This window comes from Actinomadura sp. NPDC049753 (genome assembly GCF_040674655.1).
GTDB lineage: Bacteria > Actinomycetota > Actinomycetes > Streptosporangiales > Streptosporangiaceae > Spirillospora > Spirillospora verrucosospora.
Genome location: NZ_JBFARL010000017.1, coordinates 1 through 56190, shown reverse-complemented (window position 1 = coordinate 56190; position 56190 = coordinate 1). Strand labels below are relative to the sequence as shown.

Below are 56190 nucleotides of genomic sequence, written 5' to 3'. Positions count from 1 at the left end.
CGGCCGCCGCGCGGTCGGCGGCCACCGAGGAGATCTCGGTCGGCAAGCCCGGCGCCGGGGCGGCCCACAAGCCCAAGCACGCCCGTCCGGGACCGCCGCCGAAGCCCGCCAAGCCGGGCGCCCTGGGCAGGCACCACGCCAAGGCCGAGGGCGGGGCCGCTCCGGTCGCCGAGCCCGCGCCGAAGCCGGTGCCGTCCGAGCCGAAGCCGGAACCCGCGCCGCAGGCCGAGCCCGCGCCGAGCCCGAAGGCCGCCGAGCCCGCGCCCGCCAAGCCCAAGCCCAAGGCGGCCGAGCCCAAGCCGGCCCAGGCTCCGGAGAGCAAGGCCCCGGAGAAGAAGGCTCCGGAGGCGAAGGCCGGGAAGAAGGCCGACGAGGCCGCCTTCGAGCCGAAGCCGGAGGCCAAGCCCGCCGCGCAGGCGGAGGCCGCGCACATCGCCGAGGATCTGCCGGTGCCCGACTACGACAGCGCCACGCTGCCGCAGTTGCGGGCGCGCCTCCGCGGCCTGTCCGCCGACCAGGTGAAGCTCCTGCGCGAGTACGAGCGCAAGCACGCCGGCCGCGAGGACGTCATCCGCATGTACGAGCGCCGCATCGCCAAGCTCAACGGCCTCACCTGAGCCGCCGCAGGCTGAGCGGCACGACAGGACGGAAGCCCCCGGGAGCGCCCGGGGGCTTCCGTCGTCGCGGGGTCAGGCCGCCGCGGGGGCATCCTGGAACGCGTGGTCGACGTCGACGCGCTCCAGCGGCTCCAGGTGGCGGCGGCGCACCGCGAGGATGCCGATCGCGACGGCGCAGCAGGCCGCGCCGACCAGGTACGGCAGGCTCGCGTCGACCTCCTCCGCGAGCTTCGTCGCGATGTACGGGGCGAGCGCGCCGCCCATCCACCGGACGAAGTTGTACCCGGCGGACGCGACGGGCCGCGGGCTGTCGGAGACCTCCATGGCGGCCTCGGTGAACGCGGTGTTGTTCAGCCCGATCGGGATGCCGGACAGGACGGTGCAGACAATGATCCCGCCGTGCCCGAGGAACGCGAGCCCGAGCTGGAACACGATCAGCAGCGCCAGCGCCAGGTGCATGACCCGGACGGTTCCGATGCGCCGCTGCAGCATGGGGGCGCCGAACACCGACGCCAGCGCGACCATCACGCCCCAGCCGAAGAACACCAGGCCGATGCCGTGCGCGCTCATCCCGAGGACGAACGGGGTGAAGGCCAGGACGGTGAAGAACGCGTAGTTGTAGAACAGCGCGGTGAACGCGGTGGTGGACAGGCCGCCGTGCGCCAGGGCCCGGATCGGCGCGCTCAGGCGGGTCTTCTCGGCGGGCTTCGGCGTGGGCCTGAGCAGCGTGGCGATCAGGAGGAAGCCGACCGCCATGAGCGCGGCGGTGCCGAAGAAGGGGAACCGCCAGTTCATGTCGCCGAGCAGGGCGCCGGCGAGCGGGCCGAGCGAGATGCCGATGCCGAGCGCCGCCTCGTACAGGATGATCGCCGACTCGGCTCCGCGCTTTCCCTTCGAGGGGGGACGACCCCCCGCACCCCCCGGATCGCCTCCGGCTCCGCCGGAGGCCGCGCCGACGATGACGGCCAGAGCGGTGGCGACGAACAGGGCGTTGCCGAGCCCCCAGCCGGCGCGGAAGCCGACGAGCTGCCCGACGGTCCCGGACGTCCCGGCGAGGGCGGCGAACGCCACGACGAGCGCGAGGCCGATCAGCAGGGTCCTCTTCCCGCCGATCCTGCTGGACACCCAGCCGGTGACCAGCATCGCCACCGCGGTGATCAGGAAGTAGCTGGTGAACAGCAGGGACACCTGGCTCGGCGAGGCGTCCAGGTTCTTCGCGATCGCGGGCAGGATCGGGTCGACGAGGCCGATGCCCATGAAGGCGACGACCGCGGCGAAGGCGGTCGCCCACACCGACGTCGGCTGCCTGAGGATGCCGCCGCCCTTCGGGGTCGCCGAGGGCTTCGCGTGCATGGGTACCTCCGTGTGCTGGTTCAGGGTGCGCCGAAGAGCTTGTCGAGGGCGGGCAGCGCCGCGGCGACCGCCGCGCGCTCCTCGTCCGTCAGCTCCGCGAACCGCTCGGCGAGGAAGCCGATCCGGCGCTCTCGCCCGGCGGCCAGCCGATCGCGGCCCGGCCCGGTGAGCCGGGCGGTGACGACGCGGGCGTCGGCGCCGCTCCGGCCGCGCGCGACGAGCCCGTCGCGTTCGAGCCGGTTGATCTGCGCCGTCATGGTCGGCAGCCGGACGCCGTGCTCGGCGGCCAGCTCGGTCATCCGCCGCGGCCCGTGCTCCAGGGAGCCGAGCACGGACAGCTGCTGGCTGGTGATCGGCTGGTCGGCGCTGACCTGCCGGAGCATCAGCACCACGTGGCGCAGGCGCCGGTTGAGCTGCTCGGCGAGCTCGCGTTCGGATGCGGTCACGGTGTCTCCTCGGAATTACTTAGCCAGTCTAAGTTAGCTTGGCTAAGATCGGTGGCCCGGCGGCATGTCTCTTCGGTCACACGGATTCTGCCGGGACCGGCGGCGCGCGGCCCGGCGGCCACGCACCGCGCCGTAGGCTGCCTGCATGGCGATGGAGACCACGGCCGAATCCCCGGTTCCGGTTCGCACCGTCCTTCAGGCGGTGAGCGGGTGGATCGGCAGGCTCGGCCGCATCTGGGTGGAGGGTCAGATCACCGACCTCAACGCCCGCGGCGGCACGGTCTACATGACGCTCCGCGACCCGGTGGCGAACATGTCGGTGCGGGTCGTCGGCCCGCGCGCGGTGTTCGAGGCCGCCGGGCCGGCGGTCACCGACGGGGCCCGCGTCGTCGTGCACGCCAAGCCCGACTTCTGGATCAACCGCGGGACGTTCTCGCTCAGCGTGCTGGAGATCAGGCCGGTCGGCGTCGGCGAGCTGCTGGCCCGGCTGGAGCGGCTCAAGCGGGTGCTGGCCTCCGAGGGGCTGTTCCGGCCCGAGCGCAAGCGCCCGCTGCCCTTCCTGCCCGGCCGGATCGGGCTGATCTGCGGGCGCGACTCCGACGCCGAGCACGACGTCCTGGAGAACGCGCGGCGGCGGTGGCCGGCGGTGGCGTTCCGGGTGGAGAACACGGCGGTGCAGGGCTCGTACGCGGTCGGCGAGGTGATGGAGGCGCTGCGCGCGCTGGACGCCGATCCCGAGATCGACGTGATCATCATCGCGCGCGGCGGCGGCGCGATGGAGGACCTGCTGCCGTTCTCCGACGAGGCCCTCGTCCGCGCGGTCCACGCCGCCCGCACGCCGGTCGTCAGCGCGATCGGGCACGAGCAGGACAGCCCGCTCCTGGACCTCGTCGCCGACGTCCGGGCCTCCACCCCGACCGACGCCGCGAAGAAGGCCGTGCCGGACGTGCGCGAGCAGCTCCAGCTCGTCCGGCAGCTGCGCGACCGCGGGCGGCGGTGCCTGTCCGGCGCGGTGGAGCGGGAGCTGGCGTGGCTGCGCTCGGTGCGCTCGCGGCCCGCGCTGGCCGACCCGGTGCGGGAGATCGAGCGGCAGTCCGAGCAGGTCGCGGCGCTGCGCGACCGGGCGCGCCGGTGCCTGTCGGCGGCGCTGGACCGGGCCGGGGACGAGCTCGGCCACACCCGCGCCCGGCTGCTCGCCCTCTCCCCCGCCGCGACGCTGGAGCGCGGCTACGCGATCGTCCAGCGGGAGGACGCGTCGGTGGTGCGGGAGTCGGCGTCGGTCAAGGACGGCGAGCGCCTGCACGTGCGGCTCGCCGACGGGCGCCTCGGTGTGAGCGTGACCGGCCGGGAATGAACCGCGAGTCGCCGCCCGGGGAACGGGAAGTCACCCGGGGGATGAGAGGGTGGGCCGGTGGCTGACGAGAACGGGACGGCCGAGAAGCCGTCGTACGAGCAGGCGCGGGACGAGCTGGCCGACGTCGTCAAGCGGCTGGAGGCGGGCGGCCTGACGCTGGAGGAGTCGCTCGGCCTGTGGGAGCGCGGCGAGAGGCTCGCCGCCGTCTGCGAGGAGTGGCTGGAGGGCGCCCGCGCCCGGCTGGCCGCGGCGCTCGAACGGCCGGACGGCGGCGACGCGGCCGCCCCGTTCTGAGGGGACGCGAGGCCCGCGCGAGGCTCAGGAGGCCGGCGTGGCCGTCGCCGAAGGGGCCGGGCCCCCGTTCTTCGCCTGCTCCTTGAGCGACCCGGCCAGGACGGCCAGCTCCGCGTAGGACGCGGTGCCGGTGACCACGATGCTGACCCCGTCCGGAAGCGTCCGGGCGAGGGAGTTGGCCTTCTTGTCCTTGCGGTAGTACTTGGTCCAGGTGACGCCGTTCACCTGCTGCGTCCCTACCGGCCGGCTGCTGTTGGCCATGCGCGGGATGTACTGCGAGGCCTTCTCGTTGCTCTGCTCCAGCGCCGCGTACTCGTCGCTGGGCGTCACGAACCCCAGGTGCCAGGCGACGGGGCCCTTGCCGTCGGCGTCCAGGCCGTTCACCCGCGAGCTGTTGGGACGCCAGGTGGCGGGCAGCCCCTCGGGCGCGTGGACGGTGTAGGGCGCGTCATTGCGCATCGCCCACAGCTGCGAGCTGTAGTCGATCGTCGGCAGGACCTCCTCGTCGCTGCGCGGCGTGACGACGTAGATCGCCAGCACGAGCAGCAGGCAGGCGCCCATCGCCATGGTGAAGCCGCCGAGCCCCGTGGTCAGCCGCTTGTACACGCCGGGGCTCACCTCGACGACGGGCCGTCCCGCGGGCGCCGCCGTCTCGGGCCGTTCCCGCGCGGCGTCCGTCTCGGGCCCGCCGGCGGGCGCGTCCTGGGCGGGCCCCGCCTGCTGGGTTTCCGGGGCGGAGGATGGGGTCTTGTCGGTCACCCCTCCAGGATCCCCCACCCTCAGCGCTGCTCCGTACCGGGGTTGCGGATCGTGCCGACGATGGCCATGATCTTGTCGGCCAGCCTGCGGGCGGCGTCCTCGTCGTCCAGCAGCGAGATCTCCGAGACCGCGCCCGCCATCGCGCCCGTCAGCACCGTGACCAGGGCCTCGTCGACGCCGCCGTCGGCGGTGTGGAACAGGGCGGCGTTGCGGCGGGCCCACTTGTTCAGGCGCTGGCGCATGACCCGGTCGAACCCGGGGGGCCCGTCGCCGGAGATGAACAGCCGGGCGACGTCCCGCTCGTCGAGGCAGCCGTTGAGGTAGGCGCCCGCGCCGGCGATGAACTGCCGCATGGGGTCCTTCTCGCCGGCCTCCCGGACCGCGCTGATCGCCTCGCGGGTGCGCTCCTGCTGGCGCCCCTGGAAGTCCTCGAACAGCGTCAGGTACAGGTCCGCCTTGCCGTTGAAGTGGTGGTAGAGGCTGCCCACGCTGGCGCCGGCCTTGGCGACGATGTCGGTCACCGCGGCCTGGGCGAAGCCGGACTGGCAGAAGACGTCCCTGGCCGCGGCCAGCAGGGCGCCGCGGGTGGCGGCCCCGCGGTCGGAGGTCCGCGCGGGGCCGTCCGCGGGCCGCGCGCCCCCGTTCTGAGTCACCCCGCCGGACGGGACGTCGATGTCGCTGCTCATGACGCCTGAGATTACGCCCTCTCCCAGGGGGAAACGATCCCTTGTCCGTGCCGCGGTGGTTTCCGGTGCTCGTTCCGCCCGCGCCAGGACACCTGTTCGACCCCGTGCCCGGAAGGCTCGCGGCCCGGCTGGTCTGGTCCAATTTGTGGCCTGCCATCCGGTCCACGGAGAATCCGAGGCACCACCGACCGAAGGGGCTGCCCCGCCATGTCCGAAGAGACCACCGTTTCCTCCCCCCTCACCACCGAGCCGTCGGCTCCGGACCGCAACCTCGCGATGGAGCTGGTCCGGGTGACCGAGGCCGCCGCCATGGCCGCCGCGCGCTGGGTCGGCCGGGGGGACAAGAACGGCGCCGACGGGGCCGCCGTGAACGCGATGCGCCAGCTGATCAACACGGTGTCCATGCGGGGCGTCGTCGTGATCGGCGAGGGCGAGAAGGACAACGCGCCGATGCTGTACAACGGCGAGGAGGTCGGGGACGGCTCCGGCGCCGAGTGCGACGTCGCCGTCGACCCGGTGGACGGCACCCGGCTGACCGCGCTCGGCATGAACAACGCGATCGCGGTGCTGTCGGTGGCGCCGCGCGGGTCGATGTTCGACCCGTCGGCGGTGTTCTACATGGAGAAGCTGGTGACCGGCCCGGAGGCGGCCGACGTCGTCGACATCGAGCGCCCGATCGCCGACAACATCCGCGCGATCGCCCGCGCCAAGGGCTCCTCGCCGCACGACGTGACGGTGTGCATCCTGGACCGGCCGCGGCACGAGGGCATCGTCAAGGAGGTCCGGGAGGCCGGGGCGCGGATCAAGTTCATCCTGGACGGCGACGTGGCCGGCGCGATCATGGCGTCCCGGCCGGGCACCGGCGTGGACCTGCTGCTCGGCATCGGCGGCACCCCGGAGGGCATCATCGCCGCGTGCGCGATCAAGGCGCTCGGCGGGGTGATCCAGGGCCGGCTGTGGCCGCAGGACGACGAGGAGCGGCAGAAGGCCGCCGACGCGGGCCACGAGCCGGGCCGGGTGCTCACCACCGACGACCTGGTGACCTCCGACGACGTGTTCTTCGCCGCGACCGGCATCACCGACGGCGAGCTGGTCGACGGCGTCCGCTACAGCAAGGGCACCGCGGTCACGCACTCGCTGGTCATGCGGTCGCGCAGCGGCACCATCCGGACGATCTCCAGCGAGCACCAGCTGAGCAAGCTGCGCGCCTACAGCGCGATCAACTTCGACACGGCGGTGTAGGGCGGCGGGCCCTCCGGCCGGGCCTACCGGCCGCGGGTGAGGCGGTTGCGGACGCGGCTGCGCAGCGAGAGCTTCGGGGCCCGCGCCCGCACCGAACCGAAGATCAGCGTGCCGCCCACCTCGATGGTCGGGCCCTCGGCCGCGGGACGGGCCCGCAGGTCGCGGGTGCTGAGGATGGTGCGGCCCGTGACGTCCACGCGGACGCCCTCGGGGACCAGGAGCCGGATGCGGCCGCCGAGCACCAGCGAGTCGACGACGATGTGGCGGCGCTGCAGGACGGCCTCGCGCAGGTCGAGCTCCACCGTCCCGAACAGGGCCAGGAGCGGGAGCTTCACCGGGACGACCCAGCGCCCGTCCCGCCGGGTGCGGCCGAAGAAGACCGAGACCGGGCGGTCGTCCACGAGGATGGGCTGCGCCTCCTCGGGGCTGAGGTCGCCGGTGAGCCCCGTCAGCTCGCCCAGGGTGCGGGCGGCGTAGGCGCGGGAGGTGCGCTCGGAGTGCTCCTCGATGGTGAGCCGCCCGTCCGCGAGGGCCTCGCCCAGGACGGCGGCGACGCGTTCCCGGTCGGCGTCGGACGCGCGCAGGTCGCGCACGTTGGTGACCTTCTCGGCCGCCGGGCGATGGGGGACGTCCACAGGGAAGAGGGTATCCCCCGGCGGGGACGGCCCCGTGGAAAACGGGTGGGGATTCATCCCTCCCTTACCTACTGTGAGAGGTATGACCTTGCATCGTGCCGAGATCGCGCCTGCCCGCGAGGGCACCGGCACGGCGGCGATCAGCCTCCGCGGCGTCGTGAAGCGGTTCGGCGGCTTCACCGCCGTGGACGGGCTCGACCTGGACGTCCCCTCCGGCGTCTGCCTGGGGCTGCTGGGCCCGAACGGCGCCGGCAAGTCGACCACGATGAAGATGCTGACCGCGCAGGCGGTCGCCGACGAGGGCACGATCCGCGTGCTCGGCTTCGACGTGCCCCGGGAGTCCAAGCGGGCGCGGGCGGCGATGGGCGTCGTCCCCCAGCAGGACAACCTCGACGAGGAGCTGACCGCGCGCGAGAACCTGGAGGTGTTCGCGCACCTGTACCGGGTGCCGCGCAGGGCGCGGCGCGAGGCGGTGGACGACGCGCTGGCGATCGCGCACCTCACCGAGCGGCAGCTGACCAGGGTGGACGACCTGTCCGGGGGCATGCGGCGGCGGCTGCTGATCGCCCGCGGGCTCGTGCACCGGCCCGCGCTCGTCCTGCTGGACGAGCCGACCGTGGGCCTCGACCCGCAGGTGCGGGCCGAGCTGTGGGGTCTGATCGACGGGCTGCGCGCCGGCGGCACGACCGTGCTGATGTCGACGCACTACATCGAGGAGGCCGAGCGCCTCGCCGACGAGTGCGCGCTGATGTCGCACGGCAGGGTCATCGCGCGGGGCACGCCGTCGGCGCTGGTCGCCGAGTACGCGGGCGAGCGGGTCGTCGAGCACTACGGGCCGCCGGACCGGCTGACGGAGGTGGAGCGGGTCGCGCGGGCGGCCGGACTGCCGACGCGCCGCACCGGGCCCTCGGTGTCGGTGCTGAAGGCCGAGACCATCGCGCCCTCCGTGGAGGACGAACTCGGCCCGGACGGCGTCCGCCGGGCCTCCAACCTCGAGGACGTGTTCGTGGTGCTGACCGGGGAGCGTGTGGAGTGACCGTCCAGGCGGAAGCGGTGACGGCGGAGCGGGCGCCGCGTCTGCGGCGGTTCGAGGCGGCCCCGGTCCGCGGGATCTGGCGCCACGAGCTGGCCCTCTACAAGCGGTACTGGAAGTCGCAGTCGTTCGCCTCGATGGTGGAGCCGACGTTCTTCCTGCTGGCCTTCGGCTACGGGTTCGGCTCGATGGTCGCGGTGATCGGCGACTACCGGTACCTGGACTTCGTCGCGACCGGCGTCGTCGGGACCGCGGCGCTGTTCACCTCGGTGTTCCCGGGGATGTTCAACGGCTACATCAGGCGCGTGTTCCAGCACACCTACGACGCGATGCTCGCCGCGCCCGTGGACGTGCACGAGCTGGTGACGGGCGAGGCGCTGTGGATCGCGGCCAAGTCGGCGGTGTACTCGTGCACCCCGATCATCGTGGCGCTGTTCTTCGGCCTCGACCCGTCCCCCGGGATGCTGCTGGTGCCGTTCGTGACGTTCTTCACCGCGCTCGGCTTCGGCCTGTTCGGCATGTGGACGTCGTCGGTGGTGCCGTCGATCAACTCGTTCGACTACGTGATCACCGGCGTGGTGACGCCGCTGTTCCTGATCGCCGGAACGTTCTTCCCCGTCGACGCGCTGCCCGGCTGGGCGCAGAAGGTGTCCCACCTCAACCCGCTGTACCACTGCGTGCAGCTGGTCAGGGACGCGGTGTTCGGCCTGCACCCGCTCGCCGACCTCGGCCACCTCGGCGCGCTGGTGCTGTTCGCCGCGCTGATGTGGATCATCGCCGTCCGGGGGATGCGCAAGCGCCTCATCGGCTGACGGTCCCCGCCCATTGACCTGGGGCGTACCCTGTCCCTACGCTGACGCGAATCTTCTTCACATTGCGTCCGCTTACGGTGCGCAGCCAGAGAGGTCGGGGCGCATGAGCGAGGGCACCACCGCCCGGGACCGCCGGGCCCGGTTCGCCGCGTACACGGCGTTCGCCGTCCAGGGGCTCTGCTTCGCCTCGCTGGTGACGCAGGTACCGAAGATGCAGGAGTCGCACCACCTCAGCGATGCCACGCTGTCGCTGGTGCTGCTCATGGTGCCGCTGGTCGCGGGCGTGGGGAGCGTCGCGTCCGGCGCGCTGTTCCAGCGGCTCGGCAGCGCCCCGGTGCTGCGCGTCTCCCAGCCCGCCGTGGCCGTCACGATCGCCCTGATCGGCCTCACCGGCGACAACGACCTGGCCCTCTACGTGACCGTCGCCGCCTTCGGCCTGTTCGTCGGCGCGGTGGACGCCTCGATGAACGCCCAGGCGATCGCCGTCGAGCGCCGGTACGGGATCAGCCTGATCACCGGGTTCTACGCGGTGTGGAGCGTCGCGGGGATCCTCGGCGGCCTGTGGGCGTCCCTCGCCAACAAGGTGGACCTGTCGCTGTTCGCCGGCTTCGCGATCGCCGCCGCCGTCGGCGTCGCCGCCTCGCTCGCCACCGCCGGCCGCCTCTACCGCCGCGCGGAGGAGGGGGACGGCCCCACCGCCGAGGAGCTGAAGGCGGCCGGGCGCAGCGTCCCGTGGCGCCCGATCCTGGTCGTGGGCGCCGCGATGGCCGTCGCCTACCTGGCCGACTCGGCGATCTCCAGCTACGGCGCCAAGTACCTGGACGACGAGCTGTCCGCGAGCGACTGGGTCGCCCCCCTCGGCTACGTCGCCTACCAGGTCACCATGGTCGTCAGCCGCGCCGTCGCCGACCTCGCCGTCCGCCGCTCGGGCGCCGTCAGGGTGGTGCGGATCGGCGGACTGGTCGGCATCCTCGGCATGGCCGGGGTGGTCGCCGCGCCCAACGCGGCCGTCGCCATCGCCGCGTTCGCGCTCGCCGGGCTCGGCCTGAGCGTGATCGCCCCGGTGTCCTTCTCCGCCGCCGGACGCGTCGACCCGACCGGCCTCGGCGTCGCCGTCGCCCGGGTCAACATCTTCAACTACGTCGGCTTCGTCCTCGGCGCCGCCGTGGTCGGGGCCATCGCGCCGCTCAGCACCGACCACGGCCTGCGCATCGCCTTCATCGTCCCGACGGCCCTGATCCTGGTCGTCTTCGCCACCGCGAAGGGCTTCGCCCCGGACCCGGTCGAGGGCGCCCGCCCCGACGCCCCCGCCATGGAACGCCCCATGGCCTAGTCACACCGCGTCAGCCCAGGGGGGCGGCCCCTGGGCTGACACTGGTCACGCGTCTTCGGCCAAGGCCGTGACGGCGCGCTCGCCTTCCGTCTGAGCCTCCTCGGGAGACATGTCCTTCAGGGCTTGGCTGAGCGCCACTTCGGCGGCGTCGGCCGCGGCCCGGAGCGTCACGGCGTGCTCCTGCGCCCGTTCGAGGTCGCCCAGACCGACACAGTCGAAGGCCACCTGCGCGTCGTGGCCGGCCATCTTCAACTGCCGCGCGGCCTCTTCCAGACTCATGCATACCTCCTACACCGGGGATGCTGTTCCTACCCTCCATCACCGTGAGCAACCGCTTGACCCAGCAGTTGCGCGGCTTTGACCAGGCGCGGCTCCGGGAGACCCGCGTAGCCCAGGACGAGCGCGGGGGGCGCCTCCTCGGCGCGGCGCGGCGACCACATGGCGCGGGCGCCCGCGACCGACACCCCGGCCCGCGCGGCGCGCTCCACGACCCCGTCCTCGTCGCACCCGCCCGGCAGTTCCACATAGAGGTGGATGCCCGCTGAGACGCCGTGAACCCTGGCGCCGGGCAGGTTCTCGGCGAGCGCGCCGGCGAGGGCGTCCCGCCGGGCCCGGTACCGCCTCCGCATGGTGCGCAGATGCCGGTCGTAGCCCCCGCCGCGCAGGAACTCGGTCAGCGCGTACTGCTCCAGGACGGGCGCGCCGAGGTCGGTGTTGGTGCGGTGCTCCCGCAGGCCCTCGGCGAGGAACGGCGGCGCGAGGGCCCAGCCCAGGCGCAGGGCGGGGGCGAGCGACTTGCTGACCGAGCCGAGGAGGACGACCCGGTCGGGGTCGACGCCCTGGAGGCAGCCGACGGGGTCGCGGTCGTAGCGGAACTCGGCGTCGTAGTCGTCCTCCAGGATCACGCCGTCCACGTCGCGCGCCCAGGCGATCAGCGCGGCGCGGCGCGCCGGGGACAGCACGACGCCGGTCGGGTACTGGTGCGCGGGCGTCACGAGCACGGCGCGGGCCTGGGTGCGGGCGAGCGCCGCGACGTCCAGGCCCTCCTCGTCCACCGGGACGCGGACGAGGCGGACCCCGGCGGCGGCCAGCATCGGCAGCTGCCGGACGCTGGTGGGGTCCTCGACGGCGAGCGCGGTGTGGCCGTCGGCGAGCAGCTGGCCGAGCAGGCCCGACAGGCCCTGCGCCACCCCGTTCATGATCACGATCCGACCGGGGTCGGCGTGCGCGGCGCGCACCCGGCCGAGGTAGGACGCGAGCTCGGCCCGCAGGTCCGGGACGCCGGCCGGGTCGGGGTAGGCGAGCGCGTCGTGCGGCAGCGTGCGCAGCGCGGTGCGGGCGGCGGCGATCCAGCGCTCGCGGGGGAACGCCGCGAGGTCGGGCTGTCCCGGCGTCAGGTCGTACAGGACGGCCGGTTCCGTCCGGGGCTCGGCCGGCCGGGCCGGCGGCCGGGCCGGCGGTCCGATCTCCTCGTCGGGGCGGGCCAGCGGCGCGATGCGGGTGCCGTCGCCGCGCCGGGCGATCAGGAAGCCCTCGGCGGTGAGCTGCTCGTAGGCGGTGACGACGACACCGCGGGAGACGTCCAGGTCACGGGCCAGATCACGGCTCGACGGCAGCCGGGTCCCGGCGGTCAGCCGGCCGGAGCGCACCGCCGCGCGGAAGCCCGCGGCGATCTGCGCGGCCAGCCGCCCGGCGGACCGGTCGAGAGAAAGATGAAGGTCGGTCACATGACTCTCAGCGTCAGGGGGCGGTGTGGACGTCACGGAGAGGTTATTGGTCCCCGTTCAGGGGGATTGATTGGCTCTGTCCGATGGACCAACCGCGCCCTAGCGTTCAGTGCATGAACACCTCCCACAGGCGCGGCATGGCGGGGGCCGGGGCCGCGATGTCCCTCGTCGGCACGCTGACCGCCGTCTCGGCGACCATCTCCGGCTATCCCGTCTTCGGCGGCCAGGCGGCCCGGTACGCCGCGGCCGCGCTGGTCCTGCTCGGCGTGGCGCGCCTCGCCGGAGGGCCCGCCCGCCGGCCCTCCGCCCGCGACTGGCTGCTGCTGACGGCGCTGGCGGCGACGGGACTGGTCGCGTTCAACGTCTGCGTCGTGCTGGCCACCCGGGACACGAGCCCGGCCACCGTCGGCACGGTGATCGCGACGGTCCCGATCGTGCTGGCGGTGGTCGGGCCGCTGCTGGACGGCCGCCGCCCCGCCCCGGCGATCATCGCGGCGGCCTGCGTGGTGGCGGCGGGGGCGGCGCTCGCGAACGGCTTCGGGGGCGGCGGCGTCCGCGGGCTGCTGTTCTCGCTCGGCGCCCTCGCCGGGGAGGTGGGCTTCTCGCTGCTGGCCGTGCCCCTGCTGCCGCGCCTCGGGCCGCTGCGGGTCTCCGCCTACTCCGCCGCGCTGGCCGTCCCGATGCTGCTGGCGGCCGGCCTGGTCGCGGACGGGACGGCGCTGCTGCGCGTCCCGACCGCCGGCGAGCTGGCCGGCTTCGCCTACCTGTCGATCGTCGTCACCACGATCGCGTTCCTGCTCTGGTACGACGCGATCGGGCGGCTCGGGGCCGACCGCGCCGGGCTGTGCGCGGGCCTGATCCCGATCAGCGCGGTGGTCACGACCGTCGTGCTCGGCATCGACCGGCCGGGGCCGGCCGATCTGGCGGGCGCCGCCCTGGTCGCCGCGGGCGTCGTGGTGGGCCTGCGCGCCCGGGTCGCCCCCCGTGGGCCCGCGCCCGCCGAGCCCGTAACCTGTGAGGCGGCCCCCATCGGAATCGCGCGAGGATCTGCCTGAGATGCCTGACTTCTCCTACACCGACCTGCTTCCGCTCGGCCCGGACGAGACCGACTACCGGCTCCTGACCTCGGGCGGGGTCTCGACGTTCGAAGCGAACGGGCGGACGTTCCTGCAGGTCGAGCCGGAGGCCCTGCGGCTGCTCACCGAGACCGCCATGCGCGACATCGCCCACCTGCTGCGTCCGGCGCACCTGGCGCAGCTCCGCCGGATCCTGGACGACCCCGAGGCGTCCCCCAACGACCGGTTCGTCGCGCTGGACCTCCTGAAGAACGCGGGCATCGCGTCCGGCGGCGTCCTGCCGATGTGCCAGGACACCGGCACCGCGATCGTCATGGGCAAGCGCGGCCAGCACGTCCTGACGGACGGCGACGACGAGAGGCACATCTCCCGCGGGGTGTACGACGCCTACACGAAGCTGAACCTGCGCTACTCGCAGATGGCGCCGGTGACGATGTGGGACGAGAAGAACACCGGCTCCAACCTGCCCGCGCAGATCGAGCTGTACGCGACGCCCGGCGACGCCTACAAGTTCCTGTTCATGGCCAAGGGCGGCGGCAGCGCCAACAAGTCGTTCCTGTTCCAGGAGACCAAGGCCGTCCTGAACCCCAAGCGGATGATGTCCTTCCTGGAGGAGAAGATCCGCTCGCTCGGCACGGCCGCGTGCCCGCCGTACCACCTGGCGATCGTCGTGGGCGGCACGTCCGCCGAGTACGCGCTGAAGACCGCCAAGTACGCCTCGGCCCACTACCTGGACGCGATGCCCACCGAGGGCTCGCCGCTCGGGCACGGGTTCCGCGACCTGGAGCTGGAGCTCCAGGTGTTCGAGCTGACGCAGAAGCTCGGGATCGGGGCGCAGTTCGGCGGCAAGTACTTCTGCCACGACGTGCGGGTGATCCGGCTGCCGCGGCACGGCGCGTCCTGCCCGGTCGCGATCGCCGTCTCGTGCAGCGCCGACCGGCAGGCCCTCGCCAAGATCACCGCGGAGGGCGTGTTCCTGGAGCGGCTGGAGACCGACCCCGCCCAGTACCTGCCCGACACCACCGACGAGCACCTGGACGACGACGTCGTCGCCATCGACCTGAACCGCCCGATGGCGGAGATCCGCGCCGAGCTCACCCGGTACCCGGTCCGGACGCGGCTGTCGCTGACCGGCCCGCTCGTCGTGGCGCGCGACATCGCGCACGCCAAGATCAAGGAGCGGCTGGACGCGGGCGAGCCGATGCCGCAGTACCTGCGCGACCACGCCGTCTACTACGCGGGCCCGGCCAAGACGCCCGAGGGCTACGCGTCGGGCTCGTTCGGCCCGACCACGGCCGGCCGGATGGACTCCTACGTCGAGCAGTTCCAGGCGGCGGGCGGCTCCCTGGTCATGCTGGCCAAGGGCAACCGGTCCAAGCAGGTCACGGACGCCTGCAAGGAGCACGGCGGCTTCTACCTCGGCTCGATCGGCGGCCCGGCGGCGCGGCTCGCCCAGGACTGCATCAAGAAGGTCGAGGTCCTGGAGTACCCGGAGCTCGGCATGGAGGCCGTCTGGAAGATCGAGGTCGAGGACTTCCCGGCCTTCATCGTGGTGGACGACAAGGGCGAGGACTTCTTCGCCGACACCACCGGGCCCGTCCTCAGCATCGGCAGGCGCTGACCCCGGCAGCGGCCGGCGGCCCCGCCCGGGGCCGCGGGAGGCGGTCCCCCGCGGTTTCTTGTCTCAAGGTCACAGTATTGGGCCAAAATTCGCGTTGGTGATGAAGTCTCCCCGATGACCGGCTGGCTACTCCGGTATCTTTTCCGCCATGTCACAGTCAGAGCGCCTCGTGCTAGCGACGCGCTACCGGCTGGTCTCGGAGATAGGTCAGGGCGCCAACGGCACCGTGTGGAGGGGGCACGACGAGCTCCTCGACCGCGCTGTCGCGATCAAGGAACTGCGGATCCCCGACAACCTCGCCGAGGACGACCGGGTGCTCTTCTACCGCCGTACCCTCCGGGAGGCGCGCGCGCCCGCGCAGCTGCGCACGCACTCCATCGTCGAGGTCTACGACGTGGTCATCGAGCAGGGCCGTCCCTGGATCGTGATGGAGATGATCGAGGCGCCCAGCCTCGAACAGCTCATCGAGCGCTCGGGCCCGCTGCCGCCCGAGCGCGTCGGGCACATCGGCCGCGCCCTGCTGGACGCCCTCAACACCGCGCACAAGGCCGGGATCGTGCACCGCGACCTGAAGCCGAGCAACGTGCTCCTGGACGGCGACCGCGTCGTCCTCACCGACTTCGGGCTCGCGTTCTCCTCGGGTTCGGCGAGCCTCACCGCGACGGGCCACTTCATGGGGTCGCCCGCGTACGTGGCGCCCGAGGTCGCCGCCGGGGAGAAGGCGACCCCGCGGTCCGACCTGTGGTCGCTCGGCGCGACGCTGTACGCGGCGCTGGAGGGCCGCCCGCCGTTCGAGCGCGAGAACGTCATGGCGACGCTGTCGGCGCTGGCCAACGAGTCGACCCCCGCCCCGCAGAACGCCGGCGCGCTCGCGCCCGTCATCACCGGCCTGCTGGAGAAGAACCCGACCCGGCGGCTCAGCCACGCCCGCGCGGTCGACCGGCTCGAACGGGCCATGGCGGGCCCGCGCTCGGGACGCCGCGCGCCGACCCCCCGCTACCGGCTGATGGTCGTGATCGGCCTCATCGGCGCGACCGTCGCCTCCTGCGGCATCGGCGCCACCGCCCTCATCGTCGGCATGATGCGGGAGAGCCCCGGCCCCTCCCCCACCGCCGCCGCGTCCACCCCGGCGGGCACCACCCAGGCCGCCGCGCCGCCCGGCGCCGCGACCAGCACGCTGGTCGTCCGGGCCCGCACCGACTCCTGCAAGATCTTCGTGTCGGTCCCGGGGGCCGCGATGACGGTGCTCAGCGACGAGACGCTGCGCATGGGCGAGGCGCGCCGGTACGACCAGCCGCGCATCAACGCGGTCGTCTACGACGCGTCCGCGTGCGACGTCTGGGTGAACGGGCGGCAGAAGCCGGCGGGCAAGCCGGGCGAGCGGCAGAACTACACGCTGAACAAGGAGTGATCCGCGCCTCACGCGGGAATGCGTGACCCACCGACGGGGCTGGCCCCTTCAGGCGGCGACTGACGACGGCGGCCGCCGAGGTCGAGTGGGAGGCGTTCCATGGGCGAGCAGGAGTTCCGGGTCGAGCACGACTCGATGGGCGAGGTCCGGGTGCCGGCCGCGGCCAAGTGGCGGGCCCAGACGCAGCGCGCGGTGGAGAACTTCCCGATCTCCGGACGGACGCTGGAGCCCGCGCACATCGCCGCGCTCGGCCAGATCAAGGCCGCCGCGGCGGTCGTCAACGCCGAACTGGGGGTCCTCGACGAGGACCTCGCCGGCGCCGTCGCCGAGGCCGCCCGCGAGGTCGCCGACGGGCGCTGGAACGACCAGTTCCCGATCGACGTGTTCCAGACCGGCTCGGGGACGTCGTCCAACATGAACGCCAACGAGGTCGTGGCGACGCTGGCGCAGGAGCGGCTCGGCCGCCCCGTCCATCCCAACGACCACGTGAACGCCTCCCAGTCGTCCAACGACGTGTTCCCCTCGTCCATCCACATCGCGGCCACCGGGGCCGTCGTGAACGAGCTGATCCCCGCGCTGCGGCATCTGGAGGCGGCGCTCGCCCGCAAGGCCGAGGAGTTCGCGACCGTCGTCAAGTCCGGCCGCACCCACCTGATGGACGCGACGCCGGTGACGCTCGGGCAGGAGTTCGGGGGGTACGCCGCGCAGGCCGGGCACGGCGTGGAGCGGCTGGAGGCCGTGCTGCCGCGGCTGGCGGAGCTCCCGCTCGGCGGGACGGCCGTCGGCACCGGCATCAACACCCCCGAGGGCTTCGCCGCCCGCGCCGTCGCCGAGATCGCGCGGGCCACCGGGCTGCCGCTCACCGAGGCCCGCGACCACTTCGAGGCGCAGGGCGCGCGCGACGGCCTGGTGGAGGCCAGCGGCGCGCTGCGCACGATCGCGGTGAGCCTCACCAAGATCGCCAACGATCTGCGCTGGATGGGGTCGGGGCCGCGGGCCGGGCTCGCCGAGATCCGGCTGCCCGACCTGCAGCCGGGCTCGTCGATCATGCCCGGGAAGGTCAACCCGGTGATCCCCGAGGCGGTGGCGCAGGTCGCCGCGCAGGTCATCGGCAACGACGCGGCGGTGGCGTTCGGCGGCGCGTCCGGCAGCTTCGAGCTGAACGTGATGCTGCCGATGCTGGCCCGCAACGTGCTGGAGTCGATCACTCTGCTGGCGAACGCGTCCCGGCTGCTGGCCGACCGCTGCGTGGACGGCGTCGAGGCCGACGAGGAGCGGATGCGCGAGTACGCCGAGTCCTCACCGTCGATCGTGACGCCGCTGAACCGCTACATCGGGTACGAGGAGGCCGCGAAGGTCGCCAAGCAGGCGCTCCGGGAGCGCCGGACGATCCGCGAGGTCGTGCTGGAGCGCGGTCACGTCGAGGCGGGCAGGCTGACCGTCGAGCAGCTGGACGAGGCGCTCGACGTGCTGCGGATGACCGGCGCGGCCCGCCGCTGAGGCGGGCGGCGCCCGCCCCGGACGCCTCTGCGCGTCCCAGGCGCCGCGCAGGGCGTCCGGGACGCGCCGGGCCGGATCAGTACCAGCCGACGGACTGCGAGTGCGACCACGCGCCGCACGGCGTGCCGTAGCGGTTCTTGATGTAGCCGAGCCCCCACTTGATCTGGGTGGTGGCGTTGTTCTGCCAGTCGGGACCGGCGCTGCCCATCTTGGAGCCGGGCAGGGCCTGCGGAATGCCGTACGCGCCCGACGAGGGGTTGGCCGCGTGGACGTTCCAGTGGCTTTCCTTGTTCCACAGGTTGACCAGGCAGCCGAACTGGCCGCTGCCGGTGAAGCCGTAGCTCGGCATCAGCCTCTTGGCGATCGCCTGCGCCTCGCCGGCGGGGACCGGGTCGCCCGTCGGGCCGCCCCCGCTGCCGCCGGTCTTCTTCTCCTCCGGCGTCTTGGTCGGGAGCGGCTTGCCCTTGGGGAGCAGGGAGGGGCCCTTCTTGCCCCCGTCCTGGCGCGTCGCGCGGGAGGCCCGCTCCAGCGCCAGCTTCTTGCGCTGCTGCTCCAGGACCTTCGGATCGATCTTCGGCACGGCGGCGTCGGCGAGCTGCCTGGTGGGCTCGACGGTCTGGGGGCCCTCGTCGCCGGAGCCGCCGGTCAGCGCGAACGCGGCGACCGCGCCGCCGCCGAGCAGGACGGCGGCGCCCGCGGCGACCACCGCGATCCGCACGCCGTTGCGCCCGCCGGAGGCCTCCTTGCGCCCGGCGGAACCGCCCTTGCGGGCGCCGGAACCGCCCTTGCGGCCGGCGCGGCGGGGTCCGCCCGGCCCGAAGGAGATCTCGTCGCCGGGGCCGCCGGTGGAGACGCCGGTGCGCAGCGGCTCCTGGAGGGGCTGGAGTCCGAGCGTGTCCCCCGCGGGGACGCCCGCGCGGGGGCCGGTGCCGGCGACGCGCACGTCGTCCTCGTGCGGCGCCTCGGGCCCCTCGGCGGAGGGGCCGGGCGGCTGCGCCGGGCCGGAGCTCTGTCGATCGTCTCGCCTAGGGGACCCGGAACGGTCTCCGAACAAGGCGGTCCTTCCGACGGTCGCACGCGCATGGACACGCGCACGAACTGTTTTCCACCCCGGTCCGGGACTGCCGCCGGTGCTCCGGCGGCCTCGGACCCGGGACGGCGCCCCGCCCGCCGCGCGCGTCGATGGGGGGCGCGCTCCGGGCCGGCACCGCTCTGGGGGTGCTTACGGGGAGACACAATGCCCCAGGCCGAGGGCTGCTTCGCAACCAAAACGAGACGAATGCGGCTGATAGGACGGTTGTCAACCCAGCCCAGCAAGTGCCGAAAACAGGGACGGACCTGCGATTCTCCCCTCAGATCAGAGGGAGTGTGACCTTCGCCACATTCCTACCCTGCGGGGTTTAATGATCACCGTCCGTAGGAATGCCGACGGCGTTCTGAGACGCGAGGACCCCGGCGGCCGTCACCGGTCCGCCGGGGTCCTCTCTCGTCCGGGTCAGACCCCGACGTCGCCGAGCATGTCGGTCACGAGCGCCGCGATCGGCGAGCGCTCCGACCTGGTCAGCGTCACGTGCGCGAACAGCGGGTGGCCCTTCAGGCGCTCCACCACGGCCGCGACGCCGTCGTGCCTGCCGACGCGCAGGTTGTCGCGCTGCGCCACGTCGTGGGTCAGCACGACCCGCGACCCAGCGCCGATCCGCGACAGGACGGTGAGCAGCACGCCGCGCTCCAGCGACTGCGCCTCGTCCACGATCACGAACGCGTCGTGCAGCGACCGGCCCCGGATGTGGGTGAGCGGCAGGACCTCCAACATGTCACGGTCCACCACCTCGTCCACGACCTCCGGCGTCGTCACCGCCGAGAGGGTGTCGTAGACCGCCTGCGCCCACGGCGACATCTTCTCGCCCTCCGAGCCCGGCAGGTAACCGAGCTCCTGGCCGCCGACCGCGTACAGGGGGCGGAACACCACGACCTTGCGGTGCCGCCGCCGCTCCAGCACGGCCTCCAGCCCCGCGCAGAGGGCGAGCGCCGACTTGCCGGTGCCGGCCCGCCCGCCGAGCGAGACGATGCCGACCTCCTCGTCCATCAGCAGGTCCAGAGCGATCCGCTGCTCGGCGGACCGCCCGCGCAGCCCGAACACCTCGCGGTCGCCGCGCACCAGCCGCACCGACTTGTCCGGCTGGACGCGGCCGAGGGCCGAGCCGCGCTCGGACAGCAGCCGCAGCCCCGTGTGGCAGGGCAGGTCCCGCGCCTCCTCCAGATCGGCGCTCCCCGACTCGTACAGCTCCTCGACGGCCCCGGCGGTGACCTCCAGCTCGCGCATCCCGGTCCAGCCGGACTCCACGACGGCCAGCTCCGCGCGGTACTCCTCGGCGGCGAGCCCCACCGCGGACGCCTTCACCCGCATCGGCAGGTCCTTGGAGACCAGCACGACGTCGCGTCCCTCACGGGCCAGCCAGGCGGCCACCGACAGGATCCGGGTGTCGTTGTCGCCGAGCCGGAACCCGTCCGGCAGGACGCTCGGGTCGGCGTGGTTCAGCTCGACGCGGAGCGTTCCGCCCTGGTCGCCGAGCGTCCCCTCGACCGAGACGGGCTCGTCCAGCCGGCCGTGCCGCAGGCGCAGGTCGTCCAGCGTGCGCAGCGCCTGCCGGGCGAAGTAGCCGAGCTCGGGGTGGTGCCGCTTGGCCTCCAGTTCGGAGATGACGACGATGGGGAGTACGACCTCGTGCTCGGCGAACCGCGTCATCGCCCCCGGATCGGCGAGCAGCACGCTGGTGTCGAGGACGTACGTGCGCCGGTCCGGTTCTCTGCCGGGAGCGGCGCCCCCGCGGTCTCCAGAGGTCTCCGGTTCATTGTGGGGGGACGACCCCCCACTCCCCCCGGAGATACCGGGAACGGAGGTCCCGGACGGGATCCCGGCGGACGTGCCGGGACGGCGCGCGGAGGTTGTGGCCACTCGATCTCCCTGGATATGGGGGAACTGCCGGTGGCGCGCAGGTCCGCCCGCGCACGGGCGGTGGTCCTCAGGGGACGGTCAGGTACCGTAGCGCCGGTGCCGCGCGGCATAGGAGCGGATGGCCCGGAGGAAGTCCACCTTGCGGAAGTCCGGCCAATGGACCTCGCAGAAGTAGAACTCCGAATGGGCGCTCTGCCAGAGCATGAAGCCGGAGAGACGCTGCTCCCCCGAGGTGCGGATGACCAGGTCCGGATCCGGCTGGCCGCGCGTATAGAGATGCTCCGCGATGTGCTCCACGTCGAGGACCTCGGCGAGTTCCTCGATGCTGGTGCCACGACTCGCCTGCTCGATGAGCAGAGAGCGCACCGCATCAGCGATCTCACGCCTACCTCCATACCCAACCGCGACGTTCACAATCAGGCCGGGTGCGCTCGATGTGGCCTCTCCCGCATCTTTCAGAACGCGGGCCGTCTTATCGGGCAGCAGGTCGAGGGCGCCGACGGGCTTGACGTGCCAGCCGTCGGCGGCGAGCTTGCGGACGGTGTTCTCGATGATCGCCAGCAGCGGTTCCAGCTCGGCGGCGGGCCGGTTGAGGTTGTCGGTCGACAGCAGCCACAGCGTGACGTGCTCGACGCCGGCCTCGGCGCTCCACTGGAGCAGCTCGGAGATCTTCTGGGCGCCGCGCTGGTGTCCGGTGTTGACGTCGGCCAGCCCCATCGACCTGGCCCAACGCCGGTTGCCGTCCAGGATCACGCCGACGTGCCGGGGGGTGACGTCGGTGGGCAGCTCGGCCTCGACGCGCCGCTCGTACATCCGGTAGACGGCGTCGCGGACGGCCGCGTACGGGCCGCTGCGGCGGAGGGCCGAGATCAGCCGCCCTCCCTCGGAGGGGCGCCGGCGCACGCCGTCCCTCCGCGCGCCGCGCGGCCTCCTGGTGCGCGGCTCTCCCGTACGCCGAACCCGCATATGGGCTTCCCTTCGAGCGACCGACCCTGGCGGAAAGTCGCTCAATTATGGCCCGACGGCGACACTTCTCCCACCGGCCCCGTGAGGCCAGGCTAACGCGCGGGAGGCGCCTGGCGGGGCGGATGGCCTGCTCTGGCCCGGTCCGCCTCCGCGAGCAGGTCGGCGAGAAAACGCGCCAGTTCGGCCGATGTGAGGACGGCGCGCACGCCGCGCCCGCTCGCCCCCCACGCCTCGATCACGGCGCGCCGCGCGACCCGCCACCGCCCCGCCGCGGACTGCTGGCGGCCGACCCACATCGAGGACGTGCGCAGGGAGCACCGCAGCTCGCCGGTGCTGATCACGTCGCCGCGGTCGCGGTACCGGAACGCGAACAGCTCGGGCTCGCGGGCGGTGTCGCCGGGGACGGGGTCGGGGAAGCGGTCGTCGGGGTCGGGCCAGCGCGCCGCCTGCGGGGACCCGTCGGCCCGCGCGGCGGCGACCCGGGCGGCGAGACCGGCCAGGAAGTAGCCGCAGCGCTCCCCCACCGCCCCGAACGAGTCGCCGTCCCGCCACAGTTCGAGCGTGACCTCGAACGGGGTGCCGCCGCGGTCGAGGGAGGCGATCGGGACCACCGCGAGCGCGGACCCGTCCAGGCAGCGCAGCCCCAGCATCCCGTGCACCTCCCGCCCGTCCGGCCCGCTATCCAGGCACAGTAGAGGAGGTCGGCACCATGATCACACCTAGTGATCATTCGGATCGGGTAATGGCCGCGCCGGTCCCGCCCGGCCGGACGGTCAGGCCCGCGGGCCCGCGGCGCGGGCGCGCTCGACGTGCTGCAGGGCGCTGCGCAGCTCCGACAGCCACTCGTCGGTGTTCTTGCCGACGAGCCTTACGCACCAGGCGAGCGCGTCGCTGCGGCTGCGGGCGACTCCGGCGTCCACGAGCGTGTCGAGGACGCGGCGCTCGGGCTGCCGCAGCCGCGTCATCACCGGCACCGACAGGGTGGTGAACATCTCCCGCTCGCCGTCGCACTCCACGCCCCAGGAGACCTTGCGGCCGAAGCGCTGCTCGGCCTCCCGGGCGATGGCGATCCGCCGGTCGCGGGTGTCGTCGCGGAAGCGCTGGACGTGCCCGGCGACGACGCCCGCGCGCTCGGCGCCGGACGCCTCGGCCGCCGCGGCCGGGACGGGCAGCGTGCCGACGACCGCGACCTCCTCGCGGTCGACGACGACCTCGGGCGCGCCCTCGAACCACTCCTCGGGGAGCCGTCCGGTGAACCAGCCGCGCAGCTGCTCCACCGCTTCACTCGTATTCATGTAATCAAAATTACATCGCTCCTCGGCGGATGCGCCAGCCTCCGCATCGATTGACAACGACCCCCATTTGATAGTTACTTTCATTTTAGAGCGACAGTCATTCGGAGGTGGCGGTCATGACGGTGGGGCACACGCGGCGCTGGCTGGGGTTGGGTGCTTTGGCGCTGAGCATGCTGGCGCTCGGGTTCGACATGACGATCCTCAACGTGGCGCTGACCACGCTGTCGGAGGAGCTGCACGCGGGCACCAGCGCACTGCAGTGGATCGTGGACTCCTACCTGCTGGTTTTCGGGGCGCTGCTGCTCCCGGCCGGGCTGCTCGGCGACCGGTTCGGCCGCAAGTGGCTGCTGGTGGCCGGCCTCGCCGTCTTCGGCGCCGCCTCGCTCGCCGGGGCGTTCGCGGACGGCTCCGGCGGCGTCGTCGCGGCCCGGGCGTTCATGGGGCTCGGCGCGGCGATCGTGACGCCGCTGTCCATGTCGATGCTGCCCGCGATCTTCCCGCCGGAGGAGCGCACCCGCGCCGTCGCGGTCTGGTCGTCGGCGATGGCGCTCGGGCTGCCGCTCGGACCGCTGCTCGGCGGCTGGCTGCTGGAGAACTTCTGGTGGGGGTCGGTCTTCCTCGTCAACGTGCCGCTCGTGCTCGTCGGCGGCGTCGCGGTGGCGCTGCTGCTGCCCGAGACGCGGGACCCGTCCGCGCCGCGGATCGACGCGGCCGGTTCGCTGCTGTCGGCGGCCGGCGTGGTCGCGCTCGTGTACGGGGTCATCGAGGCCCCGGTGCGGGGCTGGGGCGACGCGGTGGTGCTGGCGTCGTTCGCGGCCGCGGCCGTCCTGCTGGCCGGGTTCGTCCTGTGGGAGCGGCGGGCCGCCGCGCCCATGATGGACATGGCGCTGTTCCGCGACCCCCGCTTCACCTGGGCGGTGGTCGCCGCCGTCACCGCGAACCTGATGATGGCGGGGGCGCTGTTCGTCCTCCCGCAGTATCTGGAGGCCGTCCAGGGCAACGACGTGTTCGGCACCGGGCTGCGGCTGACGCCGATGCTGCTCGGCCTGCTCGCCGGCGGAATCGTCACCGACCGTGTCGCGCACCGGGCCGGGCACAAGCCGATCCTCGTCACCGGACTGCTCGTGCTCGCGGCCGGCTTCGGGTGGGGCGCGCTCACCGGGCCTGGCGACGCCTACTCCGCGACCGTCCCGTGGCTGCTCGTCCTCGGCCTCGGCTGCGGCCTGACGCTCGTCCCGGCGATGGACGCGGTCCTCGCCGCCCTGCCCGCCGCCCGGGCGGGACGCGGCTCGGGCCTCGTCCAGACGCTGCGCCAGACGGCCGGGACGCTCGGCGTCGCGGGGCTCGGCAGCCTGCTGTCGGCGCTCTACCGGGACCGCGTGCCCACCGGCGGGCTGCCGCCCGAGTCGGCGGGCACGGCGCGCGACTCCATCGGCGGCGCCGTCGCCGTCGCCGGACGGCTGGGCGACGCCGGCCTGCTCGCCTCGGCCCGCGGCGCCTACGTCCACGGCATGGACGCGGTGTTCGCCGCGTGCGGCGCCGCCGCGGTCGCGGCGGCCCTGCTCCTGTGGCTCTTCCAGCCCGGCCGGGTCCGGGAGGATGCGGCCCCCTCCGCCGATGCACGAGAATCGGGGCATGAGCACGCCGTCCCGTGAGCACGCCGTCGACCGGCTGGAGGACCGGCTCTCCCGGCTGCCGCTGCGGGAGCGCAAGAAGCTGCGGACGCGCCGGGCGATCCAGGACCACGCCCTCCGCCTGTTCGGCGAGCGGGGCTACGACGAGACGACCGTGGAGCAGATCGCGGCGGCGGCCGAGATCTCGCCGAGCACGTTCTTCCGCTACTTCCCCACCAAGGAGGACGTGGTCGTCACCGACGAGTACGACCCGATCATGGCGGAGGTCATGCGGGGCCAGCCGGCCGGGCTGCCCCCCATCGAGGCGCTGCGCGCCACGCTCCGCGAGATGCTCCCGCTGATGTACGAGACCGACCTGGACGTGGTCAACGCCCGGCTGCGGCTCACCTCCCAGGTCCCGGCGCTGCGCGCCCGCACGTTCGAGGCGCTCCGCGAGGGCACGTTCGCCATGCTGACCGATGTCGTCGGCCACCGGACCGGGCGGCGCCCCGACGACCCGGACGTGGAGACGTTCGCCTGGGCCGTCCTCGGCGTGCTCCAGGCGGCCATGTACCAGTGGATGGACGGGCGCGCGACGACCGAGGAGCTTCCCGAGCTCGTCGACCGCAACCTGGAGTTCCTGGCCCGCGGCTGCCCGCTGTGACCCGGCGCCCGCGCCGGGCGGGTCAGCGCGCCAGCGCGGCGGCCGTCTTCGGGCTGACGCGGACGGCGCCGCGCATGTTGCGGGTGTAGACGTTCTGGATCTGCACCACCGTGCCCGTCCGCGGGGCGGCCAGCATCTTGCCCTGGCCCAGGTAGAGGGCGATGTGCGAGATGTAGCCGGGAGCGGTCGGGTCGTTGGCCCAGATGAGCATGTCGCCCGGCTCGGCCTTGCTGTAGGGGACGACCCAGCCGGCGCGGGCCTGGTCGGCGGCGACGCGCGGGAGCCGGATGCCCGCCTTGGCGAACGCGTACTGCATCAGGCCGGAGCAGTCGTAGCCGCCCTCGGCCTCGGACTCGCCGCCCCACACGTACGGCCAGCCGAGCCGGGTGTAGGCCGCCTTGATCACCGTCCGGACCTGGCCGGCCGTCATGACCTGGCCGTTGGCGGCCGGCACGTTCCCGGACTTCGGGAAGTCGATCTCCGGGTTGACCGCGACGGCCCTGGCGCCCTTCGGCAGCGCCTTGCGCAGCTTCTTGATGAACGTCTTCGGCGCCGTCTTCGGGACGCTGACCAGCATCGCGTTGCCGGTCGGCAGCCCGAGGGCCTGCGCGGTGGCGTGCGAGACGACCGCGTCGACGTCGCTGATGCCCATCGTCGCGTACGCGCCCACCCGCAGCTGCGACTGGTGCTGCCTGCCGCCGACGGGCACCTGGCTGCCGAGCTTGACGCCGCCGTCGCTGCCCATCGTGAAGGAGATGGCGACGTCGCCGGAGGCGACGTTGCGCCAGAGCGCGTCCGACTTGGCGGTCGGCTTCGGCGTGTAGTTGCGGAACGTGGACGGGTCGACGCCCATCAGCCCCACGCGCTTGCCGGCGACCATGCCCTGCACGGCGTCGACGACCTCGACGCCCTTCACGCCCTTGGCGCCGCGGACCTTCTGGACGAAGTCGGCCGGAAGGGTGGACGGCGCCGCGACGAGGACGTGCGGGACGAGCCGCTTGCCGAGCGGCGCGACCGCCGCGGGCGACAGGCCGGTGCTGCCGGACGCGGCCACGAACCGGGCGCGCTGCTCGCCGCGCGGCGCGTCCGCCGGGCCGTCGTCGCGCGCGACGAGGACGGCGGTGTTGGCGGCGAGCGTCGTCAGCACGGAGACGCCGATGATCGTCGGTAGCACCCGGCGGTTCGGCTTTCCCACTGCCACGCTCCCTCGATGGTCGCCCTGCGCCGGCTCCTGACCGTGCACCGGACACGACTATGACCCAGATGGTCGGCCATCGTCCAGATACCCGGGGGGCCTGATGACACCCTCGGCCGCTCCACCTCGTTAGGTCAGGAACGCCCCAGTTACTCAGTAGTAACAGCCCGGCCAGCTGAGATCAAGGTCACGTTCCCATAAAGTGGATCGTCAGTCCAATTGCCCACGTAGTTCGCGGTTCAGCTCGGCCTGGGTCGTCACGGGCAGCCGGCAGACGAACCCCCGGCAGACGTACGCCGCGGGCTCCCCCTCCACCAGGCCCCGCCCCTCCAGCAGGGGCACGCCCTCGGCGTCCGGCGGGCCGGCGCTGACCACCGCGCCCGGGGCCACCGCCATGAGGGCCGTCCGGTGCAGCGCGCGGGTGCGCGCGTCGTCCGGATCGCCGATCACCGCGATCTCGACCGGACCGGTCGCGAGGGCCTCGGCCACGGCGAGGCCCCAGCCCGCGAACCGCGCGTGCTTGTCCGCCAGCGCCCCGGCGGGCGCCAGCGCGTCCTGCGCCGCCTGCCGGTGCCAGTCCGACCCGGTCAGCGCGGCGAACGACAGCAGCGCCCCCGCCGCCGCGAACTGCCCCGACGGCGTCGCGTTGTCGGTCGGGTCCTGCGGTCGCCGGAACAGCCGCTCGGCGTCGTCGGCCGTGTCGTAGAAGCCGCCGGACCCGTCGGCGAACCGTTCGAGGACGGTGTTCAGCAGCTCACCGGCCAGCCGCACGTGGCGGGGGTCGCCGGTGACGGCGTGCAGGGCGAGCAGGCCCTCGGCCACGTCGGCGTAGTCCTCCAGGACGCCGGCGTTCGCGCCCGCCGTCCCGTCCTTGGACGTGCGCGCCAGCCGGCCGTCCCGCAGATGGACCTCCACCAGCAGGCGCGCGACCTCCTCGGCCGCCCGGACCAGGTCCGGCCGGTCGAACAGCGCGCCGCACTCCGCCAGCGCCGCGACGGCGAGCCCGTTCCACGCCGCCACCACCTTGTCGTCCCGGGCCGGCGGGATCCGCTGCGCGCGCGCCGCGAGCAACGCGGTGCGCACGCGCTCGTACCGCCCGGCGTCCTCGGGATCGCTCAGGAGCTGGAGGACGGAGGCGCCGTGCTCGAACGTCCCCGTCACCTCGAACAGGGTCTCCGCGAACGCGCCGTCCTCGTCTCCGAGGACCTCCCGCAGCTGCTCGGGCGTCCACACGTAGTACCTGCCCTCGACGCCCTCGCTGTCGGCGTCCAGCGCCGAGGCGAGGCCGCCCTGGTCGGTGCGCAGGTCGCGCAGCATCCAGTCGCAGGTCTCCAGCGCGACCCGCCGCGCGAACGGCGTCCCCGTCAGCCGCCACCAGTGCGCGTAGACGCGGGCCAGCAGAGCGTTGTCGTAGAGCATCTTCTCGAAGTGCGGCACGATCCACCGCGCGTCCACCGAGTACCGCGCGAACCCGCCGCCGAGCTGGTCGTACATCCCGCCGCGGGCCATCGCCTCCAGCGTGCGGGACGCCATCGCCAGCGACTCGTCGTCGCCCGTGCGCGCGTGGTGGCGCAGCAGGAACTCCAGCGCCATCGACGGCGGGAACTTCGGGGCGCCGCCGAACCCGCCGCGCACCGCGTCGTAGGAGCCCGCGAGCACCTTCACCGCGTGCGCGAGCACCGCGTCGCCGGGCGCCTCCGTCCCGGCGAGGCCCGACCCGCGCGAGGTCAGGGCCTCCACGACCTGCTGGCCCTGCTGGGCGACGTCGGCGCGCTGCTCCGTCCACGCCTTGTGGACGGCCTGGAGCAGCGCCCGGAACTGCGCCCGCGGGAAGTACGTCCCGCAGTAGAACGGATGCCCCTCCGGAGTCATGAACACCGTCATCGGCCAGCCGCCCTGGCCCGTCATGGCCTGGGTCGCCTCCATGTAGACGGCGTCGATGTCCGGGCGCTCCTCCCGGTCGACCTTGATGTTCACGAACAGCTCGTTCATCGCCCGCGCCGTCTCGCCGTCCTCGAAGGACTCGTGCGCCATGACATGGCACCAGTGGCAGGCGGCGTATCCGACGGAGAGCAGGACGGGGACGTCGCGCCGCCGCGCCTCGGCGAACGCCTCCCCGGTCCACTCCCACCACTCCACCGGGTTGCCGGCGTGCTGGAGCAGGTACGGGCTGGTCGCGTCCTTGAGCCGGTTCATGCCCCCGATCCTGCCCGATCCGGCCGCCGCCTCACTCCCCCTCGCGCCTGCGCGGCGAGATCGGCGAGGGCGGACTCGACGGTGCGGTGGAAGGTGGGATAGGCGTAGATCATCTCGCGGAGGGCGGCGGTGGGGGTCTCGGTGTGGACGGCCACGGCCAGGAAGCCGAGGACCTCCCCTCCGGACGGCCCCGCGGCGGTGGCGCCGACCAGGGTGCCCCACTCGACGTCCTCGACCAGCTTGACGAAGCCGTCGTTGCCGGCCTTGTGGATCCAGCCGCGGGTCGACTCGGCGATCGGCACGACGGCCGTGCGGACGGGGAGGTTCTGGTCGCGGGCCTGGGCCTCGGTGAGGCCGACGGACGCGATCTCGGGGTCGGTGAAGGTGACGCGCGGCACGGCGCGGTAGGCGGCGGGCGGCCCCTCCTCCCCGAGGAGGTCCCGGACCGCCACGGCCGCCTGGTACATCGAGACGTGCGTGAACGCGCCCATGCCGGTGATGTCGCCGATCGCCCACACGCCGTCGGCCGCGCGCATGCGGCCGTCCACGGCGATCCGGCGGGCGTTCTCGTCCAGGCCGACGGCGCCGAGGCCGAGCCCCCGGAGGTTGGGGCGGCGCCCGGTCGCGACGAGGAGGCGGTCGGCGCTGAGCGTCTCGTCGCCGAGGTGCATCGTGAACTCGGACCCGTCGTGGGTGACGCGGGTGACGTTCACGCCGGTGCGCACGCCGATGCCCTCGCGTTCGAAGACCTCGCGCAGCAGGGCGCCGGACTCCGGCTCGTCGTTGACGAGGAGGCGGTCGGCCGCCTCGACGACCGTGACGCGGCTGTCGAAGCGGGAGAAGACCTGTGCCGTCTCGACGCCGACCACGCCGCCGCCGAGGACGAGGAGCGATTCGGGGACCTCCGTCGCCTGGACGGCCTCGCGGTTCGTCCAGTACGGGGTGCCGGCGAGGCCGTCCACGGGCGGGGCCGTGGGCGAGGTGCCGGTGTTGAGCACGATGCCGCGCCGGGCGTTGAAGACCTGGTCGCCCACGGTCACCTCGCGGGGACCGGTGATGCGGCCCTGGCCGCGCACCAGCCGCACGCCCTTGCCGGTGAGCCGGTCGGCGGCGGCCGTGTCGTCCCACCCGTCGGTCGCCTCGTCGCGGATCCGGGCGGCCACCGGCCCCCAGTCGGGCCGGACGGACGCCCCGCCCGCCATGCCGGGGACGCGCCCGGCCTCGGCGACCAGCCCGGCGGCGCGCACCATCATCTTGGTGGGGACGCAGGCGTAGAAGGGGCACTCCCCTCCGACCAGCCGCGACTCGACGCCGACGACCGACAGGCCCGCCTCGGCGAGCCTGCCCGCGGCGTCCTCGCCGCCGGGCCCGAGACCGATCACCACGACATCGACTTCGTCAGCCATGCCCTGGGTCCTGCCCACCTTCCGTCAGGTCAGACGGCGCGGCGGCAGCGGGATCCGGTCCAGATCGTGGACGAGGGTGATGTCGCCGCCGAACGCGGCGGACGCCTCGTCGGTGAAGCGGTGCTCGTCGGCGGCGGGGTAGCGCTCGGAGAAGTGGGTCAGGACGAGCCGCCCCACGCCCGCCTCCGCCGCCACCGCGCCCGCCTGGGCGGCGGTCAGGTGCCCGTACTCGGCGGCCAGGGCCGCGTCCTCGCCCAGGAAGGTGGACTCGATGACGAGCATGTCCACTCCGGCGGCCAGTTCGCGGACGCCGTCGCAGAGCCGGGTGTCCATGACGAACGCGACCTTCTGCCCGGGCCGGGTCACGCTGCACTCGGCCAGCGCGACCGTGCGGCCGGCGGGCGTCGTGACGCGCCCCTCCTCCTGGAGGCGGCGGATCAGCGGCCCCCTGACGCCGCGCGCGGCGAGCTCGTCCGGCAGCATCGTCACGCCGTCGGGCTCCTCCAGCCGGTACCCGTACGCCTCGACGGGGTGGGACAGCCGCCGTGCGACCAGGCTGAACGGGGCGTCGCCGGTGTCGAGTTCCGTCCGCTCGCCGGACACCGGCCGCTCGCGGATGACGTCGGTGTCGCGGAACGCGGCCGCGTTCCGCAGGCGCTCCCAGTAGGGTCGGCCGCTCGCCGGGAACGCCGCGTTCACCGGGTGCGCGACGCCGTCGCGGGCGATGCGCTGGACGATCCCCGGCACCCCGAGGCAGTGGTCGCCGTGGAAGTGCGTCACGCAGATCCAGGTCACGTCGTTCGCGGAGAGCCCCGCGTGCGTCATCTGGCGCTGCGTCCCCTCCCCCGGATCGAACAGGACGCCGTGCCCGTCCCAGCGAAGCAGGTAGCCGTTGTGGTTCCGGGACCGGGTGGGCACCGCGCTGGCGGAGCCGAGGACGGTGAGATCGCGAACGGACATGCCCCCATGGTGCCGGTCGGAGGGCCGGGCAAGCGCTTGGTTATTCTGTGCGCGATGCAGACGACCTGGGGAGGCCCCGTTGGCCGGTAGCAAGCGCGACAAGATCAAGATGACGCCCGAGGAGGTGGCCGCCTACCTGGCCGCCAACTTCAAGGTGCAGGTCGCGACCGTCGGCAAGGACGGCGAGCCCCATCTGGTGACGATGTTCTACACGCTGTACGAGGGCAGGATCGCCTTCACCACGTACAAGTCCTCGCAGAAAGTGATCAACCTGCGCCGCAATCCGGTCATGACATGCCTGGTCGAGGACGGCGTGGAGTACAACGAACTGCGCGGCGTCGCCCTGTACGGCCGGGGCCTGGTCATCGAGGACCCCGAGCCGCGGTCCAAGGTCGGCATGGTCGTCGGCTCCCGGATGGCTGGCCTGCCCGTCCCGGAGCTGGGCGAGCCCGTCGACCCGGTCATCGCCGAGGGCATCGAGCAGGCGCTGGCCAAGCGCGTCCTCATCGTCATGGAGCCCGACCGGGTCGTGAGCTGGGACCACCGCAAGGTGTAGGGCCCGGCCGGGGTCAGGCCGGGCGGACCAGCTCCGCCGCGCGGTCGAGGGCGGCGCGTTCGGCCGCGTCGTCGCCGCGGAGGCGGGCGGCGTCGGCGATGTGGACGAACATCGCGGCCTGCCCGCCGACCGCGCCCAGCCTGCGCAGGATCTCCAGGGCCTGGCCGAAGAAGTTGACGGCCGCGACGGGACGGTTCGCGCGCAGGTAGGCCTCGCCGAGGCTCTCCAGCGCGCGGGCGCGGGCGTGCTCGTCCGGCTCCGGCAGGGCGGCGAACTCGTCCGGCAGCGGGCCGAGCAGCCCGATCGCGCGGTCGAGGTCGCCGCCGCCGATCAGCGCCCGGGCGAGGTCGTGGCGCGCCGCCAGCACCGCGTGGAGGTCGCCGCCCCGCTCGGCGAGGCGCAGGGCCTCCTCCAGCGTCTCGGCCGCCTCCGCCCAGCGTTCCCGCTCCAGCAGGACCAGCCCCTCGGCCTCCACCTCCCCCTCGCCGGAGGTCGTTCCGGCGAGATGGCGGTCGAGGGCGCGGCGCAGCTCCGCGGACGGGAGGTCGCGGTAGGAGTCATCGGCGTTCTCGCGCACGTCGAAGATCCTCCCCGGAGGAGGAGGCGCCCAACCGGCGCCGGGGGCCCGGCCGGGTCAGGCGTCGTCGTCGGAGGCCTTGGCCGCCGTGCCGGCCTTGGCCGCCTTGGCCGCCTCGGCGCGCTCCCACTCCTGCTGCCTCAGGTCCGCCTCGCGGGGCGCCTGGATCTTCTTCATCTGCTTGCCCATCGACCGGATCAGCAGGACCGTCGCGGCCAGCAGGAGGAGGAACACCACGAAGCCGAGCATGCCGGGGCTGACCGTGTCGTCGTTCAGCGGCATGGCGTTCGGCGGCATGGCGTGGACGGCAGCCATCACAGACACACCTTCTCCCGGATGCCGGCGAACAGGTCGTCCTCCGGCAGTTCCGTGTCGACCAGGGACCTGGCCAAATGGTAGTCCTCGGTCGGCCATGCCTCGCGCTGGACGTCCAGCGGGACGACGAACCAGAACCCGTTCGGGTCGATCTGGGTGGCGTGGGCGAGCAGGGCCTGGTCCCGGGTCTCGAAGTGGTCGGCGCAGGGCACCCGCGTGGTGACCTCCCACCGGGCGCGCTCCTCGCCCTCCTCCTCGAAGCGCTTCAGCCAGTCGCCGTAGGGCGACTCGAGGCCGGCCTTCTCCATGGCGGCGTGCAGGGTGAGGATGCGCTCCTTGCTGAAGGTCATGTGGTAGTAGAGCTTCAGCGGCTGCCAGGGGTCGCCCGTGCCCGGGTAGCGCTCCGGGTCGCCCGCGGCCTCGAACGCCTCCACCGACACCTCGTGGCACTTCACGTGGTCGGGGTGGGGGTAGCCGCCCCTCTCGTCGTAGGTGAGCATCACGTGCGGGCGGAACTCGCGGACCGCGCGCACCAGCGGCTCGGCGGCGGTCTCCAGCGGCTCCAGCGCGAAGCAGCCCTCCGGCAGCGGCGGCAGCGGGTCGCCCTCGGGGAAGCCCGAGTCGACGAACCCGAGCCAGCGCTGGTCGACGCCGAGGATCTCGCGGGCCCGCGCCATCTCCGCCTCGCGGACCTTGCCGATGTCGGCCTTGACCTCGGGGCGGTCCATCGCGGGGTTCAGGATGTCGCCGCGCTCGCCGCCGGTGCAGGTGACGACGAGGACCTCGACGCCGTCGGCCACGTAGCGCGCCATCGTGGCCGCGCCCTTGCTGGACTCGTCGTCGGGGTGCGCGTGCACCGCCATGAGACGCAGGGGCTCGTCGCCGCCGCACGGCCGTTCGAGCGCCGCGCCGTCGAAGACGTCGGACGTACCGTCGATGACCTCGGACACTTGGGGGTCTCCCTCTCCGGACTGTTGAGCGGCCCCCGGTTCGAGGCACGCGCCATGACAGACGAGAATGAATTGTCCCTGACAACACCGAAACCCCGCACGAGGATTCCCGCCATGACGACGAGCGTGTCGAAACCAGCGGCTCCGGCCGAGTCCCGGCGGAGCCGCCTCGGCCTGGCGGCCGTCGGCCTCCTCGCGGCGGTGATGGCGGCCGGCTTCGGCATCCTCGCAGCGCACACGGGGCAGACGCCCGGGATCGTCCCGCAGACCGTCACCTACGACATCACCGACACGTCGGTCGAGATCAACTACACGGTGGCCAAGGGGAAGGACGACGACGTGCGCTGCACGGTGGACGCCTACGACACCGACTTCGCCGTGCTCGCGCAGAAGGAGGTGTCCGCCCCGCCCGGGACGTCCAGCGTGAAGGGGGCCGAGACGCTGCAGACGCCGCGGCGGGCCACCGGGGCCAGGATCCGCGACTGCCGCAAGGTCTGACGCCTGCCGCCACCGGCCGACCGATACGCCCGGTGAGTGACGGAACACGGTTTGGCGGATTGCGGACGCCGTGTTCAGGGAACCTTTACCCGCACACACCGGATAGGCTAGAGGTTTCACCCAGCCGCACTTCATGTCGATGTGACGCCCGCCCGCGGGGGCGGGTGAGATCGCACCATGTGGATGAGGAGTACCCGTGACCGAGACCCGCGCTGACAACGTCACCTGGCTCACCCAGGAGGCGTACGACCGGCTCAAGGCTGAGCTGGACCACCTGTCGGGCCCGGGCCGCATCGAGATCGCTCAGAAGATCGAGGCGGCGCGGGAGGAGGGCGACCTGCGCGAGAACGGCGGCTACCACGCGGCCAAGGAGGAGCAGGGCAAGATCGAGGGCCGGATCCTCCAGCTCCAGGGCATCCTGGAGAACGCCCGCGTCGGCGAGGCCCCTCGCACGGAGGGCGTCGTCGGGCCCGGCATGACCGTCACGGTCTCGTTCGAGGGCGACGACGAGGAGGTGACGTTCCTGCTCGCCTCCCGCGAGGAGGTCGGCGCCCCCATCGACGTCTACTCCCCGAAGTCGCCGCTCGGTGCCGCCATCGACGGCAAGAAGGTCGGCGAGAAGGCCACCTACAACCTCCCCAACGGCCGCTCGATGACCGTGGAGGTCCTCGACGCCACCCCCTACGGCGGCGCGTAGCCGTCGTCCCTCGACACTGCGGAGGTGAAGACCGCCGGGCGGATCCCGCCCGGCGGTCGTTGCTTGTGCGCCCCTACCCGGGCGCGCGTCCCCGGGGGGCCTCCGCCCGGGCGGGACCGGACACCGCGCGGACGAGGGGGAGGGTGCGGTACGGGATCTGGGTGGCGAGGGAGATCACCGAGGAGGCGCGCTCCACGCCGGCGACGTCCACGATCACGTCGATGACGCGCTGGAGGTCGGTGTTGCTGCGGGCGACGATGCGGCACAGCATGTCGCCGGGGCCGGTGATGGTGTGGGCCTCGATCACCTCGGGCACCTGGGCGAGCCGGGCCGCCACCGGGTCGTGGCCGCCCGCCTGCCGCAGCTGCAGCGTCACGAAGGCCGTCACCCCGTAGCCGAGCGCGGCCGGGTCGATCTCCGGGCCGTGGCCGGCGATGACGCCGTCCCGCGCGAGCCGGTCCAGCCGCGCCTGGACGGTGCCGCGCGCCACCCCGAGCCGCCGGGACGCCTCCAGGACGCCGACCCTGGGCTCGGCCGCGAACAGCTCGATCAGCCGGCCGTCCAGTTCGTCGATCGGCACGGCACCCTCCTGTGGTCGTGGTCACCATGTACAGAGCGACCGGTCAGATCACGTTTGTACTGTACAGATTGACCAGTGATTCCGCCCGCTCTTGCGCACCTTGCAGGCGTATGCCGAGATTAGGTGGCATGGATGAGTTTCCGGTCAAGGGTATGGACGCCGTCGTCTTCGCCGTCGGCAACGCCAAACAGGCCGCCCACTACTACTCGACCGCGTTCGGGATGCGCAGGGTCGCCTACCGGGGCCCGGAGAACGGCAGCCCGGACGAGGCGGTGCACGTGCTGGAGTCGGGCGGCGCCCGGTTCGTGTTCCGCGGCCCGGTGAAGGCGGGCACCGAGATCGGGCGGCACATCGCCGAGCACGGCGACGGCGTGGTGGACCTCGCGATCGAGGTGCCCGACGTCGAGCACGCCTACCGGCACGCGCTCGCGAAGGGCGCTACCGGGCTCGAGGAGCCGCACGTCCTCGAGGACAGGTTCGGGAAGGTGACGGTCGCGGCGATCGCCACCTACGGCGAGACCCGGCACACGCTGGTCGACCGCTCCAACTACAGCGGCCCCTACCTGCCGGGGTTCGAGCGCGCCGAGCCCATCGTGGAGCCGGTGGACAAGCGGTTCTTCCAGGCGATCGACCACTGCGTCGGCAACGTCGAGCGCATGGACGAGTGGGCCGACTTCTACCACCGCGTCATGGGCTTCACCGACATGGCGGAGTTCGTCGGCGACGACATCGCGACCGAGTACTCGGCGCTGATGTCCAAGGTCGTCGCGGACGGCACCCGCAAGGTGAAGTTCCCCCTGAACGAGCCCGCGGAGAGCAAGCGCAAGTCGCAGATCGACGAGTACCTGGAGTTCTACGGCGGGCCGGGCGTCCAGCACATCGCGCTCGCCACCAACGACATCCTGGCGTCGGTCGACCGGATGCGCGCCGCGGGCGTGGAGTTCCTGGAGAGCCCCGACTCCTACTACGAGGACCCGGAGCTGCGCGAGCGCATCGGCCAGGTGCGGGTGCCGATCGAGGAGCTGCAGAAGCGCCGGATCCTCGTCGACCGGGACGAGGACGGCTACCTGCTGCAGATCTTCACCAAGCCCGTCCAGGACCGCCCGACGGTGTTCTTCGAGCTGATCGAGCGGCACGGCTCGCTCGGCTTCGGCAAGGGCAACTTCAAGGCGCTGTTCGAGGCGATCGAGCGGGAGCAGGAGCGCCGCGGCAACCTGTGACGCCGCGGCACCGCGGCGAGCCTCGACGCCGCGGTGCCCGGACTCGGGGGACCCGGCCCCGGACGCGCCCGCGTCCGGGGCCGGTCGCCGCCCGGGGGACCGCGCGCCGCCCGCACCCGGCACACTGTGGGGCCATGAGCGAACCACCCCAGGACACCCCGAAGCCGGACAGCGGCTGGCAGCCCCCGGACCGGCCGCCGGGCGAGGCCCCCGCCTCGCCCGAACGCCCGCCGCCCTACCAGGGCTCCTACGGCGGGCCGCCGCCCCAGGCCGTCCCCGGGGCGGGGTACGGCCACCCCGGCGCGCAGCCGCCGCAGGCGCCGCCCGTCCCGGGCTACGGGCCTCCCGGCTACCACCACCCCGGCCCGCAGGGCCCGCAGGACATGACCGCCGGACGGCTCCTGCGGCTCGGCGCGGGAATCCTCGACAGCTTCGTCATCGGCTTCGCGGCGACGCCGGCCGTCCTGTTCTCGATCCGCTGGGACCGGGTGCGGGACATGGCCGAGTCCGGCGAGCCGATGACGAACCCGCTGGACCTCTACAACATCCCGCGCCTGGTCACCGGGTATGCGATCGCGTTCCTGCTGGGCTTCGCGTACTTCAGCGTCCTGCACGCCCGGTGGGGGCAGACGCTCGGCAAGAAGGCGTTCGGCATCCGGCTGGTGCGGGCCTCCGACCTGTCGGCGGTGAGCTGGGGGCAGGCGCTCGGCAGGCAGGCGTTCGTCTACGCCATCACCATCACGACGGGGGCGCTGAACCTCGTTACGCCCGTCGCGGGGATCCTCGGGCTCGTCGGTCTGCTCGACAACGCCTGGATCCTGTGGGACGAACGGCGCCAGGCGCTGCACGACAAGGTGGCCGGGACGGTGGTGGTGAAGGCGACGCCGTGGACGCCGAACCCCTACGCCCGCGAGCGGAACCCGTCCTGATCCCGGCCCGGCAAGGTTCGGCCACACGGGAGTAAACATTCCGGCTCCACCCGGGCGCGGCAGGGTTGGTCCGCGGTGACGCGGCGACCCTCACGGCATGACGCAACCGCCGCACGACCCCGCGTCCGGGCGAGAGCCAGAAGACGACCGGCCGCACGGGGAGCAGGAGCAGCCCGACCGGCCGGGCCCCTACGGCGGCCGGCAGCCGTACGGCGAGCAGCCACAGCCCGGAGGGCAGCAGCCACCCGGCGGCCAACAGGGGTACGGACAACCGGGGTACGGCCAGCAGCAGCCCTACGGGGAGCAGCAGTGGGGCGGGCAGCAGTGGGGGCAGCAGCCCTCTGGCGAGCAGCAGCCCTACGGGGATCAACAGCAGTACGGGCAGCAGCAACAGTACGGACAGCAACAGCAGTACGGACAGCAGCCGTACGGCGAGCAGGGCCAGTGGCAGCAGCAGCCGTACGGCGCCCAGCCGGGTTACGGGCAGCCGCACCCCGGCTACGGGGCGGGCGGGTACGCGCATCCTTCCGGGGAGCTGGCGAGCCGCTGGGCGCGGCTCGGCGGGGGCATCGTCGACCTCGTCATCATCGGCATCGTGACGGGGCTGATCTCGATCCCGTTCGTCAACTGGAACAACGTCGTCAACCAGGAGCCGGGCACCTCCATGTACGACGGCGCCCGGGTGGGGACGAACGCGATCAGCGTCGTGCTGGCCTTCTTCTACTTCTGGCTGATGCACGCGAAGTGGGGGCAGACGCTCGGCAAGATGCTGGTGCGGACGAGGGTCGTCCGGGCCGACGACGGGCAGGCGATCAGCACCGGCCAGGCCGCGGGGCGCTCCGCGTTCTACAGCGTGCTCGGCGGCGTCTGCGGGTGCATCGGCCTGATCGACGTCGCGTGGATCCTCGGGGACCAGCGCAAGCAGGCGCTGCACTGCAAGGTGGCGCAGACCGTCGTCGTGAAGGCGGACCCGTACCGGCCCAATCCCTACGCCCATCGCTGACATCTCCCTCGCCGGCGGGGTTCCGGCGCCGTCCGAGTTGCCGGGCGGGGTCCCGTCCGGGCAGGCTGGACGGCGTGCATATGGCCGGAAACTCACCCAGTCCCCGTCGTAACGGCCCGAGGGCCGTCCGCGGCGCCGCGTCGCGCGGCGTTCCGGGGCTGGCCGCCCTGGCGATCGCGGGGTCGCTGACCGCGGCCTGCCAGACCCCGTTCGACGACCCGGGCGCGTCCGGCCCGCCCAAGGGACCGGCGGTGAACGGCCCGGCGGGCCCGACGACCGCGGGCGACGCCTACGTGCCGGGCAACGGCAACGGCGGCTACGACGTCCAGCACTACGGGCTGAAGCTCACCATCACGCCGGACGGCCCGAAGCAGCTCGACGGCGTCGCGACGATCACCGCCAGGGCGACCGCGAGGCTCGCCCGGTTCAACCTCGACCTGACCGGCCTGGACGTGTCCTCCATCAAGGTGGACGGCGCGCCCGCGCGGCAGCAGCGCGGCGGCGGCGAGCTGGAGGTGACGCCCGCCAAGCCCCTGGAGAAGGGCAGCACCTTCACCACGGTGGTCGCCTACTCGGGGACGCCGCAGCCGGTGTCGGACCCGGTGCTCGGCCGGTACGGCTGGATCCGCACGTCCGACGGCGTCTTCGTGGCGTGCCAGCCGAGCGGCGCGCACACCTGGTTCCCGAGCAACGACCACCCGAGCGACAAGGCCACCTTCGACTTCGAGATCACGGTCCCGCAGGGGCTGACGGCGATCGCCAACGGCGAGCCGGACTCGCCGCCGCAGGACTCCTCCGGCGGCGGGGCGCCGGGCACGGGGACACCTCCCGGCCTTCCGGGCGGGCCGCCCACCGAGCCCCCGGCCACCGAGCCGACGGGCGGACCGGGCGTCGTGCCGGTCGCCCACCGCGCCGGGGCGGGCGCCACGACGACCTCGAAGTGGCGGGTCAAGGACCCGATGGCCACCTACCTGGCGACGGTCGACGTCGGCCGGTTCTCGGTGCGGACGGGCAGGACGGCCGGCGGCGTCCCCAACATCACCGCCGTGGACGCGACCACCTCCGGCGTGAACATCGACCAGTTCCACCAGCTGAACGGCCGGGTCGTCGACGAGTGGTCGAAGCTGTTCGGCCCGTACCCGTTCTCCTCGACCGGCGGCCTGATCGACAACGCCGACGTCGGCTTCGCGCTGGAGACGCAGACGCGGCCGGTGTACGGGGCGTTCGGGCTCCAGCCGACGATCGTCGCGCACGAGCTGGCGCACCAGTGGTTCGGCGACAGCGTCAGCCTGTCGCGGTGGCAGGACATCTGGCTGAACGAGGGCTTCGCGACCTACGCCGAGTGGCTGTGGGACGAGAAGACCGGCGGCCAGACGGTGCAGGAGCACTTCGACGAGGCCTACAACGGCATCGGCGGCGAGGAGCTGTGGGACGTCCCGCCCGGCGACCCGGGGCGCAAGCAGATGTTCGGCCGGTCGGTGTACGACCGGGGCGGCATGACGCTGGTCGCGCTGCGCGCCCGGGTCGGCGAGGACGTGTTCTACAAGATCCTCCAGACCTGGACGAAGGAGCACCGGCACGCCTCCGGGACGACGAAGCAGTTCATCGCGACGGCGAACCGGGTGTCGGGCAAGAAGCTGGACGCGTTCTTCGACGACTGGCTGTACCAGAGGGGCCGCCCGTCCAAGTGACGGGGCGGCCCCGGTCCGCTGCGGGCCAAGGCTCGGCAAGGAGTGCGGAAAGCCCGGCCGGTCCCCGGCCCGGCGGGACGGGCGCTCCACCAGCATCGGCCTGATGAACGGGCCTTCTCGGCGGACGACCGCGACCCTGGCCGTCGCGTTCCTGGCCGGGTCGCCCGGCGCCGCGTCCGCGTCCGCGGATCCGGACGCCGCGGCGGAGCGGCGGGCGGCCGCACCTTGTCCACAGCCCTTGCCGCCCGCCGTGCCGCCGTCGCCGGTCTGCGCCACGCCCTCCCCAGGAGCGGCGGGCTTGGGCGACCCCTACTTCGAGGGGGCGGGCAACGGAGGGTACGACGTCGTCCACTACGACGTCGCGCTGGCCTACGCGGGCGTCAGGACGGGATCGGTCGACGCGGCGGTGACCGTCACCGCGACGGCCGCCCAGGACCTGTCCGCGTTCGACCTCGACTTCCGCGGCCCGCAGATCACCGCCGTCGCGGTGGACGGCCGGGAGGCGCGCCACCGCCGCGCGGGCCGGGAGCTGGTGATCACGCCCGCGGAGCCGATCCGCGCCGGGCGGACGTTCCGGGTCGCGGTCCGGTACTCGGGCAGGCCGTCGCCGGTCGGCGACAAGACCTACGGCGCCTACGGGTGGATCCCGAGCAAGGACGGCGCGGTCGTCGCCTCCGAGCCGGACGGCGCGTCGACCTGGCTGCCGGTGAACGACCATCCCCGCGACAAGGCCACGTACGCGTTCCACATCACCGTCCCGAAGGGCCTGCACGCCGTCGCGAACGGGCGGCCCGGCCCGGTCCGCACCGGCGGCGCGACCGCCACCTACGAGTGGGCCGAGGACGCGCCGATGGCGAGCTATCTGGCCACGGTGGCCATCGGGCGGTTCCACACGCGGCGGACCGAGGTGGACGGCGTCCCGGTGATCACGGCCGTCGATCCGGCGTTCCGGTCGGCCGCCGGGCGGCTGGAGAGCACCACCGTCAAGGTGATGCGGTGGGCGGCGCCGATCTTCGGGCCTTACCCGTTCGCGACGGCGGGCGGCATCATCGACGACCCGAAGCTGGGCTACGCCCTGGAAACGCAGGAACGTCCCGTCTACGGCGGATTCGCGCCGGACGACGGCTTCATCGTCCACGAGATGGCCCACCAGTGGTTCGGCGACAGCGTCGGGCTGCGCGACTGGAGCGACATCTGGCTGAACGAGGGCTTCGCCACCTACGCCGAGTGGCTGTGGCGCGAGCGCACCGGCAGGGACTCGGCGAAGAAGATCTTCCAGCGGTACCACGCGCTGCCCGCGGGCTCGCCGATCTTCAGCCCGCCGCCGGGCGCGCCGGGCGCCGCGAAGATGTTCGGCTTCTCCGTCTACGTCCGCGGCGCGATGACGCTCCAGGCGCTCCGCGAGCGGGTCGGCGACAGGGCGTTCTTCACGATCCTTCGGACGTGGACCGCCGAGCACCGCCACTCCACCGCCACGACGCCGCAGTTCACCGCGCTGGCCGAACGCGTGTCGGGCCAAAGGCTCACGACGCTGTTCCAGACATGGCTCCATTCGGAGACCAAACCGCTGAGTTGGTGACCGGATGCTGTTCCCAGCCGCAAAAACCTCACCTGACAAGCAGATTCGATACCAAATCGCGCTTGTGCGGGCTCGCTCCACGAGAAAGTCTTGAGCGCGGTCATGACGGTCAACCGACGCTACCGAGGACGAGGTCGATGAGCAGAACCCCCAGAGCGCTGGCGGCCGTGACGCTGGGCGTCGCGGCGAGCCTCGCGGTGACCGCGGCGCCCGCCGGCGCCGCCGAGCGGTTCACCCCCGGGGCGCCCGGCGCGGGCGACCCCTACTTCCCCGACATGGGCAACGGCGGCTACGACGTCGCCCACTACGACATCGGACTGAAATACGATCCCGCGACCAAGGGGATCCAGGCGGTGACCCGCGTGACGGCGCGGGCGACGCAGAACCTGTCCCGGTTCGACCTGGACTTCCTCGGCCCGCTGAAGATCTCTTCCCTGAAGGTCGACGGCCGCGACGCGACCTACGCGCGGACGGGTGCCCAGGAACTGGTCGTCACCCCTCGCAAGGGCATCCGGAACCGCCGCGCCTTCACCGTGACGGTGGCGTACTCCGGCGTTCCGCAGACGATCAACGACGACGCGCTGGGCGTGTCCGGCTGGGTGCCGACCCCCGACGGCGCGGTGATGCTGAACCAGCCGTTCGGCGCCGCCACCGTCTACCCGGTCAACGACCACCCGACCGACAAGGCGACCTACACCTACACGCTGACGGCCCCGAGCGGCCTCACCACGCTCGCCAACGGCGACCCGAGCGGCAAGCGGACCGCGGGCGGCTGGACGACCACGCGCTGGGACGTCCGCAACCCGATGGCCAGCGAGCTCGCCATGATCGCCATCGGCCGGTACGACGTGGTCACCGGACGGACGAAGGCGGGCATCCCCAACCTGACCGCCACCGACCGGGCCATGGCCATCAAGCCCGAGGACGCGAAGAAGTTCCACGACCAGACCGCCGAGGTCACCGACTTCCAGAACGGGCTCTACGGCCGCTACCCGTTCACCTCGACGGGCGGGATCGTCGTCAAGGCCGGCGTCGGCTACGCGCTGGAGACGCAGGGCCGCCCCGTGTACGACCTCGGGCGCCGTCCGGGCGGCATCCCGAGCACCAGCCTGCTCGCGCACGAGCTGGGCCACCAGTGGTTCGGCGACTCGGTGTCCCCGGCCAAGTGGGCCGACATCTGGCTGAACGAGGGCTTCGCGACGTACTCGGAGTGGATGTACGCGGCGGCGCACGGCGGCCCGTCCGTCCAGAAGCAGTTCGACGACACCTACGCCACGCCCGCGAGCGACGGTCTGTGGACGGGCAGGGTCGCCGATCCGGGCCGCGACCACATCTTCGACGGGCTCGTCTACGACCGCGGCGCGATGGCGGTCCACGTGCTCCGCACGAAGATCGGCGAGCGGGCGTTCTCGGAGCTGCTGAAGGCGTGGCCGGCGGCCTACCGGTACGGCAACGCCTCCACGAAGGAGTTCGTGCGCTTCGCCGAGCGCCTCTCCCGCAAGGACCTGGACGCCTGGGCCAAGGCCTGGCTCTACTCCGAGGGCAAGCCCTCCCTGTAGGACCCTCTTCGCCGCACCCTCACGCCGAGCCGGCCGCGTGGCCGGGGCCTGTCTCGAACGGGCCCCGGCCACGCGCGAACGCGTGACCTGCTAGCTCAGCGTGAGGGTGTAGCCCTTCTCGCGGAGGCGGCCGATGACGTCCTCGGAGTGGTCGGCCCCGCGGGTCTCCAGGTGCATGAGCACCTCGGCCTCCTCGACGTGGAGGCGGGCCGCCATGCGCTCGTGCATGACGTCCAGGACGTTGACCCCCATCTCGGCCAGCTCGCTCAGCAGGGTCACCAGGGCGCCCGGACGGTCCTTCAGCCGGCAGCGCACCACCAGGTACCGCCCCGCGCCCGCGAGCCCGTGCCGCAGCACCTTCGACAGCAGCAGCGGGTCGATGTTGCCGCCCGACAGCAGCACCACGACGGGCGGCTCGACGGCGTAGGCGTGCTCCAGCAGGGCCGCGACGCCCGCCGCGCCCGCGGGCTCGACGACCTGCTTCGCGCGTTCGAGGCAGAGCAGCAGGGCCTGGGAGATCGACTCCTCGGTCACGGTGACGACGGCGTCCACCAGCTCGGTGAACATGGCGTAGGTCAGGCGACCGGGACGGCCGACCGCGATGCCGTCCGCCATCGTGCGCTCGATCCCGATCTGGGTGGGCTTGCCCGCCGCGAGCGAGGGCGGGAAGGCCGCGGCCCGCTTGGCCTGCGCTCCGACGAGCTTGACGTCCCCGCCGCCGGTCTCCTTCGCCAGGCCCTTCACGGCCGCCGCGACCCCGGCCAGCAGCCCGCCGCCGCCCACCGGCGACACGATCGTCCGCGCCTCCGGGCACTGCTCCATGACCTCCAGGCCGATCGTGGCCTGCCCCGCGACGACGTCGGGATGGTCGAACGGGTGGATGAAGACCGCGCCGCACTCGTCCGCGTACTCCTGCGCGGCGACGAGGCACTCGTCCACGGTCGGCCCCGGGAAGACGACCTCCGCGCCGTAGCCGCGTGTCGCGGCGATCTTCGGCAGCGGGGCGCCGACCGGCATGAACACCGTGGCCTTGCAGCCGAGCATCGAGGCGGCGAGCGCCACGCCCTGCGCGTGGTTGCCCGCGCTCGCCGCGACCACCCCGCCCGCCCGCTCCCGCTCGCTCAGCCGCGCGATCCGCACGTACGCGCCCCGGATCTTGAAGGAGCCGGTGCGCTGCAGGTTCTCGCACTTCAGCAGGACGGGCCCGCCGATCTGCTCCGACAGCGCCCGGGAGGGGATCAGCGGCGTCGGCACGGCCACCCCGCCCAGCAGCTCCCGGGCGGCGCGGACGTCGTCGACGCCGACGGAGGCCGGGCCGGCGCCGCTCGTACTCGCTCGCGGGGGGCCGGCCCCCCACACCCCCCGGGCCGCTTCGCTCATGCGTTCATCCTTGCATGCCCGACTTATCCGGCACTCCAATAACGATCTTGGGCGTAGACCAGGGCGGCGGCGCCGACCAGGCCCGCGGTCTGCCCGAGCTCGGCCGGGACGATCCGCAGGCGCCGCGCGAACTCCATCCGCGCGTGCTCGCCGAACGCCTCCTCCAGCGGGTCGAACAGCAGCCGCCCCGCCTGCGACAGCCCCCCGCCGATCGCCGCGACCTCCAGATCGCACAGGTGCGTCGCGGACGCGATCGCGATGCCGAGGGCGCGGCCGGCCCGGCGCATGGCCGCGCCCGCCACCGGATCCCCGCGGCGGGCGTCCTCGGTCAGCTCCACGCCGGTGGCGTCCGCGCGCCCGGGCCTCCAGCCCTGCTCCCGCGCCCACGCGACCAGCCCCGGGCCGCGTGCGACCGCCTCCAGGCAGCCGCGGCCCCCGCAGCCGCAGGGCGGCCCGCCGGGCTCGACGATGACGTGCCCGATGTGCCCGGCGTTGCCGCTGGCGCCGTTCACCAGGCGCCCGCCGAGCATGAGCCCGCCGCCGACGCCCGTCGACACCACCATGCCGAGGACGTTCTCGTGCCCGCGCCCCGCGCCGAGCCAGTGCTCGCCGATCGCGACGCAGACCGCGTCGTTGTGGATGCGGACGGGCAGTCCCGGATACCGGGCGCGGAGCCGCTCGCGCAGCGGGAAGCCCCGCCACGCCGGGATGTTCAGCGGGGACACCTCGGCGGCCGGCCAGGTCATCGGCCCGCCGCAGCCCACCCCGACGCCCGCGAGGGGCGGGTCCCCGGCGTCCGCGGCGAGCTTGGCGAGCAGCGCCTCCAGCGCACGCCACAGCTCCTCGCCGTCGACGCCCGGCGCGTTCGGGGTCGGGGCCCGGTCGTGCGCGGTGACGCGCCCGTCGGGCTCGACCAGCGCGGCGGCGAGCTTCGTCCCGCCGATGTCCACCGCGAGCACGGCGCTCAAACGCCCTCCTCGGCCCGGCCGAACGCGAGGATCGAGGCGGTGAAGCCGTGCACGTGGTTGCGCCCCGCGACCGGGCCGATCTCCCCTGCCGCGAAGAACCCGCCCACCCCCGCGGGGCCGAAGGCGCGGTCCAGCACCTTGGCGTCGTGGTCGGAGTCGGGGAACATCGCCTGCCCCCGGCCGTTGCAGGAGATCAGCAGCGCGCCCTCGACCGGCGCGAGGTCGAACCGCTCCAGCAGCGCGGCGAGGTCCTCCTCGGCGGCGCCGGCGTCCCGGACCTGGAACCGGACGGTGCGCCCCACGTCCACGACGTCGCCGATCGCGATGGCGCCGGTGTCGGTGTCGGCGCCCACCACGCCGCGCACGAGGAAGTCGCCGTGCTCGTGCTCGTCGGCGTACTCGTCCATCGCGACGCCGATCAGCAGCCCGCGCCCGGCGAGCTCCTGCTCCTCCTCCGGCAGCCCGAGGACGATCTGCTCCAGCTTCTCCAGCGCCGGCACCCCCGCCAGCTCGTACAGGACGTTCTCCTCGGCCCTCGTCACCACCATGTCCGGACCGATCGGGCGGGCGCCCTGGCTGACCACCGTGGCGGCGGCGACGGCCCCGCCGATCACCACGCCGACCGCGCCCTCCCGGTAGACCTCGCCGCCGACGAACAGCCGCGCCTCGCCGTGCCCGGTCTCGCCGAGCCCGCTGCCCTCGGCCAGCCCGCCGACCAGCGGCAGCCCGGGCAGCGCCTCGTCCGAGCGCTCCACGAACGCGTCCACCGGGAAGCTGAACGGATCGGCCAGCAGCACGCCGACGACGTCGTCGTCCTGGGCCTCCGGCATGCCGACCACGATGAGCCGGTCGTCGCCCTTCAGCGTCTCCAGCCGGAACGGGTCGAGCCGCGCGCCGGGCAGCACCGCCGCCCACGCGCTCACCGCGCCCCGCTCCTCCACGCCGCGCCCGGCCCCGATCACGCCGGACGCGCTGCACCCCAGCACCAGCGCGGGACCGGCCGCGCGCTGCGCCGCCTGCGCGGCCTCCTCGACCTGGTCCGGGTCGTCGCCGGTGACGAACACGCACACCAGGTCGGGCGCCGCGCTGAGCGGCGCGAGCGCCTGCTCGACCGCCGTCGCGGCGGCGCTGGACAGATCGGGTCCGAGGGCCAGGCCATCACCGAATCGCGCCATCGGCGCCGCCTCCCTCACTCCGTTCGCCGGGTCGCTTCACACCACCAGTCTCCCCCTCCGCGACCGTTCCACCCAAACACCGGACGAGACGGGATCGGACGGGCGAATCCCCGGCGGGGGTGCGATCGCGCGGACCGGCGACGTAGTGTCGGTCGCGTGCGTTCAACCACACCACGTGAGTCCTCCTCCGACGAGTCCGCACCCCGTGATGCGACGCTGGGCGCGCTGCGCGCCGGCGGCCACGTGCGGCTTCCCGTCAAGGCCGAGATCCGGCGCAACCTGCTCGACCGGCTGAGATCCGGCGAACCGCGTTTCCCCGGCATCCTCGGATTCGACGAGACCGTCCTGCCCCACCTGGAGCGCGCCCTGCTGGCCGGGCACGACCTGGTGCTGCTGGGCGAGCGCGGGCAGGGCAAGACGCGGCTGATCCGCACCCTCGTCGGCCTGCTGGACGAGTGGACGCCGGTGGTGGCCGGCTGCGAGATCAACGACCACCCGTACGCGCCGGTCTGCGTGCGGTGCCGCCGGCTCGCCGGCGAGCTGGGCGACGAGCTGCCCGTCGAGTGGAGGCACCGCGACGACCGCTACGGCGAGAAGCTCGCCACGCCCGACACCAGCGTCGGCGACCTCATCGGCGACGTCGACCCGATCAAGGTGGCGGAGGGCCGCACACTCGGCGACCCGGAGACCGTGCACTTCGGGCTCGTCCCCCGCACCAACCGCGGGATCTTCTCCATCAACGAACTGCCCGACCTCGCCGAGCGGATCCAGGTCGCGCTGCTGAACGTGCTGGAGGAGCGCGACGTCCAGGTCCGCGGCTACGCGCTGCGGCTGCCCCTCGACGTGCTGCTCGTCGCGTCCGCCAACCCCGAGGACTACACCAACCGGGGCCGGATCATCACCCCGCTGAAGGACCGCTTCGGCGCCGAGATCCGCACCCACTACCCGCTCGAACTGGACGCCGAGCTCGCGCTGATCCGCCAGGAGGCCGACTTCGCCGACCTCGGGGGACTGCCCGCCGAGGTGCCCGACCACATGATCGAGGTGATCGGGAGGTTCACCCGGCTCGTCCGCGAGTCGACGGCGGTGGACGCGCGGTCGGGCGTGTCGGCGCGGTTCGCGCTCGCGGGCGCCGAGACCGTCGCCGCGGGCGCGGTGCGGCGCGCGGCGCTCACCGGGGAGGAGAACGCCGTCGCGCGGGTCTGCGACCTGCCCGCCGTCGTTCCGTCGCTGATGGGCAAGGTGGAGTTCGAGGTCAGCGAGGAGGGCCGCGAGCAGGAGGTGCTGGAGCACCTGCTGCGCCGCGCGGTCGCCGAGACCTACCGCCGTACGCTCGGCGCCGCCGACCTCACCGGCCTGCTCGACAAGTTCGACTCCGGGGAGAGCGTGGAGTCGGGCGAGCTGGTGCCGGCGCGCGAGCTGCTGCGCCGCACCGGCCACGTGCCCGGCCTCGCCAAGATCATGGAAAGGCTCGGCATGAGCGGGGAGTCCCCCGGGCAGGCCGCGGCGGCGATCGAGTTCGCCCTGGAGGGGCTGTTCCTCACCCGGCGGCTCTCCAAGGACGTCGCCGAGGGACGCTCCGACGGGACGGCGACGTACCGGACGTGACGCCGCGTCCCGAGGTGTCCACGCGCGAGGGGATCCGATGAGCCGATACCGCTACGGCGCCTACGAGGACGGGCCCGACCCGCTCGCGCCGCCCTACGACGTCCGCGACGCGCTGGACGCCGTGGGCGACTCGGTGCTGGACGGCGCCCGCCCCGACGACGCGCTCCGCGAGCTGCTGCGCCGCGGCCTGCCCGGCGCCCAGGGCCGCCGGGGCCTCGACGACATGCTCCGCCAGGTCCGGGAGCGGCGCCGCGCGCTGCGCGACCGGGGCCGCCTCGACGGGACGCTGGAGCAGGCCCGCGCGCTGCTGGACACCGCGATCGGGCAGGAGCGGGCCGAGCTGTTCCCCGACCCGGGCGACGACGCCAGGCTGCGCGAGGCCGAGCTGGACACGCTGCCGTCCGACACCTCGCAGGCGATCCGGCGGCTGTCGGACTACGACTGGCGCTCCGCCGCCGCCCGCCGCACCTTCGAGCAGCTGAAGGACCTGCTGCGCCGCGAGGTCCTCGACGCGCAGTTCCAGGGCATGAAGCAGGCCCTGGAGAACCAGGACCCGGCCGCCATGCAGCGGGTCAAGGACATGATGGCCGACCTCAACGCGATGCTGGAGCGGGACGCGCGCGGCGAGCACACCCAGGACGACTTCGACCGGTTCATGGGCGAGTACGGGGACATGTTCCCCGACGACCCGCAGAACCTCGAAGAGCTGGTCGACTCGCTGGCCCGCCGCGCCGCCGCGATGGACCGGCTGCTCGCCTCGCTCAGCCCCGAGCAGCGCGCCGAGCTGGCCGGGCTCATGGAGCAGGCCATGCAGGACGCGGGCCTCGCCATGGAGATGACGCGGCTCGGCGACGCGCTGCGGGCCCGCCGCCCCGACCTCGGCTGGGGGCAGTCCGAGCAGATGACCGGCGAGAACCCGCTCGGCGTGGGCGACGCCACGACCGCGCTGGCGGAGCTGGCCGACCTCAGCGAGCTGGAGGCGGCGCTCGGGCAGGACTACCCGGGCGCGCGGCTCGACGACATCGACGAGGACGCCGTCCGGCGGGCCCTCGGCCGGCAGGCCGTCGACGACCTCGCCGCGCTGCGCCGCATCGAGGCCGAGCTGGAGCGGCAGGGCTACCTGCAGCGGCGGCGCGGGAAGCTGGAGCTGACGCCGAAGGCGGTGCGGCGGCTCGGCGAGACCGCGCTGCGCCGGGTGTTCTCCCAGCTGGCGTCCGGCCGGCAGGGCGACCACGACCAGCGGGACGCGGGCCAGGCGGGCGAGCTGACCGGCTCCAGCCGCGAGTGGCGGTTCGGCGACGAGCAGCCCCTCGACGTGGTCCGGACGGTGAGCAACGCGATCCGGCGCAGCGCCATGGAGCGCGGAGCCCCCGCGACCGGGACCGGGGAGCTCGGCGCGGGCCTCGTCCCCCCGCAGGCGGGGGCGGAGGTCACCGAGCGCGTGGGCACGTCCGGCGCCGTGGCGGTCGGCGGGAACGGCGCGCGGCGCCCCAACGGCGTGCGGCTGAGCGTCGACGACTTCGAGGTGCACGAGACCGAGCGCCGCACCGGCGCCGCCGTCTGCCTGCTCGTCGACCTGTCCTACTCGATGGTGCTGCGCGGGACGTGGGCGGCCGCCAAGCAGACCACGCTGGCCCTGCACTCGCTCGTGACCAGCAAGTTCCCGCAGGACGCGATCCAGATCATCGGCTTCTCCAACTACGCGCGGGTGCTGCACCCGACGGAGATGGCGGGCCTCGACTGGGACATGGTGCAGGGCACCAACCTGCACCACGCCCTGATGATCGCCGGACGGCACCTGGACCGGCACCCCGACTTCGAGCCGATCGTCCTCGTCGTCACCGACGGCGAGCCCACCGCGCACCTGCGGCCGGACGGCCGTTCGCTGTTCGACTACCCGCCGTCCACCGACACGCTCGTGCTCACCCTCGCGGAGGTCGACAAGATGACCCGGCGCGGCGCCTGCATGAACTTCTTCATGCTCGCCGAGGACCGGCGGCTCGTGTCGTTCGTCGAGGAGGTCGCCCGCCGCAACGGCGGCCGGGTCTTCGCCCCCGACGCCGACCGGCTAGGCGAATACGTCGTCAGCGACTACCTCAGAGTGAGGCGGGCTTAATCGCGTTTGGCCAGCTCAGCCGTTCCAGACCATCAGGGCGAGGATCACCAGCCAGATAAGCGCGACGACGCCGGAAATGGCGGCCAGCCGCCCCCGCTCCACCTGGGCGATCTCGCCGGTGCCGGCCGCAGGTCCCAAGGCGGCGGGGGCCTCGGCCTCCGTCGCGCCGCCCTCGGCCTCCCCGGCCTCCTCGGCCGCGGCGGGACGGACCTGGACCGCCGCGGGCGTCGCCTCGGCCGCCGCGACCTCCAGCAGATGCACCGCCTTGCGCTGATCGCGCTCGACGATCAGCAGCAGCACCAGCGCGACGACGAACAGGGTCATCGACACCGTCAGCCACACCTCGGCGAGATCGCCCTTCGCCAGCCCGAGCCCGATCAGGAAGATCCCCAGCGTGCCGAGCCCGTAGATCTGGGTGGTGCGGTGGAGGTAGCGCACCACCGTCACGTTGCGCTTGCGGATGTAGCGGGGGGTGGACATCGTGGCGGCGGTCAACGGCCCGAGCGTGAAGATCGCGAACCCGATGTGCAGGATGAGCAGGATGCGGTCCGAAGTCGACATGAGCCGACCTTAGTCCGCGCCACCCTGAGCCTCACCGCAACCACACGGCGACCTCAATGGTTGCGATCGCGTCCGAAGGCAGATTCGAGCGAAGCGAGAATCTGATCGCGCAGCGAGCCGCAAGGCGAGTCGGAGCGATGCCAGCGATCGCCCGCGGTGCCCGACGATGGAGGGCCGTCAAGGCCCGAAGGAGGAGAGCACTGCGATAGACACAGCAGGGCCGCCAGGCCCGAAGGAGGAGAGCACCGCCAACTACCCGTTCAGGCGCTTCTTGAGCCAGGCCAGGATCGTCGGGTAGACGCCCTCGTCGCCGAGCATGTCCGAGGCGTGCATGTCGCCCTCGACGGTCTTGACGGTCGCCGGGACGCCGGCGGCGCGCAGCGCGCCCGCCAGCCCGGTGCTCTGGGTGACCGGGACGAAGTCGCCGGTGGCGTGCATCAGCAGCATCGGGGCGTCGCCCGCGGAGACGTGCGTGACGGTGCTGGCGTCGTCCAGCCTCGTCCAGCAGTCCGGGTCGGCGGTCGCACCGGGCTCGCAGTGGACGAGGCCGACCACGGCCCGCCGCAGCTTGCGCTTGGTGAACGTGGCGTCCGGCTTCGCGCCGTCCTGGAAGGCCAGGAAGGGGTTGTTCGGCGGCGACAGCGCGACCACGCCGCGGACCTGGCTCGTGCCCGTCCCGAACGTGCCGAGCTGCGTCGCGAGGTGCCCGCCGGCCGACGAGCCCATGACCGCGATGCGGTTCGGGTCGACGTGCCACACCTGGGCGTGCTTCTTGATGAAGTCGAGGGCCGCCATGGCGTCGTCGCGCTGGGCGGGCCACTGCGCCTTGGGCGCGAGCCGGTAGTTGGCCGACAGCACGACGAAGCCCTGCTCGGTCAGCCGGCGCGCGAAGTACTTCCAGCCGCCGCCCTTGTCGCCCTCCAGCCAGTAGCCGCCGTGCAGGAGCAGCACGGCCGGGCGCGGCGTGGCGCGCGGGCCCGGCTTGCGCCAGTAGGCGTCGATCTTCTGGGCGGGCAGCTTGCCGTAGGCGTAGGTGCGGAACAGCGGGAGCTGCGGCGTCACCATGACCGCCTGCGCGGTGACGGTGCCGTCCGGCTCCCCGTCCGCGCCGGCCGGGCCGCCCTCCGTCGGCGTCGCGGACGGCGCCGACGGCGACCCGGTGCCGGGGGCCCCGGTCTCCGGCACGCCGGAGGGGGTCCCCGACGGCGACTCGGTCGGCACGGACGGAACGGACACGCTGGGCGTCGGCGCCGGCTCGTTCGCGTGGGCTCCCACGGGAACGGTCACGGCGGAGACACACGTCGCGGCGAACGCCGCCCCACAGACCAGTACTTTGCGCACCCCGGGCCCTTTCTTCACGAACCTGGCGCGCCGAGTATAGATGTTTTGATCAAGTCCGGTGGGGAATGGTCAACCGATTCTCAGGAAAGCGCCTGCTCCAGATCGCGGAGCAGGTCGGCGGCGTCCTCGATGCCGACCGACAGTCGCACCAGGTCGGCGGGCACTTCCAGCGGCGACCCGGCCGCCGAGGCGTGCGTCATCCGGCCCGGGTGCTCGATCAGCGACTCGACGCCGCCGAGGGACTCGCCGAGCGTGAACAGCTTCGTCCGCTCGCAGACCCGGACGGCGGCCTCCTCCGACTCCATCCGGAACGAGACCATGCCGCCGAACGCCTTCATCTGCTTGGCGGCGATCTCGTGGCCCGGGTGGTCGGGGAGCCCGGGGTAGAGGACCTGCCGGACGGACGGGTGCCGCGTCAGCAGCTCCACGACCCGCTCCGCGTTGGCGCAGTGCCGGTCCATCCGCACGCCGAGCGTCTTGATGCCGCGCAGGGTGAGCCAGGCGTCGAACGGGCCCGCGACGGCGCCCATCGCGTTCTGGTGGAACGCCAGCCGCTCCCCGAGGTCCGCGTCCGCGGCGATCAGCGCGCCCCCGACGACGTCGGAGTGGCCGCCGATGTACTTGGTGGTGGAGTGGACGACGACGTCCGCGCCGAGCTCCAGCGGCCGCTGCAGGTAGGGGGAGGCGAAGGTGTTGTCGACGGCCAGCAGCGCCCCGGCGTCGCGGGCGACGGCGGCCAGGGCCGCGATGTCGGCGACGCCGAGCAGCGGGTTGGTGGGCGTCTCCACCCAGATGATCTTCGTTTCGGGCCGCACCGCCGCCCGCACCGCGGCGATGTCGCCGAGCGGCACCGGGTCGAACTCGACGCCCCACGGCTGGGCGACCTTCGCGAACAGCCGGTACGTCCCGCCGTAGGCGTCGTTGGGGACGATGACGTGGGCGCCGGGCTTGCAGACCGTGCGCAGCAGCGCGTCCTCGGCCGCGAGCCCGGAGGCGAACGCCAGCCCGCGCGCGCCGCCCTCCGTCTCGGCCAGGCATACCTCCAGCGCGGTACGCGTCGGATTGGCCGACCGGGAGTACTCGTAGCCGCCGCGCAGCCCCCCGATGCCGTCCTGCTTGTACGTCGAGACCTGGTAGATCGGCGGGACGACCGCGCCGGTGGCCGGGTCGGGCTCCTGCCCGGCGTGGATGGCCAGGGTCTCGAACCCCCGTTGAACCTCGTTGTCCATGGGTACGAGGCTATCCACTCCCCGCCCCTCCTAGAGGAGGAGAGTCTCCCCCGGAGGTATCACCCCGCATTTCGGCGCTGCGGGTGACCCCTGCGCCGTGTCCGGTCTCTACTGTTTTACGGGTATCCCTACGACCGTGAATTAAGGAAGCCCCCATGTTCGCTCGGCTCGCGCGCTTCGTCGTGAGACACCCGTGGTGGACGATCGTGGCCTGGCTCGTGGCCGCGGTTCTCATCATCGCCCTCTCCCCCAAGCTCACCACCGAGTCCGACCAGGGCGACTTCCTGCCCTCGAAGTACGAGTCGGTGCAGGCGCTCAAGATCGCTGAAAAGGCGTTCCCGCAGCAGGAGGACACCTCCTCGCTGATCGTGGTGAAGCGCTCCGACGGCCAGGCGCTGACGGCGCAGGACACCGCCAAGGTGAACGAGGCCGCCAAGTCGCTCAACGCCAAGAAGCCGCCGACCGTCCTCGGCTTCGCGACCGGTCCGCAGGCCGTCGCGCCCAACAAGGCCGTCCAGGTGATCATGGTGCCGATGAAGGGCACCTCGATGGACGACAGCAAGAAGCAGGGCGAGGCGGTCAAGCAGATCCGCAAGGACCTGCCCACCCTGCTGAAGGACAGCGGGATGGAGGCCAAGGTCGGCGGTGACGTGGCCGGCTTCGTCGACAACGAGGACTCCTTCAACAAGTCCTTCGAGATCGTCGGCATCGCCACCTTCGTGCTGATCATCGGCCTGATCCTGCTGATCTTCCGGGCCCCGCTGGCGGCGATCTTGCCGATCATCGTCATCACCGTGACCATGCAGGTCGCGATGGGCCTGATCGGCACGGCCTCGAAGATCTTCGGGTTCTCCGGTGACGACAGCCTCAGCACCATCATCCTGATCGTGCTCTTCGGCATCGGCGCCGACTACTACCTGTTCCTGATGTTCCGGTTCCGCGAGCGGCTGCGGGCCGGCGACGACAAGAAGACCGCGATGATCACCGCGGTGGAGCGGGTCGGCGAGGTCATCTCCTCGGCCGCCGCCGCGATCGCCGTGACGTTCCTGGTCCTGCTGCTCGCGACGTTCGGCGTCTTCAGCGCCTGGGGCCCGTCCCTGGCCATCGCCGTCGTCGTGATGGGAATCACCTCGCTGACGCTGTTCCCCGCGCTCGTCTCGCTGCTCGGCACCGCCGTCTTCTGGCCGTCCAAGGCGTGGAAGAAGCAGCCGAAGGGCAGGTTCTCCACGGCCATCGGCCGCGGCGTCGGCAAGCGCCCCGCGCTCGCCGCGGCGGCGTCCGGGCTCGTCCTGGTCGTGCTGGCGCTCGGCACCCTCGGCTTCAAGGCCGACTACGACTTCGCGGCCGGCTTCCCGCAGGACACCGAGTCCGCCCAGGCGACCAAGGACATGGAGAAGGGCTTCCCGCCCGGTCTGACCACCCCGGTCCAGGTGTTCATCAAGAGCCAGAACGGGCAGCCGGTCGGCCAGCAGCAGCTCCAGGAGTTCAGCAAGGCCGTCGAGAACGCGCCCGGCGTCGGCAGGGTGCAGCCCCCCGTCCCCGGCCAGGACAAGTCCGTGGCCCGGGTCGACCTGGTGCTGAAGCTCAACCCCGCGTCCAACAAGGCGATCAGCCTGGTCAAGGACGACCTGACGCCCGCCGTCCACAAGGCGGCGCCGGAGGGCACCCGCGCCTACGTCGGCGGATCGACGGCGATCTTCTCCGACATCAACACGGTCAACAACCGCGACCTGTCGGTGATCCTGCCGGTGGCGGCGGTGCTGATCGCGCTGATCCTGGCGCTGCTGCTGAGGTCGGTGGTCGCGCCGCTGTACCTGGTCGTGGCCGTCCTGCTGGGCTTCGCGGCGACGCTCGGCTCCGCGGTGTACGTCTTCCAGGGCGCGATGGGCGAGGCCGGCGTCACCTTCCAGCTGCCGATCGTCCTCTACCTGTTCGTGCTGGCCATCGGGACCGACTACAACATCCTGATGACGGCGCGGCTGCGCGAGGAGGCCAAGGAGGGCCACGAGCCGCGGAAGGCCGCGGCCCTGGCCGTCCAGCACGGCGGCCCGACGGTCGCCGCGGCGGGCCTCATCCTGGCCGGCACGTTCTCGGTGATGATGCTCGCGCCGGTCTCGATGCTCCAGCAGATGGGCTTCTCGGTGGCGATCGGCATCGCGCTGTCGGCCTTCGTGATGTCCACCTTCCTGGTTCCGGGCCTGACCGCGATGCTGGGCCACAGGGCCTGGTGGCCGGGCCACGGCGACGAGCCGAAGAAGCAGCCGCGGCCGAACGACACGCGGGAGGACTTCGCCCCGACCGGGCACCGCGGCTAGCGGCGCCCCCCGAGACGTCGGGTCGCGGGGGCCGGCCCATAACGCCGCCCACCGGCCGGGCCCCGCGACCCGACACCTGAACGGCCGAGCGCCTGGAGATCACCGATCTCCAACGGTCCCGCCCCGGCGAGGTCTCCCCGTCACACGATTTGACTTAGCTCTATTTTAGAGAGACTCTTGTAGAGAGAGGCTT

At 73.1% G+C, this 56190-nt stretch carries 51 protein-coding genes (1 of these 51 only partly in view); 25 read left to right on the top strand and 26 right to left on the bottom strand.

Annotation, left to right across the window (positions count from 1 at the left end; all coding sequences use genetic code 11):
• Positions 1–617 carry the 3' portion of a hypothetical protein gene (locus AB0K37_RS07375; RefSeq protein ID WP_363976218.1) on the top strand. Its footprint begins 307 nt before the window's first position, so only the last 617 of its 924 coding nucleotides appear in the window; its start codon lies off the left edge, out of view; the stop codon is at positions 615–617.
• Between the two features lie 72 nt (positions 618–689).
• Here the strand turns inward: AB0K37_RS07375 and AB0K37_RS07370 are convergent, their stop codons facing one another.
• Positions 690–1970 (bottom strand): MFS transporter, encoded by a 1281-nt coding sequence (locus tag AB0K37_RS07370; RefSeq protein ID WP_363976215.1) that lies wholly within the window; start codon positions 1968–1970, stop codon positions 690–692.
• A gap of 20 nt (positions 1971–1990) precedes the next feature.
• A complete protein-coding gene (locus AB0K37_RS07365; protein WP_345176996.1) occupies positions 1991–2416 on the bottom strand; it encodes a MarR family transcriptional regulator in 426 nt (141 codons plus the stop codon).
• Between the two features lie 145 nt (positions 2417–2561).
• Here AB0K37_RS07365 and xseA point away from each other — a divergent pair, with 145 nt between their 5' ends.
• Positions 2562–3770: an exodeoxyribonuclease VII large subunit gene (gene xseA, locus AB0K37_RS07360; RefSeq protein WP_363976212.1), complete on the top strand. Its 1209-nt coding sequence runs from the start codon at positions 2562–2564 to the stop codon at positions 3768–3770.
• A gap of 57 nt (positions 3771–3827) precedes the next feature.
• Entirely contained in the window at positions 3828–4064 is a 237-nt protein-coding gene (locus AB0K37_RS07355; RefSeq protein ID WP_353834475.1) for an exodeoxyribonuclease VII small subunit, read from the top strand.
• Positions 4065–4088: 24 nt separating this feature from the next.
• On the opposite strand, the gene AB0K37_RS07350 is transcribed toward AB0K37_RS07355, so the two are convergent.
• Entirely contained in the window at positions 4089–4823 is a 735-nt protein-coding gene (locus tag AB0K37_RS07350) for a DUF4245 domain-containing protein (RefSeq protein ID WP_363976209.1), read from the bottom strand.
• Between the two features lie 20 nt (positions 4824–4843).
• Positions 4844–5509: a TetR/AcrR family transcriptional regulator gene (locus tag AB0K37_RS07345; protein ID WP_363976207.1), complete on the bottom strand. Its 666-nt coding sequence runs from the start codon at positions 5507–5509 to the stop codon at positions 4844–4846.
• 207 nt (positions 5510–5716) lie between these two features.
• Here AB0K37_RS07345 and glpX point away from each other — a divergent pair, with 207 nt between their 5' ends.
• Complete coding sequence (glpX, locus tag AB0K37_RS07340; RefSeq protein ID WP_363976204.1) at positions 5717–6751, top strand: class II fructose-bisphosphatase; 1035 nt, start codon at positions 5717–5719, stop codon at positions 6749–6751.
• Between the two features lie 23 nt (positions 6752–6774).
• Here glpX and AB0K37_RS07335 read toward each other — a convergent pair whose 3' ends face one another.
• Positions 6775–7386 carry a DUF1707 domain-containing protein gene (locus tag AB0K37_RS07335; protein WP_363976201.1) on the bottom strand — a complete coding sequence of 204 codons (612 nt, stop codon included), beginning with the start codon at positions 7384–7386 and terminating at the stop codon, positions 6775–6777.
• 82 nt (positions 7387–7468) lie between these two features.
• Between AB0K37_RS07335 and AB0K37_RS07330 the strand changes: the two genes are divergently transcribed.
• The 3 genes from AB0K37_RS07330 to AB0K37_RS07320 all read left to right on the top strand — a co-directional run bounded on the left by AB0K37_RS07330 (position 7469) and on the right by AB0K37_RS07320 (position 10564).
• Entirely contained in the window at positions 7469–8422 is a 954-nt protein-coding gene (locus AB0K37_RS07330; RefSeq protein WP_363976198.1) for an ABC transporter ATP-binding protein, read from the top strand.
• Positions 8419–9231: an ABC transporter permease gene (locus AB0K37_RS07325; protein WP_363976195.1), complete on the top strand. Its 813-nt coding sequence runs from the start codon at positions 8419–8421 to the stop codon at positions 9229–9231. The genes AB0K37_RS07330 and AB0K37_RS07325 overlap by 4 nt, the downstream gene beginning before the upstream one ends.
• A gap of 103 nt (positions 9232–9334) precedes the next feature.
• Positions 9335–10564: an MFS transporter gene (locus AB0K37_RS07320; protein WP_363976192.1), complete on the top strand. Its 1230-nt coding sequence runs from the start codon at positions 9335–9337 to the stop codon at positions 10562–10564.
• 45 nt (positions 10565–10609) lie between these two features.
• On the opposite strand, the gene AB0K37_RS07315 is transcribed toward AB0K37_RS07320, so the two are convergent.
• A complete protein-coding gene (locus AB0K37_RS07315) occupies positions 10610–10843 on the bottom strand; it encodes a hypothetical protein (protein ID WP_345176975.1) in 234 nt (77 codons plus the stop codon).
• A 29-nt stretch (positions 10844–10872) separates the two neighbouring features.
• On the bottom strand, positions 10873–12291 hold the full coding sequence (locus AB0K37_RS07310) for a PLP-dependent aminotransferase family protein (protein ID WP_363976189.1): 1419 nt from the start codon (positions 12289–12291) through the stop codon (positions 10873–10875).
• Between the two features lie 113 nt (positions 12292–12404).
• Between AB0K37_RS07310 and AB0K37_RS07305 the strand changes: the two genes are divergently transcribed.
• The 4 genes from AB0K37_RS07305 (at position 12405) to AB0K37_RS07290 (ending at position 17899) form a co-directional block, all read left to right on the top strand.
• Positions 12405–13346: a DMT family transporter gene (locus AB0K37_RS07305; RefSeq protein WP_363976187.1), complete on the top strand. Its 942-nt coding sequence runs from the start codon at positions 12405–12407 to the stop codon at positions 13344–13346.
• A gap of 1 nt (position 13347) precedes the next feature.
• Positions 13348–14988, top strand: coding sequence for a fumarate hydratase (locus AB0K37_RS07300; protein ID WP_363976184.1), 1641 nt, complete (start codon positions 13348–13350; stop codon positions 14986–14988).
• Between the two features lie 148 nt (positions 14989–15136).
• Positions 15137–16399 carry a serine/threonine-protein kinase gene (locus tag AB0K37_RS07295; RefSeq protein WP_363976181.1) on the top strand — a complete coding sequence of 421 codons (1263 nt, stop codon included), beginning with the start codon at positions 15137–15139 and terminating at the stop codon, positions 16397–16399.
• A 99-nt stretch (positions 16400–16498) separates the two neighbouring features.
• Positions 16499–17899: a class II fumarate hydratase gene (locus AB0K37_RS07290; protein WP_363976178.1), complete on the top strand. Its 1401-nt coding sequence runs from the start codon at positions 16499–16501 to the stop codon at positions 17897–17899.
• Positions 17900–17975: 76 nt separating this feature from the next.
• On the opposite strand, the gene AB0K37_RS07285 is transcribed toward AB0K37_RS07290, so the two are convergent.
• The 5 genes from AB0K37_RS07285 to AB0K37_RS07265 form a co-directional block, all read right to left on the bottom strand.
• On the bottom strand, positions 17976–18842 hold the full coding sequence (locus AB0K37_RS07285; protein WP_363976175.1) for a lytic transglycosylase domain-containing protein: 867 nt from the start codon (positions 18840–18842) through the stop codon (positions 17976–17978).
• Between the two features lie 552 nt (positions 18843–19394).
• Positions 19395–20855: a PhoH family protein gene (locus AB0K37_RS07280; RefSeq protein ID WP_363976172.1), complete on the bottom strand. Its 1461-nt coding sequence runs from the start codon at positions 20853–20855 to the stop codon at positions 19395–19397.
• A 78-nt stretch (positions 20856–20933) separates the two neighbouring features.
• Positions 20934–21758 (bottom strand): isoprenyl transferase, encoded by an 825-nt coding sequence (locus tag AB0K37_RS07275; protein ID WP_363976170.1) that lies wholly within the window; start codon positions 21756–21758, stop codon positions 20934–20936.
• 155 nt (positions 21759–21913) lie between these two features.
• Positions 21914–22471 carry a hypothetical protein gene (locus AB0K37_RS07270; protein ID WP_363976167.1) on the bottom strand — a complete coding sequence of 186 codons (558 nt, stop codon included), beginning with the start codon at positions 22469–22471 and terminating at the stop codon, positions 21914–21916.
• 123 nt (positions 22472–22594) lie between these two features.
• Complete coding sequence (locus tag AB0K37_RS07265) at positions 22595–23116, bottom strand: hypothetical protein (protein ID WP_363976164.1); 522 nt, start codon at positions 23114–23116, stop codon at positions 22595–22597.
• A 116-nt stretch (positions 23117–23232) separates the two neighbouring features.
• Between AB0K37_RS07265 and AB0K37_RS07260 the strand changes: the two genes are divergently transcribed.
• Positions 23233–24771, top strand: coding sequence for a DHA2 family efflux MFS transporter permease subunit (locus tag AB0K37_RS07260; protein ID WP_363976161.1), 1539 nt, complete (start codon positions 23233–23235; stop codon positions 24769–24771).
• Entirely contained in the window at positions 24752–25393 is a 642-nt protein-coding gene (locus tag AB0K37_RS07255; protein WP_363976158.1) for a TetR family transcriptional regulator, read from the top strand. The genes AB0K37_RS07260 and AB0K37_RS07255 overlap by 20 nt, the downstream gene beginning before the upstream one ends.
• Positions 25394–25415: 22 nt before the next feature.
• Here the strand turns inward: AB0K37_RS07255 and AB0K37_RS07250 are convergent, their stop codons facing one another.
• From AB0K37_RS07250 to AB0K37_RS07235, 4 genes are all read right to left on the bottom strand, one after another.
• Complete coding sequence (locus AB0K37_RS07250; RefSeq protein WP_363976155.1) at positions 25416–26588, bottom strand: C40 family peptidase; 1173 nt, start codon at positions 26586–26588, stop codon at positions 25416–25418.
• A gap of 210 nt (positions 26589–26798) precedes the next feature.
• Positions 26799–28784 carry a thioredoxin domain-containing protein gene (locus tag AB0K37_RS07245; protein ID WP_363976152.1) on the bottom strand — a complete coding sequence of 662 codons (1986 nt, stop codon included), beginning with the start codon at positions 28782–28784 and terminating at the stop codon, positions 26799–26801.
• On the bottom strand, positions 28781–30190 hold the full coding sequence (locus AB0K37_RS07240; RefSeq protein ID WP_363976150.1) for an NAD(P)/FAD-dependent oxidoreductase: 1410 nt from the start codon (positions 30188–30190) through the stop codon (positions 28781–28783). The genes AB0K37_RS07245 and AB0K37_RS07240 overlap by 4 nt, the downstream gene beginning before the upstream one ends.
• Before the next feature lie 24 nt (positions 30191–30214).
• Positions 30215–31150: a ribonuclease Z gene (locus tag AB0K37_RS07235; RefSeq protein WP_363976147.1), complete on the bottom strand. Its 936-nt coding sequence runs from the start codon at positions 31148–31150 to the stop codon at positions 30215–30217.
• A gap of 79 nt (positions 31151–31229) precedes the next feature.
• Between AB0K37_RS07235 and AB0K37_RS07230 the strand changes: the two genes are divergently transcribed.
• The gene (locus AB0K37_RS07230) at positions 31230–31706 is read left to right on the top strand and encodes a pyridoxamine 5'-phosphate oxidase family protein (protein WP_363976144.1); all 477 of its coding nucleotides are present in this window, start codon (positions 31230–31232) and stop codon (positions 31704–31706) included.
• A gap of 13 nt (positions 31707–31719) precedes the next feature.
• Here AB0K37_RS07230 and AB0K37_RS07225 read toward each other — a convergent pair whose 3' ends face one another.
• Genes AB0K37_RS07225 through mca form a run of 3 tightly spaced genes read right to left on the bottom strand, consistent with a single transcriptional unit; the run spans position 31720 to position 33461 of the window.
• Positions 31720–32283: a tetratricopeptide repeat protein gene (locus AB0K37_RS07225; RefSeq protein WP_363976141.1), complete on the bottom strand. Its 564-nt coding sequence runs from the start codon at positions 32281–32283 to the stop codon at positions 31720–31722.
• 57 nt (positions 32284–32340) lie between these two features.
• Complete coding sequence (locus tag AB0K37_RS07220) at positions 32341–32598, bottom strand: hypothetical protein (RefSeq protein WP_363976139.1); 258 nt, start codon at positions 32596–32598, stop codon at positions 32341–32343.
• Positions 32598–33461, bottom strand: coding sequence for a mycothiol conjugate amidase Mca (gene mca / locus AB0K37_RS07215; protein ID WP_363976247.1), 864 nt, complete (start codon positions 33459–33461; stop codon positions 32598–32600). The genes AB0K37_RS07220 and mca overlap by 1 nt, the downstream gene beginning before the upstream one ends.
• Positions 33462–33662: 201 nt before the next feature.
• On the opposite strand from mca, the gene AB0K37_RS07210 reads away from it, so the two are divergent.
• Entirely contained in the window at positions 33663–34046 is a 384-nt protein-coding gene (locus AB0K37_RS07210) for a DUF4307 domain-containing protein (RefSeq protein WP_363976136.1), read from the top strand.
• 196 nt (positions 34047–34242) lie between these two features.
• Positions 34243–34743: a transcription elongation factor GreA gene (greA, locus tag AB0K37_RS07205; RefSeq protein WP_179843970.1), complete on the top strand. Its 501-nt coding sequence runs from the start codon at positions 34243–34245 to the stop codon at positions 34741–34743.
• A gap of 73 nt (positions 34744–34816) precedes the next feature.
• Here greA and AB0K37_RS07200 read toward each other — a convergent pair whose 3' ends face one another.
• Positions 34817–35323, bottom strand: coding sequence for an Lrp/AsnC family transcriptional regulator (locus AB0K37_RS07200; protein WP_345176931.1), 507 nt, complete (start codon positions 35321–35323; stop codon positions 34817–34819).
• A gap of 128 nt (positions 35324–35451) precedes the next feature.
• On the opposite strand from AB0K37_RS07200, the gene hppD reads away from it, so the two are divergent.
• From hppD to AB0K37_RS07170, 6 genes are all read left to right on the top strand, one after another.
• Entirely contained in the window at positions 35452–36543 is a 1092-nt protein-coding gene (hppD, locus tag AB0K37_RS07195; RefSeq protein ID WP_363976133.1) for a 4-hydroxyphenylpyruvate dioxygenase, read from the top strand.
• A gap of 134 nt (positions 36544–36677) precedes the next feature.
• Positions 36678–37472, top strand: a complete 795-nt coding sequence (locus tag AB0K37_RS07190; RefSeq protein WP_363976131.1) for an RDD family protein — start codon at positions 36678–36680, stop codon at positions 37470–37472.
• A gap of 97 nt (positions 37473–37569) precedes the next feature.
• Positions 37570–38475, top strand: coding sequence for an RDD family protein (locus tag AB0K37_RS07185; RefSeq protein WP_363976128.1), 906 nt, complete (start codon positions 37570–37572; stop codon positions 38473–38475).
• Between the two features lie 80 nt (positions 38476–38555).
• Positions 38556–40166, top strand: a complete 1611-nt coding sequence (locus AB0K37_RS07180; RefSeq protein ID WP_363976125.1) for a M1 family metallopeptidase — start codon at positions 38556–38558, stop codon at positions 40164–40166.
• A 103-nt stretch (positions 40167–40269) separates the two neighbouring features.
• Complete coding sequence (locus tag AB0K37_RS07175; RefSeq protein WP_363976122.1) at positions 40270–41745, top strand: M1 family metallopeptidase; 1476 nt, start codon at positions 40270–40272, stop codon at positions 41743–41745.
• Positions 41746–41882: 137 nt separating this feature from the next.
• Positions 41883–43304, top strand: coding sequence for a M1 family metallopeptidase (locus AB0K37_RS07170; protein ID WP_363976119.1), 1422 nt, complete (start codon positions 41883–41885; stop codon positions 43302–43304).
• Between the two features lie 90 nt (positions 43305–43394).
• Here the strand turns inward: AB0K37_RS07170 and ilvA are convergent, their stop codons facing one another.
• From ilvA to AB0K37_RS07155, 3 genes are read right to left on the bottom strand one after another with little or no spacing between them, the layout of a single operon-like run.
• Positions 43395–44684: a threonine ammonia-lyase gene (gene ilvA / locus AB0K37_RS07165; RefSeq protein ID WP_363976116.1), complete on the bottom strand. Its 1290-nt coding sequence runs from the start codon at positions 44682–44684 to the stop codon at positions 43395–43397.
• 23 nt (positions 44685–44707) lie between these two features.
• Positions 44708–45643: an ROK family protein gene (locus AB0K37_RS07160; RefSeq protein ID WP_363976244.1), complete on the bottom strand. Its 936-nt coding sequence runs from the start codon at positions 45641–45643 to the stop codon at positions 44708–44710.
• A 5-nt stretch (positions 45644–45648) separates the two neighbouring features.
• Entirely contained in the window at positions 45649–46827 is a 1179-nt protein-coding gene (locus AB0K37_RS07155) for an FIST N-terminal domain-containing protein (RefSeq protein WP_363976113.1), read from the bottom strand.
• Between the two features lie 216 nt (positions 46828–47043).
• On the opposite strand from AB0K37_RS07155, the gene AB0K37_RS07150 reads away from it, so the two are divergent.
• Complete coding sequence (locus AB0K37_RS07150) at positions 47044–48435, top strand: sigma 54-interacting transcriptional regulator (RefSeq protein ID WP_345177225.1); 1392 nt, start codon at positions 47044–47046, stop codon at positions 48433–48435.
• Positions 48436–48472: 37 nt separating this feature from the next.
• Positions 48473–50551, top strand: coding sequence for a hypothetical protein (locus tag AB0K37_RS07145; RefSeq protein WP_363976110.1), 2079 nt, complete (start codon positions 48473–48475; stop codon positions 50549–50551).
• Positions 50552–50566: 15 nt separating this feature from the next.
• Here AB0K37_RS07145 and AB0K37_RS07140 read toward each other — a convergent pair whose 3' ends face one another.
• The 3 genes from AB0K37_RS07140 to AB0K37_RS07130 all read right to left on the bottom strand — a co-directional run bounded on the left by AB0K37_RS07140 (position 50567) and on the right by AB0K37_RS07130 (position 53682).
• Positions 50567–51112 (bottom strand): hypothetical protein, encoded by a 546-nt coding sequence (locus tag AB0K37_RS07140; protein WP_363976107.1) that lies wholly within the window; start codon positions 51110–51112, stop codon positions 50567–50569.
• A gap of 252 nt (positions 51113–51364) precedes the next feature.
• Entirely contained in the window at positions 51365–52399 is a 1035-nt protein-coding gene (locus AB0K37_RS07135) for an alpha/beta hydrolase fold domain-containing protein (RefSeq protein ID WP_363976104.1), read from the bottom strand.
• Positions 52400–52533: 134 nt separating this feature from the next.
• Entirely contained in the window at positions 52534–53682 is a 1149-nt protein-coding gene (locus AB0K37_RS07130) for a cystathionine gamma-synthase (RefSeq protein ID WP_363976101.1), read from the bottom strand.
• A gap of 155 nt (positions 53683–53837) precedes the next feature.
• Between AB0K37_RS07130 and AB0K37_RS07125 the strand changes: the two genes are divergently transcribed.
• Positions 53838–55997: an MMPL family transporter gene (locus AB0K37_RS07125; protein ID WP_363976098.1), complete on the top strand. Its 2160-nt coding sequence runs from the start codon at positions 53838–53840 to the stop codon at positions 55995–55997.
• The last annotated feature ends 193 nt before the right edge of the window (positions 55998–56190 follow it).

Bases quoted from the DNA above. Each gene is read 5' to 3' on its own strand.
- AB0K37_RS07370 (WP_363976215.1), bottom strand. From the start codon at position 1,970: ATGCACGCGAAGCCCTCGGCGACCCCGAAGGGCGGCGGCATCCTCAGG.
- xseA (WP_363976212.1), top strand. From the start codon at position 2,562: ATGGCGATGGAGACCACGGCCGAATCCCCGGTTCCGGTTCGCACCGTC.
- AB0K37_RS07345 (WP_363976207.1), bottom strand. From the start codon at position 5,509: ATGAGCAGCGACATCGACGTCCCGTCCGGCGGGGTGACTCAGAACGGG.
- glpX (WP_363976204.1), top strand. From the start codon at position 5,717: ATGTCCGAAGAGACCACCGTTTCCTCCCCCCTCACCACCGAGCCGTCG.
- AB0K37_RS07330 (WP_363976198.1), top strand. From the start codon at position 7,469: ATGACCTTGCATCGTGCCGAGATCGCGCCTGCCCGCGAGGGCACCGGC.
- AB0K37_RS07320 (WP_363976192.1), top strand. From the start codon at position 9,335: ATGAGCGAGGGCACCACCGCCCGGGACCGCCGGGCCCGGTTCGCCGCG.
- AB0K37_RS07315 (WP_345176975.1), bottom strand. From the start codon at position 10,843: ATGAGTCTGGAAGAGGCCGCGCGGCAGTTGAAGATGGCCGGCCACGAC.
- AB0K37_RS07305 (WP_363976187.1), top strand. From the start codon at position 12,405: ATGAACACCTCCCACAGGCGCGGCATGGCGGGGGCCGGGGCCGCGATG.
- AB0K37_RS07300 (WP_363976184.1), top strand. From the start codon at position 13,348: ATGCCTGACTTCTCCTACACCGACCTGCTTCCGCTCGGCCCGGACGAG.
- AB0K37_RS07295 (WP_363976181.1), top strand. From the start codon at position 15,137: ATGTCACAGTCAGAGCGCCTCGTGCTAGCGACGCGCTACCGGCTGGTC.
- AB0K37_RS07290 (WP_363976178.1), top strand. From the start codon at position 16,499: ATGGGCGAGCAGGAGTTCCGGGTCGAGCACGACTCGATGGGCGAGGTC.
- AB0K37_RS07270 (WP_363976167.1), bottom strand. From the start codon at position 22,471: ATGCTGGGGCTGCGCTGCCTGGACGGGTCCGCGCTCGCGGTGGTCCCG.
- AB0K37_RS07265 (WP_363976164.1), bottom strand. From the start codon at position 23,116: ATGAATACGAGTGAAGCGGTGGAGCAGCTGCGCGGCTGGTTCACCGGA.
- AB0K37_RS07260 (WP_363976161.1), top strand. From the start codon at position 23,233: ATGACGGTGGGGCACACGCGGCGCTGGCTGGGGTTGGGTGCTTTGGCG.
- AB0K37_RS07255 (WP_363976158.1), top strand. From the start codon at position 24,752: ATGAGCACGCCGTCCCGTGAGCACGCCGTCGACCGGCTGGAGGACCGG.
- AB0K37_RS07245 (WP_363976152.1), bottom strand. From the start codon at position 28,784: ATGAACCGGCTCAAGGACGCGACCAGCCCGTACCTGCTCCAGCACGCC.
- AB0K37_RS07240 (WP_363976150.1), bottom strand. From the start codon at position 30,190: ATGGCTGACGAAGTCGATGTCGTGGTGATCGGTCTCGGGCCCGGCGGC.
- AB0K37_RS07235 (WP_363976147.1), bottom strand. From the start codon at position 31,150: ATGTCCGTTCGCGATCTCACCGTCCTCGGCTCCGCCAGCGCGGTGCCC.
- AB0K37_RS07220 (WP_363976139.1), bottom strand. From the start codon at position 32,598: ATGGCTGCCGTCCACGCCATGCCGCCGAACGCCATGCCGCTGAACGAC.
- mca (WP_363976247.1), bottom strand. From the start codon at position 33,461: ATGGCGGTGCACGCGCACCCCGACGACGAGTCCAGCAAGGGCGCGGCC.
- AB0K37_RS07210 (WP_363976136.1), top strand. From the start codon at position 33,663: ATGACGACGAGCGTGTCGAAACCAGCGGCTCCGGCCGAGTCCCGGCGG.
- hppD (WP_363976133.1), top strand. From the start codon at position 35,452: ATGGATGAGTTTCCGGTCAAGGGTATGGACGCCGTCGTCTTCGCCGTC.
- AB0K37_RS07190 (WP_363976131.1), top strand. From the start codon at position 36,678: ATGAGCGAACCACCCCAGGACACCCCGAAGCCGGACAGCGGCTGGCAG.
- AB0K37_RS07185 (WP_363976128.1), top strand. From the start codon at position 37,570: ATGACGCAACCGCCGCACGACCCCGCGTCCGGGCGAGAGCCAGAAGAC.
- AB0K37_RS07180 (WP_363976125.1), top strand. From the start codon at position 38,556: ATGGCCGGAAACTCACCCAGTCCCCGTCGTAACGGCCCGAGGGCCGTC.
- AB0K37_RS07175 (WP_363976122.1), top strand. From the start codon at position 40,270: ATGAACGGGCCTTCTCGGCGGACGACCGCGACCCTGGCCGTCGCGTTC.
- AB0K37_RS07170 (WP_363976119.1), top strand. From the start codon at position 41,883: ATGAGCAGAACCCCCAGAGCGCTGGCGGCCGTGACGCTGGGCGTCGCG.
- ilvA (WP_363976116.1), bottom strand. From the start codon at position 44,684: ATGAGCGAAGCGGCCCGGGGGGTGTGGGGGGCCGGCCCCCCGCGAGCG.
- AB0K37_RS07155 (WP_363976113.1), bottom strand. From the start codon at position 46,827: ATGGCGCGATTCGGTGATGGCCTGGCCCTCGGACCCGATCTGTCCAGC.
- AB0K37_RS07145 (WP_363976110.1), top strand. From the start codon at position 48,473: ATGAGCCGATACCGCTACGGCGCCTACGAGGACGGGCCCGACCCGCTC.
- AB0K37_RS07140 (WP_363976107.1), bottom strand. From the start codon at position 51,112: ATGTCGACTTCGGACCGCATCCTGCTCATCCTGCACATCGGGTTCGCG.
- AB0K37_RS07130 (WP_363976101.1), bottom strand. From the start codon at position 53,682: ATGGACAACGAGGTTCAACGGGGGTTCGAGACCCTGGCCATCCACGCC.
- AB0K37_RS07125 (WP_363976098.1), top strand. From the start codon at position 53,838: ATGTTCGCTCGGCTCGCGCGCTTCGTCGTGAGACACCCGTGGTGGACG.